General features: G+C 57.6%; 55 protein-coding genes (2 of these 55 running past the window's edge). 18 read left to right on the top strand and 37 right to left on the bottom strand.

Annotated features, from left to right (window positions below; genetic code table 11):
• The 3 genes in view from KPHS_07600 to KPHS_07580 are tightly spaced (at most 4 nt apart) and all read left to right on the top strand, a layout consistent with a single transcriptional unit that may run on beyond the window.
• Positions 1–455: the 3' portion of a dimethyladenosine transferase gene (locus KPHS_07600; protein ID YP_005225060.1), read on the top strand. Its footprint begins 367 nt before the window's first position; the window shows 455 of its 822 coding nt (coding positions 368–822); its start codon lies beyond the left edge, outside the window; its stop codon occupies positions 453–455.
• 2 nt (positions 456–457) lie between these two features.
• Positions 458–835 carry a putative cytoplasmic protein gene (locus KPHS_07590; protein ID YP_005225059.1) on the top strand — a complete coding sequence of 126 codons (378 nt, stop codon included), beginning with the start codon at positions 458–460 and terminating at the stop codon, positions 833–835.
• A gap of 4 nt (positions 836–839) precedes the next feature.
• Positions 840–1,688, top strand: coding sequence for a diadenosine tetraphosphatase (locus tag KPHS_07580; protein ID YP_005225058.1), 849 nt, complete (start codon positions 840–842; stop codon positions 1,686–1,688).
• Between the two features lie 255 nt (positions 1,689–1,943).
• Here KPHS_07580 and KPHS_07570 read toward each other — a convergent pair whose 3' ends face one another.
• The 6 genes from KPHS_07570 to KPHS_07520 all read right to left on the bottom strand — a co-directional run bounded on the left by KPHS_07570 (position 1,944) and on the right by KPHS_07520 (position 9,913).
• Positions 1,944–2,423 carry a dihydrofolate reductase gene (locus tag KPHS_07570; RefSeq protein YP_005225057.1) on the bottom strand — a complete coding sequence of 160 codons (480 nt, stop codon included), beginning with the start codon at positions 2,421–2,423 and terminating at the stop codon, positions 1,944–1,946.
• A gap of 173 nt (positions 2,424–2,596) precedes the next feature.
• Positions 2,597–4,462: a glutathione-regulated potassium-efflux system protein KefC gene (locus KPHS_07560; protein YP_005225056.1), complete on the bottom strand. Its 1,866-nt coding sequence runs from the start codon at positions 4,460–4,462 to the stop codon at positions 2,597–2,599.
• A complete protein-coding gene (locus tag KPHS_07550; RefSeq protein ID YP_005225055.1) occupies positions 4,455–4,988 on the bottom strand; it encodes a glutathione-regulated potassium-efflux system ancillary protein in 534 nt (177 codons plus the stop codon). The genes KPHS_07560 and KPHS_07550 overlap by 8 nt, the downstream gene beginning before the upstream one ends.
• A 131-nt stretch (positions 4,989–5,119) precedes the next feature.
• Positions 5,120–5,353 carry a YgdI/YgdR family lipoprotein gene (locus KPHS_07540; RefSeq protein YP_005225054.1) on the bottom strand — a complete coding sequence of 78 codons (234 nt, stop codon included), beginning with the start codon at positions 5,351–5,353 and terminating at the stop codon, positions 5,120–5,122.
• A 169-nt stretch (positions 5,354–5,522) separates the two neighbouring features.
• Complete coding sequence (locus KPHS_07530) at positions 5,523–8,747, bottom strand: carbamoyl phosphate synthase large subunit (protein ID YP_005225053.1); 3,225 nt, start codon at positions 8,745–8,747, stop codon at positions 5,523–5,525.
• Positions 8,748–8,764: 17 nt separating this feature from the next.
• The gene (locus KPHS_07520) at positions 8,765–9,913 is read right to left on the bottom strand and encodes a carbamoyl phosphate synthase small subunit (protein YP_005225052.1); all 1,149 of its coding nucleotides are present in this window, start codon (positions 9,911–9,913) and stop codon (positions 8,765–8,767) included.
• A 65-nt stretch (positions 9,914–9,978) separates the two neighbouring features.
• Here KPHS_07520 and KPHS_07510 point away from each other — a divergent pair, with 65 nt between their 5' ends.
• Complete coding sequence (locus KPHS_07510; RefSeq protein ID YP_005225051.1) at positions 9,979–10,134, top strand: hypothetical protein; 156 nt, start codon at positions 9,979–9,981, stop codon at positions 10,132–10,134.
• 81 nt (positions 10,135–10,215) lie between these two features.
• Here the strand turns inward: KPHS_07510 and KPHS_07500 are convergent, their stop codons facing one another.
• The 7 genes from KPHS_07500 to KPHS_07440 form a co-directional block, all read right to left on the bottom strand.
• Positions 10,216–10,350 carry a hypothetical protein gene (locus KPHS_07500; protein ID YP_005225050.1) on the bottom strand — a complete coding sequence of 45 codons (135 nt, stop codon included), beginning with the start codon at positions 10,348–10,350 and terminating at the stop codon, positions 10,216–10,218.
• Between the two features lie 20 nt (positions 10,351–10,370).
• Positions 10,371–11,192 (bottom strand): dihydrodipicolinate reductase, encoded by an 822-nt coding sequence (locus KPHS_07490; RefSeq protein YP_005225049.1) that lies wholly within the window; start codon positions 11,190–11,192, stop codon positions 10,371–10,373.
• Positions 11,193–11,420: 228 nt separating this feature from the next.
• Positions 11,421–12,329, bottom strand: a complete 909-nt coding sequence (locus KPHS_07480) for a putative modifier of citrate lyase protein (protein ID YP_005225048.1) — start codon at positions 12,327–12,329, stop codon at positions 11,421–11,423.
• 18 nt (positions 12,330–12,347) lie between these two features.
• Entirely contained in the window at positions 12,348–13,874 is a 1,527-nt protein-coding gene (locus KPHS_07470; protein ID YP_005225047.1) for a Citrate lyase alpha chaincitrate lyase alpha-subunit, read from the bottom strand.
• A 10-nt stretch (positions 13,875–13,884) separates the two neighbouring features.
• Entirely contained in the window at positions 13,885–14,754 is an 870-nt protein-coding gene (locus KPHS_07460) for a putative citrate lyase beta chain (acyl lyase subunit) (protein ID YP_005225046.1), read from the bottom strand.
• Positions 14,751–15,044: a citrate lyase subunit gamma gene (locus tag KPHS_07450; RefSeq protein ID YP_005225045.1), complete on the bottom strand. Its 294-nt coding sequence runs from the start codon at positions 15,042–15,044 to the stop codon at positions 14,751–14,753. The genes KPHS_07460 and KPHS_07450 overlap by 4 nt, the downstream gene beginning before the upstream one ends.
• 30 nt (positions 15,045–15,074) lie before the next feature.
• Positions 15,075–16,103 (bottom strand): putative citrate lyase synthetase, encoded by a 1,029-nt coding sequence (locus KPHS_07440; RefSeq protein ID YP_005225044.1) that lies wholly within the window; start codon positions 16,101–16,103, stop codon positions 15,075–15,077.
• Positions 16,104–16,359: 256 nt separating this feature from the next.
• On the opposite strand from KPHS_07440, the gene KPHS_07430 reads away from it, so the two are divergent.
• From KPHS_07430 to KPHS_07380, 6 genes are all read left to right on the top strand, one after another.
• Positions 16,360–17,700, top strand: coding sequence for a putative citrate-sodium symport (locus KPHS_07430; RefSeq protein ID YP_005225043.1), 1,341 nt, complete (start codon positions 16,360–16,362; stop codon positions 17,698–17,700).
• 146 nt (positions 17,701–17,846) lie between these two features.
• The gene (locus KPHS_07420; protein YP_005225042.1) at positions 17,847–18,098 is read left to right on the top strand and encodes an Oxaloacetate decarboxylase gamma chain; all 252 of its coding nucleotides are present in this window, start codon (positions 17,847–17,849) and stop codon (positions 18,096–18,098) included.
• A 15-nt stretch (positions 18,099–18,113) separates the two neighbouring features.
• A complete protein-coding gene (locus tag KPHS_07410) occupies positions 18,114–19,898 on the top strand; it encodes an Oxaloacetate decarboxylase alpha chain (protein ID YP_005225041.1) in 1,785 nt (594 codons plus the stop codon).
• A gap of 15 nt (positions 19,899–19,913) precedes the next feature.
• Positions 19,914–21,215, top strand: coding sequence for a sodium ion-translocating decarboxylase subunit beta (locus KPHS_07400; protein ID YP_005225040.1), 1,302 nt, complete (start codon positions 19,914–19,916; stop codon positions 21,213–21,215).
• 84 nt (positions 21,216–21,299) lie between these two features.
• Positions 21,300–23,015: a signal transduction histidine kinase regulating citrate/malate metabolism gene (locus tag KPHS_07390; RefSeq protein ID YP_005225039.1), complete on the top strand. Its 1,716-nt coding sequence runs from the start codon at positions 21,300–21,302 to the stop codon at positions 23,013–23,015.
• Positions 23,008–23,712, top strand: coding sequence for a putative transcriptional regulator (locus KPHS_07380; protein ID YP_005225038.1), 705 nt, complete (start codon positions 23,008–23,010; stop codon positions 23,710–23,712). The genes KPHS_07390 and KPHS_07380 overlap by 8 nt, the downstream gene beginning before the upstream one ends.
• A gap of 5 nt (positions 23,713–23,717) precedes the next feature.
• Here the strand turns inward: KPHS_07380 and KPHS_07370 are convergent, their stop codons facing one another.
• Positions 23,718–24,347 carry an alanyl-tRNA synthetase gene (locus tag KPHS_07370; protein ID YP_005225037.1) on the bottom strand — a complete coding sequence of 210 codons (630 nt, stop codon included), beginning with the start codon at positions 24,345–24,347 and terminating at the stop codon, positions 23,718–23,720.
• 92 nt (positions 24,348–24,439) lie between these two features.
• On the opposite strand from KPHS_07370, the gene KPHS_07360 reads away from it, so the two are divergent.
• Positions 24,440–25,369, top strand: coding sequence for a putative HTH-type transcriptional regulator (locus tag KPHS_07360; RefSeq protein ID YP_005225036.1), 930 nt, complete (start codon positions 24,440–24,442; stop codon positions 25,367–25,369).
• Between the two features lie 343 nt (positions 25,370–25,712).
• Here the strand turns inward: KPHS_07360 and KPHS_07350 are convergent, their stop codons facing one another.
• The 6 genes from KPHS_07350 to KPHS_07300 all read right to left on the bottom strand — a co-directional run bounded on the left by KPHS_07350 (position 25,713) and on the right by KPHS_07300 (position 32,458).
• Positions 25,713–26,627 (bottom strand): ribonucleoside hydrolase RihC, encoded by a 915-nt coding sequence (locus tag KPHS_07350; RefSeq protein ID YP_005225035.1) that lies wholly within the window; start codon positions 26,625–26,627, stop codon positions 25,713–25,715.
• Between the two features lie 66 nt (positions 26,628–26,693).
• Positions 26,694–27,644 carry a 4-hydroxy-3-methylbut-2-enyl diphosphate reductase gene (locus KPHS_07340; protein YP_005225034.1) on the bottom strand — a complete coding sequence of 317 codons (951 nt, stop codon included), beginning with the start codon at positions 27,642–27,644 and terminating at the stop codon, positions 26,694–26,696.
• Position 27,645: 1 nt separating this feature from the next.
• Positions 27,646–28,095 (bottom strand): FKBP-type peptidyl-prolyl cis-trans isomerase, encoded by a 450-nt coding sequence (locus tag KPHS_07330; RefSeq protein ID YP_005225033.1) that lies wholly within the window; start codon positions 28,093–28,095, stop codon positions 27,646–27,648.
• Between the two features lie 115 nt (positions 28,096–28,210).
• Positions 28,211–28,711 (bottom strand): lipoprotein signal peptidase, encoded by a 501-nt coding sequence (locus KPHS_07320; RefSeq protein ID YP_005225032.1) that lies wholly within the window; start codon positions 28,709–28,711, stop codon positions 28,211–28,213.
• Positions 28,711–31,563: an isoleucine-tRNA ligase gene (locus KPHS_07310; RefSeq protein ID YP_005225031.1), complete on the bottom strand. Its 2,853-nt coding sequence runs from the start codon at positions 31,561–31,563 to the stop codon at positions 28,711–28,713. The genes KPHS_07320 and KPHS_07310 overlap by 1 nt, the downstream gene beginning before the upstream one ends.
• Before the next feature lie 7 nt (positions 31,564–31,570).
• The gene (locus KPHS_07300) at positions 31,571–32,458 is read right to left on the bottom strand and encodes a bifunctional riboflavin kinase/FMN adenylyltransferase (RefSeq protein ID YP_005225030.1); all 888 of its coding nucleotides are present in this window, start codon (positions 32,456–32,458) and stop codon (positions 31,571–31,573) included.
• Between the two features lie 458 nt (positions 32,459–32,916).
• Here KPHS_07300 and KPHS_07290 point away from each other — a divergent pair, with 458 nt between their 5' ends.
• Positions 32,917–33,102 (top strand): 30S ribosomal protein S20, encoded by a 186-nt coding sequence (locus tag KPHS_07290; protein YP_005225029.1) that lies wholly within the window; start codon positions 32,917–32,919, stop codon positions 33,100–33,102.
• On the opposite strand, the gene KPHS_07280 is transcribed toward KPHS_07290, so the two are convergent.
• From KPHS_07280 to KPHS_07240, 5 genes are all read right to left on the bottom strand, one after another.
• On the bottom strand, positions 33,099–33,212 hold the full coding sequence (locus tag KPHS_07280) for a hypothetical protein (protein ID YP_005225028.1): 114 nt from the start codon (positions 33,210–33,212) through the stop codon (positions 33,099–33,101). The genes KPHS_07290 and KPHS_07280 overlap by 4 nt on opposite strands.
• Positions 33,213–33,221: 9 nt before the next feature.
• Positions 33,222–34,118: a transcriptional activator NhaR gene (locus tag KPHS_07270; RefSeq protein ID YP_005225027.1), complete on the bottom strand. Its 897-nt coding sequence runs from the start codon at positions 34,116–34,118 to the stop codon at positions 33,222–33,224.
• 54 nt (positions 34,119–34,172) lie between these two features.
• Entirely contained in the window at positions 34,173–35,396 is a 1,224-nt protein-coding gene (locus KPHS_07260) for a sodium/proton antiporter NhaA (protein ID YP_005225026.1), read from the bottom strand.
• 129 nt (positions 35,397–35,525) lie between these two features.
• On the bottom strand, positions 35,526–36,659 hold the full coding sequence (locus tag KPHS_07250; protein ID YP_005225025.1) for a chaperone protein DnaJ: 1,134 nt from the start codon (positions 36,657–36,659) through the stop codon (positions 35,526–35,528).
• Between the two features lie 87 nt (positions 36,660–36,746).
• On the bottom strand, positions 36,747–38,663 hold the full coding sequence (locus KPHS_07240) for a molecular chaperone DnaK (RefSeq protein ID YP_005225024.1): 1,917 nt from the start codon (positions 38,661–38,663) through the stop codon (positions 36,747–36,749).
• Positions 38,664–39,048: 385 nt separating this feature from the next.
• On the opposite strand from KPHS_07240, the gene KPHS_07230 reads away from it, so the two are divergent.
• From KPHS_07230 to KPHS_07210, 3 genes are all read left to right on the top strand, one after another.
• Positions 39,049–39,453, top strand: coding sequence for a DUF2541 family protein (locus tag KPHS_07230; RefSeq protein ID YP_005225023.1), 405 nt, complete (start codon positions 39,049–39,051; stop codon positions 39,451–39,453).
• A gap of 27 nt (positions 39,454–39,480) precedes the next feature.
• Positions 39,481–40,206, top strand: a complete 726-nt coding sequence (locus tag KPHS_07220) for an acidic protein MsyB (protein YP_005225022.1) — start codon at positions 39,481–39,483, stop codon at positions 40,204–40,206.
• A gap of 88 nt (positions 40,207–40,294) precedes the next feature.
• Positions 40,295–40,861 carry an inner membrane protein YaaH gene (locus KPHS_07210; protein ID YP_005225021.1) on the top strand — a complete coding sequence of 189 codons (567 nt, stop codon included), beginning with the start codon at positions 40,295–40,297 and terminating at the stop codon, positions 40,859–40,861.
• A 62-nt stretch (positions 40,862–40,923) separates the two neighbouring features.
• Here the strand turns inward: KPHS_07210 and KPHS_07200 are convergent, their stop codons facing one another.
• The 3 genes from KPHS_07200 to KPHS_07180 form a co-directional block, all read right to left on the bottom strand.
• Entirely contained in the window at positions 40,924–42,228 is a 1,305-nt protein-coding gene (locus KPHS_07200; protein ID YP_005225020.1) for a low-affinity transport system, proline permease II, read from the bottom strand.
• A 119-nt stretch (positions 42,229–42,347) separates the two neighbouring features.
• Entirely contained in the window at positions 42,348–42,935 is a 588-nt protein-coding gene (locus KPHS_07190) for a molybdenum cofactor biosynthesis protein (RefSeq protein ID YP_005225019.1), read from the bottom strand.
• Between the two features lie 99 nt (positions 42,936–43,034).
• Entirely contained in the window at positions 43,035–43,988 is a 954-nt protein-coding gene (locus tag KPHS_07180; protein YP_005225018.1) for a transaldolase B, read from the bottom strand.
• A gap of 202 nt (positions 43,989–44,190) precedes the next feature.
• Between KPHS_07180 and KPHS_07170 the strand changes: the two genes are divergently transcribed.
• Both KPHS_07170 and KPHS_07160 read left to right on the top strand, forming a co-directional pair.
• Positions 44,191–45,621: an inner membrane transport protein gene (locus KPHS_07170; protein ID YP_005225017.1), complete on the top strand. Its 1,431-nt coding sequence runs from the start codon at positions 44,191–44,193 to the stop codon at positions 45,619–45,621.
• A 77-nt stretch (positions 45,622–45,698) separates the two neighbouring features.
• A complete protein-coding gene (locus KPHS_07160) occupies positions 45,699–46,472 on the top strand; it encodes a peroxide stress protein YaaA (RefSeq protein YP_005225016.1) in 774 nt (257 codons plus the stop codon).
• 68 nt (positions 46,473–46,540) lie between these two features.
• On the opposite strand, the gene KPHS_07150 is transcribed toward KPHS_07160, so the two are convergent.
• The 6 genes from KPHS_07150 to KPHS_07100 form a co-directional block, all read right to left on the bottom strand.
• Complete coding sequence (locus tag KPHS_07150) at positions 46,541–46,918, bottom strand: hypothetical protein (RefSeq protein YP_005225015.1); 378 nt, start codon at positions 46,916–46,918, stop codon at positions 46,541–46,543.
• Positions 46,919–47,233: 315 nt separating this feature from the next.
• Positions 47,234–48,514: a threonine synthase gene (locus KPHS_07140; RefSeq protein YP_005225014.1), complete on the bottom strand. Its 1,281-nt coding sequence runs from the start codon at positions 48,512–48,514 to the stop codon at positions 47,234–47,236.
• A gap of 3 nt (positions 48,515–48,517) precedes the next feature.
• Complete coding sequence (locus KPHS_07130) at positions 48,518–49,447, bottom strand: homoserine kinase (RefSeq protein ID YP_005225013.1); 930 nt, start codon at positions 49,445–49,447, stop codon at positions 48,518–48,520.
• Position 49,448: 1 nt separating this feature from the next.
• Positions 49,449–51,911 (bottom strand): bifunctional aspartokinase I/homoserine dehydrogenase I, encoded by a 2,463-nt coding sequence (locus KPHS_07120; protein ID YP_005225012.1) that lies wholly within the window; start codon positions 51,909–51,911, stop codon positions 49,449–49,451.
• 201 nt (positions 51,912–52,112) lie between these two features.
• Positions 52,113–52,229: a hypothetical protein gene (locus KPHS_07110; RefSeq protein ID YP_005225011.1), complete on the bottom strand. Its 117-nt coding sequence runs from the start codon at positions 52,227–52,229 to the stop codon at positions 52,113–52,115.
• Positions 52,230–52,271: 42 nt separating this feature from the next.
• On the bottom strand, positions 52,272–52,958 hold the full coding sequence (locus KPHS_07100) for a putative RNA methyltransferase (protein ID YP_005225010.1): 687 nt from the start codon (positions 52,956–52,958) through the stop codon (positions 52,272–52,274).
• Positions 52,959–53,590: 632 nt separating this feature from the next.
• Between KPHS_07100 and KPHS_07090 the strand changes: the two genes are divergently transcribed.
• Entirely contained in the window at positions 53,591–54,307 is a 717-nt protein-coding gene (locus KPHS_07090; protein YP_005225009.1) for a two-component response regulator, read from the top strand.
• A gap of 62 nt (positions 54,308–54,369) precedes the next feature.
• Here KPHS_07090 and KPHS_07080 read toward each other — a convergent pair whose 3' ends face one another.
• The 3 genes in view from KPHS_07080 to KPHS_07060 are tightly spaced (at most 60 nt apart) and all read right to left on the bottom strand, a layout consistent with a single transcriptional unit that may run on beyond the window.
• Complete coding sequence (locus tag KPHS_07080; protein ID YP_005225008.1) at positions 54,370–55,728, bottom strand: cell envelope integrity protein CreD; 1,359 nt, start codon at positions 55,726–55,728, stop codon at positions 54,370–54,372.
• Positions 55,729–55,788: 60 nt separating this feature from the next.
• Positions 55,789–57,213: a catabolite repression sensor kinase gene (locus KPHS_07070; protein ID YP_005225007.1), complete on the bottom strand. Its 1,425-nt coding sequence runs from the start codon at positions 57,211–57,213 to the stop codon at positions 55,789–55,791.
• On the bottom strand, positions 57,213–57,671 hold the 3' portion of the coding sequence (locus KPHS_07060; RefSeq protein ID YP_005225006.1) for a DNA-binding response regulator CreB. 231 nt of this gene lie beyond the right edge of the window; the window shows 459 of its 690 coding nt (coding positions 232–690); the start codon falls outside the window, past its right edge — the gene reads right to left on this strand; the stop codon is at positions 57,213–57,215. Before KPHS_07060 ends, KPHS_07070 begins: the two co-directional genes overlap by 1 nt.

Below are 57,671 nucleotides of genomic sequence, written 5' to 3'. Positions count from 1 at the left end.
TGTTCCATCTGTTCAGCTATACTGATGCCATTGCCGATATGCACTTTATGCTGCAGAAGGAAGTAGTGAATCGTCTGGTTGCCGGACCGAACAGTAAGGCGTATGGTCGGTTAAGCGTGATGGCGCAATATTATTGCCAGGTGATCCCGGTACTCGAAGTGCCGCCGAGCGCGTTTACCCCGCCGCCTAAGGTCGACTCCGCGGTGGTACGCCTGGTGCCGCACAGCACCATGCCGTATCCGGTCAAAGAGATCCGGGTGCTGAGCCGCATCACCACCGAAGCGTTCAACCAGCGCCGCAAGACTATCCGCAACAGTCTCGGCAATCTGTTCAGCGTGGAAGTGCTGACCGAGCTGGGCATCGACCCGGCCATGCGCGCCGAAAATATTTCCGTGGCGCAGTACTGCCTGATGGCCAACTGGCTGTCTGACAATCTGCCAACGAAGGAGAGCTAACCATGATTCATTCGCCCCGGGTGTGTGTCCAGGTACAGAGCGTCTATATCGAATCGCAGTCTTCCCCGGAAGAAGAGCGCTACGTCTTCGCTTACACCGTCACCATTCGCAACCTGGGGCGGAGTCAGGTTCAGCTGCTTGGCCGCTACTGGCTCATCACTAACGGCCACGGTCGTGAGACTGAAGTTCAGGGTGAAGGGGTGGTCGGCGAGCAACCGCATATTCCCGCCGGCGGTGAATATCAATATACCAGCGGCGCAGTGATTGAAACGCCGCTGGGAACCATGCAGGGTCATTATGAGATGATCGATATCGACGGCGCGCCGTTCCGTATTGAGATCCCTGTTTTCCGTCTCGCAGTTCCAACGCTCATTCATTAAAACAATGTCAACATACCTTATTGGCGACGTTCACGGTTGCTACGATGAACTGATCGCATTATTAGCGCAGGTTGAATTCGATCCGCGGAGAGATACGCTGTGGCTGACCGGCGATCTGGTGGCCCGAGGCCCGGGATCGCTGGAGGTCCTGCGCTATGTCAAATCTCTGGGCGACAGCGTACGACTGGTGCTGGGCAACCATGACTTACACCTGCTGGCGGTCTTTGCCGGTATCAGCCGCAACAAGCCGAAGGATCGTCTGAAACCACTGCTGGAAGCGCCGGATGCCGATGAGCTGCTCAACTGGCTGCGTCGCCAGCCGCTGCTGCAGGTGGATGAAGAGAAAAAGCTGGTGATGGCCCACGCCGGCATTACCCCGCAGTGGGATCTGGAGACCGCCCAGCAGTGCGCGCGCGATGTTGAAGCAGTGCTCTCCAGCGACTCCTATCCTTTCTTCCTCGATGCCATGTACGGCGACATGCCGAACCACTGGAGCAACGAGCTGAGCGGCCTGGCGCGCCTGCGCTTTATCTCTAACGCCTTTACCCGCATGCGCTACTGTTTCCCGAACGGCCAGCTGGATATGTATTCGAAGGAAGCGCCCGAGGACGCCCCGGCGCCGCTGAAGCCGTGGTTTGCCATTCCCGGCCCGGTCAGCAATGCCTACAGCATTGCCTTTGGCCACTGGGCTTCGCTGGAGGGACGCGGCACGCCGGAGGGGATTTACGCCCTGGATACCGGCTGCTGCTGGGGCGGGGAACTCACCTGCCTGCGCTGGGAAGATAAGCAGTACTTCACCCAGCCGTCAAACCGGCAGAAAAGCCTCGACGAAGGCGAAGCCGTCGCGTCCTGACTCTTCCCGGATAGCGGCGCGTTGCGCCTTATCCGGGCTACCTGCGGCGTCGTTTTGTCGGGTGGCGGCTAACGCCTTACCCGACCTACGTTTATGTGCTATTTGTCGCCCCGGGGAGCGCTTCAGAAAGAAGACGAAGCCCGCGACGGGAAACATGACGAGATACTGAGTGCGCCATCGTCGCGCAATTCATGCAAAAGAAAACCCCGGTCACGCCAGACGCGACCGGGGTTTTTTTATCGCTATCCTGCCCGCTTAACGGCGTTCGAGGATCTCAAAGCAGTAGCTATGGGAGTTCTGCGCGTCGGCGTCATGAAACTCGCTGAACACCGACTCCCATTCGTCCGGATCGTAATCCGGGAAATGGGTATCGCCTTCCACTTCCGCATCAATATGGGTCAAGTAGAGCTTCTGCGCTTTCGGCAGGAACTGCTCATACACCCGGCCGCCGCCGATCACCATAATCTCTTCCACATCGCCGCAGGCGGCAATTGCTTCTTCTACGGAGGAGACCCACTGCACGCGATCGTCGCTGCCGGGTTTGCTGCTGATCACGATATTTTTACGCCCCGGCAATGGGCGCCCAATGGATTCCCAGGTCAGACGCCCCATCACCACCGGCTTATTTAACGTGTTGCGTTTGAACCAGGCGAGATCGGCAGGCAGGTTCCATGGCATGGCGTTTTCCATACCAATGACGCGATCTACCGCTAACGCCGCAATCAGACTGATCATTCATTCATTCCCGAGTGCAAAAAATTGTCGCCACTATACGGAAAGCGTACAACTTCGTCGACTGGCCGGAGGGTAAAGAATAAGAAAATTTTCTGATTTGCTGGCAAGCCCACGTTCACACCGTGGGCCGCCAGAAGAGGATCCAAACGAAAACAAAATGTTACTGGTCAGCCTCAGGCTGAGGGCTTATTTTCCGGCTCATCGGCAATATCCCCGGTGTGCCTGCCCTCTTCCGTACCCTGCCAGCCATGACGCTGCACCAGCGACAGATGATGACGATCTTCGTTGATGATGCCGGTCAGCATATCGCTGGTCCGCTTGAAGACCGCCACCCGCGACGCGGCATCGTTTTCCGCCATCGCCACCATCTCTTCGACCATCTGCAGGTTGAATCGACGGAACAGATCGGCCCGCTCGCGCGCTTCATAGGCGCCGAGCCCCAGCGCCTCCAGCGTCATTCGGCCGGACTTCAGCGCCGCCTCGAAGGTTTCACGCTCCGGGGCCTCGACGCCAGCCTGGCGCAGCTGAATGTAATGATCGACATCGCGGGCGCGGGAGATGATCTGCAGATGCGGAAAATGCTCTTTTACCCTCGCCACCAGCTCCAGGCTGACGTGCGGATCGTCAATGGCATTGATCAGCACTTCCGCCTTTTCGGCCCCGGCCGACTCCAGCAGATCGACCCGGGTGGCATCGCCGTAGAAAACCTTCATATCAAATTTGCGCAGGGTATCGACATGGTCCGGGTCATGATCGAGGATCACCATCTTCACCCCGCTCGAGAGCAGCAATCGCCCGGCAATCTGCCCGAAGCGGCCAAAGCCGGCGACAATCACCCGCGGCTGCTCTTCATCAATCTCGTCAGCATCACGCGCCTGGCCGCTGGACGATTTCTCCAGACGGGTCAGCAGCACCAGCAGAATGGGGGTTGCCGCCATCGACAGGGCCACCGCCAGGGTCAACGCTTTTGCCCATTCGCCGTCCAGTACATCCGCCATCCGCGCGGCGCCAAACACCACAAACGCGAACTCACTCCCCTGCCCCAGCAGCACCGCAAACCAGCGGCGCTGGGCGCGCGGTACGCCAAGCGGCCTGGCGATAAGCCACAGCATCAGCATTTTTATCGCCAGGAAACCGACCAGCAAAATCACAATACGCAGCGGATGGGTGACCAGGGTGCCGAAATCAATCGACATGCCGACGCCGATAAAGAACAGCCCCAACAGCAGTCCTTTAAACGGCTCAATATCACTCTCCAGCGCATGACGATATTCGGAGCTGGCCAGCAGCACCCCGGCGAGAAACGCCCCCATCGCCATCGACAGCCCCACCTCTTCCAGCAATAAGCCAAAGCCGAAGACCAGGAACAGGGCCACGGCGCTGAACACTTCGCGCAGGCCGGAACGGGCGACAAAGCGCAGCAGCGGCCGGGTCAGATAGCGCCCAAGGACCACCACCAGCGCCAGCGCTGCGGCCACTTTCAGCGCGGAGAGGGCAAAAGCCATCAGCGAGGTGGCGCCGCCGCTGGCCGCCAGCAGCGGGATCATCGCCACCAGCGGGATCGCGGCGATATCCTGGAACAGCAGCACCGCGAAGGCGCTCCGCCCCATCTGCGACACCGTCAGATTGCGCTCATTCATCGCCTGCATAGCAATGGCTGTGGAAGAAAGCGCCAGAGTCATACCAATCAGCTCGGCCACCTGCCAGCGCAGGCCCAGCAGCATGCAGAACAGGCCGATCAACACCCCGCAGGCCACCATCTGCAGTGCGCCGCCGCCAAACACCGAGGCGCGCAGCTTCCATAAGCGCTGCGGATCGAGCTCCAGACCAATGACGAACAACATCAGCACCACGCCAATCTCGGCAAAGTGCAGAATCGCCTCGGCATCGGTCACCAGCCGCAGCGCCCACGGGCCGATAATACAGCCGGCGATGAGATAGCCCAGCACTGACCCCAGCCCCAGACGGACGGCGATGGGCACAATCAGCGCCGCGGCGCCGAGGTAAATCAACGCCTGTATCAGCGTATGGCTATCCATTCTGGTGTGCCTCCTGCCAGTCGATTAAGCGTTGACGATAGCGGCGGGCCTGCGCCTGCAGCGTTTCATCATCGCAGATAAAGGTGCAGTGCATAGCGAACGGCGGCAGCCATTTCATCCCGCAGTAAAGCGCAGTTGCCTGCAGAGGCTGCGCCAGCACCGGGAAACCGGGAAACGAACCGATATCAAAGTGGCTTTCACCGCCGCCGGTAGTGACCGCCCACATCAGCGATTTACCGCGCAGGGCAATACCGTTGTGACCATAGGCCCAGCCGTGCGACAGCACCTTGTCCATCCACAGCTTGAGCAGCGGCGGTACGCTATACCACTGCATAGGATGCTGCCAGATAACCAGATCGGCACGGGCCAGCGCCGCCTGCTCGGCGGCGACATCGATATTAAAGTCGGGATAGAGTTGATAGAGGGAGCGTATCTCTACGCCTTCAAGCGTCCCTGCCTGTTCAAGCATTCGCTTATTCGCATGAGAATGCTGCGGATAAGGATGCGCATAAATTATCAGAATCATTGATTGGCCTGCGTTTGCTCTTGTCGTAATCAGCAAGAGTGTAGACAGTTAAGCGAACCGCTTACAATGATAACTGTGATTTATGTCGCGATGGCTTACGCAACGCGCGCCCTGAGGGTTAACGTCAGGCCTTAGTTATCCAGCTCGTCCATGGACTTCACCTGGTCGCGGTTAATCTGCTCCACGCGGCCGGTTTCGGCATTTTTGTATGAGACAAGGCCGGTGTCATCATCCACCTGCGGTTTGCCGCTGGTGACAATGGTCTTGCCGTCGGTGGTTTTGATCGACTGATTCGATGAGCAGCCGGCCACGAACATGATTGCCGTCGCTGCCAGTGCGGATGCCACCAGAATATTGTTCCGCATTGTATCCTCCTGTCTTTTCATCAATAGGTATCGTTATGGTGCTAACTATAGTTAGCCTGACCCGACAGGGGGTTAAAAGCAGAACTCTCTGAAGATGGCTGCGGCCCAAAAAAATAGGCTGACGATGTCGTCAGCCCAGGATTGTTGCTATCCGGCCAGGCCGGGAAGCTTATTTAGTGATTTGCGCGTGCATTTCCTGAACCGAAATCACCTTCTCGGTGGCGTCAGCGTTCAGCGCCATCGCGGTGGCAAAGCCGCCGTTCAGGGTGGTGTCGTAATGCACTTTGTACTGCAGCGCGCTGCGGCGAATCAGCTTGGAGTCTTCAATCGCCTGGCGACCTGCGGTGGTGTTGATGATGTAGGTATATTCGCCATTCTTGATGCGGTCCTGAATGTGCGGACGACCTTCATGCACCTTGTTCACCAGACGCGGGTTAATGCCCGCTTCACCCAGCACAATCGCCGTACCGTGAGTCGCATCCAGCTCGAAGCCAAACTTCAGCAGCTTCGCCGCCAGGTCAACCACGCGCTCTTTATCGCCTTCGCGGACGGAGAGCAGCGCGCGACCCTGTTTCTTCATGGTCGAGTTGCTGCCCAGCTGCGCTTTGGCGAACGCTTCGGCAAAGGTGCGGCCGACGCCCATCACTTCCCCGGTGGAGCGCATTTCTGGCCCTAACAGCGGGTCAACGCCCGGGAATTTATTGAACGGCAGGACCACCTCTTTCACCGAGTAGTACGGCGGGATGATCTCTTTGGTCACGCCCTGCTGCGCAAGAGTCTTACCGGCCATCACGCGCGCCGCCACTTTCGCCAGCGGGACGCCGGTGGCTTTGGAGACGAACGGTACGGTACGCGCCGCACGCGGGTTGACCTCAATCAGATAAACTTCGTTATCTTTCACCGCGAACTGGACGTTCATCAGGCCGCGAACCTGCAGCTCGAAGGCCAGCTTCTGCACCTGCTCGCGCATTACATCCTGAATCTCTTTGCTCAGGGTGTAGGCCGGCAGGGAACAGGCGGAGTCGCCGGAGTGGACGCCTGCCTGCTCGATATGCTCCATGATGCCGCCAATCAGCACCATTTCGCCATCGCAGATGGCATCGACATCCACTTCAATCGCATCGTCGAGGAAGCGATCCAGCAGCACCGGCGCGTCGTTGGAGACGCTGACCGCGGTCTGGAAGTAGCGGCGCAGATCCTGCTCGTCATAGACGATCTCCATCGCCCGGCCGCCGAGCACATAAGACGGACGCACCACCAGCGGGTAGCCAATCTCTTTCGCTTTCTCTACCGCCTGCTCAATGGCGGTGACGGTGGCGTTCGCCGGCTGCTTCAGCTTCAGACGGTCAACCGCGTGCTGGAAGCGCTCACGGTCTTCCGCCCGGTCGATAGCGTCCGGACTGGTACCGATAACCGGCACGCCGGCAGCTTCCAGGGCACGAGCCAGTTTCAGCGGGGTCTGGCCGCCGTACTGGACGATAACGCCTTTTGGCTTCTCGATGCGCACGATTTCCAGCACGTCTTCCAGGGTCACCGGCTCAAAATACAGACGGTCGGAGGTGTCGTAGTCGGTAGAGACGGTTTCCGGGTTACAGTTGACCATGATGGTCTCGTAACCGTCCTCGCGCAGCGCCAGCGAGGCGTGTACGCAGCAGTAGTCGAATTCGATACCCTGACCGATACGGTTCGGGCCGCCGCCGAGGACCATGATTTTATCGCGGTCAACGGACGGGTTGGACTCACACTCTTCTTCATAAGTGGAGTACATGTAGGCGGTATCGGTAGCAAATTCCGCAGCGCAGGTGTCCACGCGCTTGTAGACCGGGTGCAGGTCATACTGGTCGCGCAGCTTGCGGATTTCCGCTTCCCGCACGCCCGCCAGCTTCGCCAGACGCGCATCGGCAAAGCCTTTACGCTTCAGGGTGCGCAGGAAGTCAGCGTCGAGGCCGTTGATGCCCACTTCCGCCACTTTCTCTTCCAGACGGACCAGCTCTTCAATCTGTACCAGGAACCAGCGGTCGATGTTGGTCAGGTTGAAGACGCCGTCAACCGAGAGGCCCGCGCGGAACGCGTCAGCGATATACCAGATACGCTCAGCGCCGGCATCTTTCAGCTCGCGGCGGATTTTGGTCAGCGCTTCCGGGTCGTCGAGGCTCACTTTCGGGTCGAAGCCGGTAGCGCCCACTTCCAGACCGCGCAGCGCTTTCTGCAAGGATTCCTGCTGGGTACGGCCAATCGCCATCACTTCGCCGACAGACTTCATCTGGGTGGTCAGACGGTCGTTGGCGCCGGCGAATTTTTCGAAGTTAAAGCGTGGGATTTTAGTGACCACGTAGTCAATGGACGGTTCAAAGGAAGCCGGGGTGCGGCCGCCGGTGATGTCGTTCATCAGCTCGTCAAGGGTATAACCTACCGCCAGCTTGGCTGCCACTTTAGCAATCGGGAAGCCGGTGGCCTTAGAGGCCAGCGCCGAGGAGCGGGAGACGCGCGGGTTCATTTCGATAACGATCAGGCGACCGTTTTTCGGGTTGACCGCGAACTGCACGTTAGAGCCGCCGGTTTCGACGCCGATTTCACGCAGCACCGCCATCGAGGCGTTACGCATGATCTGGTACTCTTTGTCGGTCAGGGTCTGCGCCGGGGCAACGGTGATGGAGTCACCGGTGTGGATCCCCATGGCGTCGAAGTTTTCGATGGAGCAGACGATGATGCAGTTATCGTTCTTATCGCGCACCACTTCCATCTCGTACTCTTTCCAGCCGATCAGCGATTCATCGATCAGCAGTTCGTTGGTCGGAGAGAGATCCAGGCCGCGTTCACAAATTTCTTCGAACTCTTCGCGGTTATAGGCGATACCGCCGCCGGTGCCGCCCATGGTGAAGGACGGACGGATGATGCACGGGAAACCAACGTCGGCGGCAACCGCCAGCGCCTCTTCCATCGTGTGGGCGATACCAGAGCGCGCGGTGTCGAGGCCGATTTTTTTCATTGCGATATCGAAACGGCGACGGTCTTCGGCTTTATCAATCGCATCGGCGGTGGCGCCAATCATGGTCACGCCGAATTCAGCCAGGACCCCCTGACGCTCCAGCTCGAGCGCGCAGTTCAGCGCCGTCTGGCCGCCCATGGTCGGCAGCACCGCATCCGGGCGCTCTTTTTCGATGATTTTACGCACCACTTCCCAGTGAATCGGCTCGATGTAGGTGGCATCGGCCATTTCCGGGTCGGTCATGATGGTCGCCGGGTTAGAGTTCACCAGGATAACGCGGTAGCCCTCTTCGCGCAGCGCTTTACAGGCCTGGGCGCCGGAGTAGTCAAACTCACACGCCTGACCGATAACAATCGGGCCCGCGCCCAGAATCAGGATACTTTTTATGTCTGTACGTTTTGGCATTGCTCTTTTACTCCTGATTATTTCGCGGACTGACGGTAGAGCTCAATTAACTCGATAAAGTGGTCGAACAGCGGCGCGGCATCGTGCGGCCCCGGGCTCGCTTCAGGGTGCCCCTGGAAGCTGAACGCCGGTTTGTCGGTACGATGGATCCCCTGCAGGGTGCCATCGAACAGCGACTTATGGGTCACGCGCAGGTTGGCCGGCAGCGTCGCCTCATCTACGGCGAAACCGTGGTTCTGGGCAGTGATCATCACCACGTTGTTATCAATATCTTTCACCGGGTGGTTGCCGCCGTGGTGGCCGAACTTCATCTTAATGGTCTTGGCACCGCTCGCCAGCGCCAGTAGCTGATGGCCAAGGCAGATGCCGAATACCGGAATATCGGTCTCAAGGAATTTTTCAATCGCCTCGATAGCGTAATCGCACGGCGCCGGGTCGCCAGGGCCGTTGGAGAGGAAGATACCGTCCGGATTGAGCGCCAGCACGTCCGCGGCGGAGGCCTTCGCCGGCACCACCGTCAGGCGGCAGCCGCGGTCAACCAGCATTCGCAGGATGTTGCGTTTCGCGCCGAAGTCATATGCCACAACGTGGAACGGCAGCTCGCTTTCCGCTTTCGCTTCCGGCAGGTCGCCCGCCAGGGTCCAGCTACCTTGCGTCCAGCTATAGGTTTCTGCGGTGGTCACTTCCTTCGCCAAGTCCATGCCGTTCAGGCCCGGGAACGCTTTCGCTTTTTCCAGCGCCAGCTGGGCATCCGGGCTGTCGCCCGCGATGATGCAGCCGTTCTGCGCCCCTTTCTCACGCAGCAGACGCGTCAGCTTGCGGGTATCGATATCGGCAATCGCCACGATGTTATGGCGCTTCAGATAAGAAGAGAGGTCTTCAGTACTGCGGAAGTTGCTGGCAATCAGCGGCAGGTCGCGAATAACCAGACCCTGCGCATGTACCTGAGAAGATTCTTCATCGGCGGCGTTGGTGCCGACATTACCAATATGAGGATAAGTAAGAGTGACGATTTGGCGGGAATAGGAAGGATCAGTGAGGATTTCTTGATAACCGGTCATTGAAGTATTGAAAACGACTTCCCCAACCGCCGTGCCGGTTGCCCCGATGGCCCGACCGTGAAACTGGGTTCCGTCTTCCAGAACCAATAGCGCTGACTTAATCAAAACATCCTCCAGAGAATATCCACTCACTTTATTTGCATATTAATTCATAAACACGATCTGAATCAATGCAAATCTGTTGCCCGCAGATTTTTGGCAAACGGCGGCATTCTGGAGAGATGTCGGATAAAAGTCAACTTAAAGCGGAGATTTTTAATGTCATTTTACGCCACTGGTGCGTAACCCGTGATTTTTACGCCAAAAAGATCAACAAACCTGGCTGAGAAAACGCTTGCGGATGTGGAAGAGTGTAAAACAGAGCGATGCTCGGCAAAAAAGTGGACCAAATGGTCAAAATTTACATTTCATTCACTAAAAAACACGCTAATATTGTATTTTTTACGCATTACACTTAAAACATACGCCATAATTCGCAAAAATAAAAAAGGGCAACAAAATATTGCCCTCTGCATCAATAACTTATTGATAGCAATAACCACATTACGATGGGTAATAATCGTTATAAACTATTCAGATCCAGCACATCACGCATATCAAACAGGCCATTTTTCTTGCCTTTCAGCCACAATGCTGAACGAACAGCGCCATTTGCAAAGGTCATGCGGCTGGACGCTTTATGGGTGATTTCAATACGCTCACCGATGTCAGCAAACATTGCCGTATGCTCCCCGACGATATCCCCCGCGCGAACGGTCGCGAAGCCGATGGTGCCCGGGACGCGTTCGCCAGTGTAGCCTTCACGACTGTAGACCGCGCAGTCCTTGAGATCTTTGTTCAATGCCCCGGCGATCGCTTCGCCCATCGCCAGCGCGGTGCCTGACGGCGCATCCACTTTATGCCGGTGGTGCGCTTCGATAATTTCGATGTCGGTATAGTCGCCCATCACCTTTGCCGCCTTCTCCAGCAGCTTCAACAGGACGTTGACGCCAACGCTAAAGTTAGCGGCGAAGACAATGGCAATGTCCTGCGCGGCATCGCGAATCGCCTGTTTGCCAGCGTCGTCAAAACCGGTGGTGCCGATGACCATCCCTTTGCCGTGCTCGCGGCAAAACGCCAGATGGTTCAGCGTGCCTTCCGGGCGGGTAAAATCGATCAACACGTCGAAATCATCTTTTACCGCCGCCAGGCTGCTCTGCACCGCGACGCCCGCTTTGCCGGCGCCCGCCAGCTCGCCGGCGTCGCTGCCCACCAGGCTTGACCCTTCGCGCTCCAGCGCCGCGCCCAGCGCCACGCCTTCCATCTGCAATGCAGCCTGAATTAACTGGCGTCCCATCCGGCCGCCCGCGCCGGCGATGGCCACGCGGATTTGTGCATCATGCATAGCTATTCTCTTTTGTTAACATTACGTAAATTGTTTTCAGAGTAACCAGCCCGTCAGCGGGCCGCTACTCAAAAACGCCGATAATTAGAAATTTATGACAAACGGCGGACGATATCAGTAAAAACTATACGATTGTGCCGCGATTCCGTGTTTACCGGATGACAACCGGGAAGGCTAATGATGGTGCCTTCGCCCGTACAGTGCGTGCGAAGGCGGTTTTGCAGTGGGTTACAGCGGGAAAAGCGCGCCGGCGGGAAACGCGGATAAAAACCAGGTCACCGCCAACAGATCGGCGCTGCCGCCAGGGCTGAGATGGCGGGCAATCAGCTCATCGTCAAACTGTCGCAGCGCCTCCAGCCCGCCGTCCGCCAGCACGCCGCCCTGCCACAGCAGTCGCTGCGCCTCCTGCTGGACAAAGTTCAGCCCGGCAAGCCCGCCGCGCGAGACCAGGTTGGTGTCATCATTCCACGCCATCAGATGCAGCAGGGTTTGCAGTAGCGCCAGATTACTGTCGCCGGTCTCTTCCATCATGCGGGTAAAGACTGGCATGGCCTGGGTACGCACCGTCAGGAAACCGCTCTCCGCCTCGCCGCGGGCCCCGGAGAGACCATAGCGTAGAAAATGAGCCTCGCCTTTACTGAGCCGTTCCCCGCCAGCAGAAGACAACTCCTGCATAACCATGCCGCGACAGAAGCGCGCCACCTGGTCGCAAAGCCGGTGCTGCTCTATCGGCTCACCTTTCGACACCAGCCTGCCCGCCGCCGCGCTGAGCAGGCCAAAAGCGAAGATCGCCCCGCGATGGGTATTCACCCCGCCGGTGGCCTCCAGCATATCGTTCTCACAGGCCATCCCTACCGGGCGCAGCATCATCAATACATGCTCCGGCGCGACCGCCGCAGTATCGTGGCCCATGATGAAAAATTTCTCCATCCACGGAGCCACCACCGCGGTGCTGGCCTCAAACGAGGCCAGATCCATATCCCAGTGCGCGCCAGCGTTACGAATATCCACCAACCCGGGCTTTGGGGTCAGGCGAACTTCGGTCAACAGCGCGCGCTCTACCGCGCTGACCACCTCTTCGGCACTCAGTGGCTTCACGCGCCGCACACGCGCAGGATTAATTAACACGTCGCTCATGGCCTTTCCCCTCTGCGTTTAGTCGCTGTTTTTCACCTGATGAATCACATCGATGACCGAACCGTCGCGATAGCGCACCACCGCCACCACCCGATCGGTGAATTCGATCGGCTGCGGCTTGCCAGTCAACAGCTCAGCACGCTGCTGCAGTTCCTCAATGGTCATCAGCGGAATGCCTGCGCTGCGCAAATTGTCGATCAGGTCCTGACGTGCCGGGTTGACCGCAATGCCGTGGTCAGTGACCAGCACATCCACGCTGGCCCCCGGCGTGACGCGGGTCAGCACCTTTTCCACGACGCAGGGAATACGGCCGCGAACTAACGGCGCGGTAATAATGGTCAAATCCGCACCGGCGGCGGTATCGCTATGGCCACCGGACGCCCCGCGCAGCACACCGTTAGAACCGGTCATCACGTTAACGTTAAAGTCGATATCAATTTCCAGCGCGCTGAGCATCACCACGTTTAAGCGCTCGCAGGAGGCGCCTTTGGAGCCCGGGCTGGCATACTGATTGGTGGAGATCTCGACATGGTTCGGGTTCTGCGCCAGCGAACGCGCCGCGTCGCCATCGAAGGACTGGGTATCGAGCAGCGTTTTGATCAACCCTTTTTCGTGCAAATCGACCATCGTCCCGGTGATACCGCCGAGGCCGAAGCTGGCGGTAATGCCGTTACGGCGCATTTTATCTTCAAGGAAGCGAGTTACTGCCAGCGAGGCGCCGCCGGTACCGGTCTGCAGCGAGAAACCCTCTTTAAAGTAACCGGAGTGCTCAACGACTTTCGCCGCCTGGCGGGCAATCAGCAGCTCGCGCGGGTTGCTGGTCAGACGGATGGCACCCGCGGTAATTTTTTGCGGATCGCCGACTTCATCTACCTGGACTATCAGATCCACCTGATCCTGGGCAATACTGGCCGGATAGTTAGGATAATCCACCCACTCTTCGGTCAGCAGCACCACGCATTTAGCGTGCTCGGCATCGACGCGCGCGTAGCCCAGCGAACCGCAGCGTGATTTACCGCTAAAGCCGTTGGCGTTGCCAAACTCATCGCAGCAAGGAACGCCGAGAAACGCGACATCAATCGACAGCTCGCCGCTTTGAATCAGCTGTACGCGACCGCCGTGGGAGTGGATCTGCACCGGGTTTTCCATTAAACCGGCGGAGATCTCCTCGCCCAACTTGCCGCGCAGGCCGGAGGTGTAGATCTGGCGGATCACGCCATTTTTAATATGCTCGATCAGCGGCCAGTGGGCGTCGATCAGCGAACTGGATGCCAGGGTGAGATCGCGAAAACCCATTTCCGCCAGCTTCGCCACTACCATATTGACGACTTTGTCACCGCCGCGAAACGCGTGGTGAAACGAGATGGTCATGCCGTTTTGCAGGCTGGAGCGACGGATTGCCGTTTCCAGCGAATCGCAGATTTTGCGCTGGCGCTTTTCGCTCTCACTCGCCAGCCAGGGACTTTTCGCCGTTACGCCGGCATAAGGTGTCAGTCCATTCGGCATCACGTACTGCTGATTAAGCATTGCTACTGTCTCTTTCATCTTATTCCCCTTAATCACGAATACCGGAAGCCGAGAGCGCCACCACTTTGCGAGCATGGTCGATAATCGGTCCATCGATCATCTTGCCGTTCAGCGATACCACACCCAGACCTCGCGTTTCGGCTTCTTCCGTCGCGGCAATCACTTCCAGCGCGTGATCGACCTCTTTGCGCGTTGGGGCATAGACCTGATGCAGGAGTTCAATTTGTCGTGGGTTAACCAACGATTTGCCGTTAAAGCCGAGGTTTTTGGCCAGATTCGCTTCCGCCAGGAAGCCCTCTTCATTATTGATATCCGACCACACCACGTCATAGGCGGCGATGCCGGCAACGCGGGCGGCATGCAGTACAGCGCAGCGGGCGTAGAACAGTTCAGTACCGTCGCCGCGGGAGGTGCCCATATCCATCACGTAATCGAAGGCCGCCAGCGCGATCGCCGCCAGACGCGGGCTGGCACGGGCGATTTCCACCGCGTTCACCACGCCCAGCGCCGACTCGATCGCCGCCATTAACTTGGTGCTGCCCACTTCCCGGCCGCACTCGCGTTCAATCCGCTCAACATGCGCTTCCAGCTCATGGATATCTTCTTTGCTGTCGGTTTTCGGCAGACGCACCATATCCACGCCCGCGCGGACTACCGCTTCAAGGTCGGCAAGACCGAACGGCGTATTCAGCGGGTTAATGCGCACCACGGTTTCGATATCCTGATACAGTGGATGCTGCAGCGCCTGATACACCAGCAGACGAGCGGTATCTTTCTCGCGCAGCGAAACGGCATCTTCCAGGTCGAACATCACCGCATCAGCGCCGTAGACGAATGACGTGCTTAACATGGCGGCATTGGCGCCAGGGATGAACAACATACTGCGACGTGGTTTCATAGCTGGCTCCATTGTAATTGGGTCTGTTGCGCCGCGCGCAGCGCCGCGGCCTGTACGCGAGCTCGCAAAACACATTCCAGCGCGCCTTTATCATCGACCACCACGTTGGCCTGTTTCACGCCAAGCTGAGCCAGCGTTTCTCTCACTACCTGCTCAATCGCAGCGCCAAACTGTTGTTTCACAATGCTGTCGATTTCCAGCTGAATGCCCGGCTGCGCCGCCGGTCCAATCCTGACCATCACATCGCTGGACTCCAGCGTGCCGGCCAGGGCGTCAATCTTCATTTCCATAGGGGAAAATCCTTAGTTAGGGCATAAAAATCAGGCGGTTTGATGTTCGCTCTCCGCCAGTTGCATCAGAAAAGAGAGGGTCCCCGGCGGCACCAGCGCCGCGACCGCCTGCCAGTTGCGCTGTCGATAGAGTTCGCGCACTCGGGAGGCCGACACGGGTCCACCATTTTTTTCGATTCGCGCAAGCTCAACTACTTCAATGGGCGGCGCGTCGCCTGGCGCTTCCAGTAGTGACTTCATGCGCTGGTTGTAATTACGGGTCAGGGGACACAGCGGCTCGGTGCCGACAAAGCGTTGGGTAATCTGCAGCGCCGGGGCCAGGCGCTCGCGGAAGAGCTGCAGGTCAATCTGGCTGTGGCAGTCATCAACCACCCCCTGCTCTTTCAGGAAATAGCCGGGGAACGTCGCCCGCGAGATCAGATACGCCGAACCGGGATGCAGCGTCACCTTATCGATGCCGGTAATCCCCTGTTCAATGAGTTTGAAGCGATCGTGATAGGAAAAGCAGGACGCATCTTCTTTGACCACAAACAGATGCAGCCAGTCGCACTGGCTGGCCGCCTGTTCTACCAACCAGCGGTGGCCGAGGGTGAAGGGATTGGCATTCATCACGATAGCGCCGATTTTTCTTCCCGGCTGACGGTACATCGCCAGCTGTCGGCAGTAACGAGTCAGCCGTTCGCGGCTATTTTCCATTAGCACGGCGCGGTCGCCCGCCTGGGCTATCGGCCAGAAGCCGGCGCCGGAAAATAACGCGGCATTGCAAGGTTTAGTGAACAAAAACAGTTCGCTGCGCCCCAGCTCATAGGCCAGCGTCAGGAGCTCGGTCAGTAATTTAAGGCTCAGCCCCTCCCCCTGCAGCGAGGGATCGATGGCGATGCATTTCAGCACATTGCCGGCGATAGCACCGCAGCCGACCAGCCGCTGCTGATACTCGGCGATAATCGCCATTTCGCAGTCGGCCTCTAACGACAGTTGATGCTGGCGGAGAAACCGATCGATCGCCTCTCGCCGCGGTTTATCTTTTAATAGCTGAACGCGTTTTAATATCAGTGTCATTTTTTAGCGCTTCGTCATTTCAAAACGAACTGTATTTCGCCAGCGTTCGGCTATGGATTCTTGTATTTAAGTCACAGTTTTTCTCGTGGCTTAATTGGCTTTATGGTTTTTATGTTGTTAATTAATTCAGAATCATAAAAACAATTAAATTAATAAAAAACACGAGTATTCAGTGAAGATAATCACACCTTACCCCTGGGTCTATTTATTACTATGCGCCGGTCTTACTACTCCATCAATAAACAGGGTAACGTTTATGACTAACATGAGTCAGGCTCCGGCGACGGAGAAAAAGGGCGTTAGCGATCTGCTGGGATTTAAAATCTTCGGCATGCCGCTCCCCCTTTACGCATTTGCGTTAATTACACTATTACTTTCACATTTTTATAACGCATTACCCACCGATATCGTCGGCGGCTTTGCCATCATGTTTATTATCGGCGCTATATTCGGGGAAATTGGCAAGCGCCTGCCAATATTCAACAAATATATCGGTGGCGCTCCGGTGATGATTTTCCTGGTGGCGGCTTATTTTGTCTATGCCGGTATTTTTACGCAGAAAGAAATCGATGCTATCAGCAACGTTATGGATAAGAGTAACTTCCTTAACTTATTCATCGCGGTATTAATTACCGGAGCAATTCTGTCGGTAAACCGCCGCCTGCTGCTGAAATCACTGCTCGGCTATATTCCAACTATCCTGATGGGCATTGTCGGCGCGTCTATTTTTGGCATCGCTATCGGCCTGGTGTTCGGTATTCCAGTGGATCGCATCATGATGCTGTACGTCCTGCCGATCATGGGCGGCGGCAACGGCGCGGGCGCGGTCCCCTTGTCGGAGATTTACCACTCCGTCACCGGTCGTTCTCGCGAAGAGTATTACTCAACCGCTATCGCTATTCTGACCATCGCTAACATCTTCGCCATCGTCTTTGCCGCCGTCCTCGATATCATCGGCAAAAAACACACCTGGCTGAGCGGCGAAGGGGAACTGGTGCGTAAAGCCTCGTTCAAAGTGGAAGAAGATGAGAAAGCGGGACAAATCACCCATCGCGAAACCGCCGTCGGTCTGGTGCTGTCCACTACCTGCTTCCTGCTGGCCTACGTCGTGGCGAAGAAAATTCTGCCCAGCATTGGCGGTGTGGCTATTCACTATTTCGCGTGGATGGTGCTGATCGTCGCCGCGCTGAACGCCTCCGGGCTGTGCTCACCGGAAATCAAAGCCGGTGCTAAACGCTTGTCTGATTTCTTCTCCAAACAGCTGCTGTGGGTGCTGATGGTCGGGGTCGGCGTCTGCTACACCGACCTACAGGAAATTATCAACGCCATCACCTTCGCTAACGTTGTTATCGCCGCCATTATCGTTATCGGTGCGGTGCTCGGCGCGGCGATCGGTGGCTGGCTGATGGGCTTCTTCCCAATAGAATCGGCCATCACTGCAGGCCTGTGTATGGCCAACCGCGGCGGCTCCGGCGACCTGGAAGTTCTCTCTGCCTGTAACCGTATGAACCTTATCTCTTATGCGCAAATCTCCTCCCGTTTGGGCGGCGGTATTGTGCTGGTCATCGCCAGCATCGTGTTCGGCATGATGATTTAACCCATACGCACGATGGCACGTTGAACTGACAGGTGAAGAACGAATCAGGGTCCCATGCCGGGAGCGGCAGAGGGAAATCCACCCTGCTCCTTAGCCAGAAACCTTGTCAGACAGCGCGTCATCGTGCCCCTATTTGAGATGTATAAATGACTGACAATGCCGTCCTGTTAGGCGAAGGCTTCACCCTGATGTGTCTCGGCATGGGCTTTGTGCTGGTGTTCCTGCTGCTGCTCATTTTCGCCATCCGGGGAATGTCCCTCGCCGTCAACCGCCTGTTTCCTGAGCCGCCTGCCGCCCCCAAACCGGCGCCGGCCGCCGTCGCGCCCGCCGACGATTTCGCCCGCCTGAAGCCGGCGATTGTCGCCGCCATTCACCACCATCGCCGTCTTCACCCTTAATTCACGGAGGAATTCATGACCGTTGCCATTACCGATGTCGTCCTGCGCGACGCCCACCAGTCCCTGTTCGCCACCCGTCTGCGTCTCGACGATATGCTGCCCGTTGCCGCTCAGCTGGACGACGTCGGCTACCGCTCGCTGGAGTGCTGGGGCGGCGCCACCTTTGACGCCTGCATCCGCTTCCTCGGCGAGGACCCGTGGGTCCGCCTGCGCGAGCTGAAAAAGGCGATGCCCAAGACCCCGCTGCAGATGCTGCTCCGCGGCCAGAACCTGCTCGGCTACCGCCACTACGCCGACGACGTGGTGGAGCGCTTCGTCGAGCGCGCCGTCAAAAACGGCATGGACGTCTTCCGCGTCTTCGATGCCATGAACGACCCGCGCAACATGCAGCCCGCCCTGCAGGCGGTCCGCCGCCACGGCGCCCACGCCCAGGGTACGCTTTCGTACACCACCAGCCCGGCGCACACCCTGCAGACCTGGCTCGACCTCACCGAACAGCTGCTGGAGACCGGCGTTGACTCCGTCGCCATCAAGGACATGTCCGGCATTCTGACGCCGCATGCCGCCTTTGAGCTGGTCAGCGAAATCAAGAAGCGCTATGACGTCACCCTGCACCTGCACTGCCACGCCACCACCGGGATGGCGGAGATGGCGCTGCTGAAGGCCATTGAAGCCGGGGTCGACGGCGTGGATACGGCGATTTCGTCCATGAGCGCCACCTATGGCCACCCGGCCACCGAAGCGCTGGTGGCCACCCTCGCCGGCACGCCGTACGACACCGGCCTCGATATCCACAGGCTGGAGAGCATCGCCGCCTACTTCCGCGAGGTGCGCAAAAAATACCACGCCTTCGAAGGCCAGCTGAAGGGCACCGACAGCCGTATCCTCGTCGCCCAGGTGCCGGGCGGGATGCTCACCAACCTTGAAGGCCAGCTGAAGCAGCAGAGCGCCGCCCACCGTCTGGATGAAGTACTGGCGGAAATCCCCCGCGTGCGCGAGGACCTCGGCTTCATCCCGCTGGTGACCCCGACCTCGCAGATTGTCGGCACCCAGGCGGTGCTCAACGTGCTGGGCGGCGAGCGCTACAAAACCATCGCGAAGGAGACCGCCGGTATCCTGAAAGGCGAGTACGGCCGCACCCCGGCCCCGGTGAACGCCGCCCTGCAGGCGCGGGTGCTCGACGGCGCCGACCCGGTGACCTGCCGCCCGGCCGACCTGCTGAAGCCGGAGCTGGCGCAGCTGGAAGCGGATGTGAAACGCCAGGCACAGGAGAAGGGCATCACGCTTGCCGAAAACGCCATCGACGACGTGCTCACCGTGGCGCTGTTCCCGCAACCCGGCCTGAAGTTCCTCGAAAACCGCCACAACCCGGCGGCCTTTGAGCCGGTACCGCAGGCGGAAGCCGCGCAGCCAGTGGCAAAAGCAGAAAAACCTGCCGCCTCCGGCGTCTACACCGTGGAGGTGGAAGGCAAAGCCTTTGTGGTCAAAGTCAGCGACGGCGGTGACGTCAGCCAGCTGACGGCGGCTGCTCCGGCTCCTGCTCCTGCTCCTGCCTCTGCACCCGCCGCTGCCGCCCCGGCCGGCGCCGGTACCCCGGTGACCGCCCCGCTGGCGGGCACTATCTGGAAGGTGCTGGCCAGCGAAGGCCAGACGGTGGCCGCAGGCGAAGTGCTGCTGATTCTGGAAGCCATGAAGATGGAAACCGAAATCCGCGCCGCGCAGGCCGGGACCGTGCGCGGTATCGCGGTGAAAGCCGGTGACGCGGTGGCGGTCGGCGACACCCTGATGACTCTGGCGTAAGGACGAGGAGCGGAAATGGAAAGTCTGAACGCCCTGATCCAGGGCATGGGGCTGATGCACCTCGGCGCCGGCCAGGCGGTGATGCTGCTGGTCAGCCTGCTGCTGCTCTGGCTGGCGATTGCGAAGAAGTTCGAGCCGTTACTGCTGCTGCCGATTGGCTTCGGCGGCCTGCTCTCCAATATTCCGGAGGCCGGGCTGGCGCTCACCGCCCTGGAGAGCCTGCTGGCCCACCACGACCCGGCGCAGCTGGCGGTGATTGCCGCGAAGCTCCACTGCGCGCCGGACGTCCACGCCATTAAGGCGGCGCTGGCCCTGGCCCTGCCGTCGGTGCAGGGGCAGATGGAGAGCCTCGCGGTGGACATGGGCTACTCCGCCGGGGTGCTGGCCATCTTCTATAAGGTGGCGATTGGCTCGGGCATCGCGCCGCTGGTCATCTTTATGGGCGTCGGAGCGATGACCGATTTCGGCCCGCTGCTGGCTAACCCGCGCACCCTGCTGCTGGGGGCGGCGGCGCAGTTCGGGATCTTCGCCACCGTGCTCGGGGCGCTGACGCTGAACTACTTCGGCATCATCAGCTTCACCCTGCCGCAGGCGGCGGCCATCGGCATCATCGGCGGCGCCGACGGCCCGACGGCGATTTACCTGTCGGGCAAGCTGGCGCCGGAGCTGCTGGGGGCCATCGCGGTGGCGGCGTACTCCTATATGGCGCTGGTGCCGCTGATCCAGCCGCCGATCATGAAGGCGCTGACCACGGATAAGGAGCGGAAGATCCGCATGGTGCAGCTGCGCACGGTGAGTAAGCGGGAGAAGATCCTCTTCCCGGCGGTGCTGTTGCTGCTGGTGGCGCTCCTGCTGCCGGACGCCGCGCCGCTGCTGGGGATGTTCTGCTTCGGCAACCTGATGCGCGAGAGCGGCGTGGTGGAGCGGCTGAGCGATACGGTGCAGAACGCGCTGATCAACATCGTCACCATCTTCCTCGGGCTGTCGGTGGGGGCCAAGCTGGTGGCGGACAAGTTCCTGCAGCCGCAGACGCTGGGGATCCTGGTGCTGGGGGTGATCGCCTTCTGCGTGGGGACCGCCGCCGGGGTGCTGATGGCGAAGCTGATGAACGTGTTCAGCCGGCACAAAATCAACCCGCTGATCGGCTCGGCGGGGGTGTCGGCGGTGCCGATGGCGGCGCGGGTGTCGAACAAGGTGGGTCTGGAAGCGGACGGGCAGAACTTCCTGCTGATGCACGCGATGGGCCCGAACGTGGCGGGGGTGATCGGCTCGGCGATCGCCGCCGGGGTGATGCTCAAGTACGTGCTGGCGATGTAGGCCGACATCCTTCCCGGAGGTGTGGCTGTCGCCCCACCTCCGGGCTGATTTGATACCCACTCTTGGCATGACGGGGCCGGGCACATGTCTGAAATTTTCTGTTCTGTGCTCCACCTGTCGGCGCCGGGGGCGCAAAACGGGGAGAATAACAATTTAATGTCTATCTACCCAATGTATACCCGAAAAATCACCCACTGGTTTGCCAGGCGATCGTTTCAGAATCGCATCTTCCTGCTGATCTTATTCACCTCGACGATCGTCATGCTGGCGATGTCATGGTATCTGACAGACATTACCGAGGAGCGTCTGCATTATCAGGTCGGGCAACGGGCGCTGATTCAGGCGATGCAGATTTCGGCGATGCCGGAGCTGGTGGAGGCAGTGCAGAAACGCGATCTCGCCAGAATCAAAGCCCTTATCGACCCCATGCGTTCGTTCTCCGACGCCACCTACATCACCGTCGGTGATGCCAGCGGCCAGCGCCTCTATCACGTCAATCCTGATGAAATCGGCAAATCGATGGAAGGCGGCGATAGCGATGAGGCGTTGATAAACGCTAAAAGCTACGTGTCAGTGCGCAAAGGCTCGCTGGGATCGTCGCTGCGCGGTAAATCGCCGATTCAGGACGCAACCGGCAAGGTGATCGGCATTGTGTCGGTAGGCTATACCATTGAGCAACTGGAAAACTGGCTCAGCCTGCAGATAAGTTCGCTGCTGATCCCGATGGCCATCATGTTACTGCTTCTGCTCTTTTGCGCCCGCCGCTTCTCACTGCATATCAAAAAACAGATGCTCAATATGGAACCCCAGCAGCTGTCACAGCTGTTGATCCAGCAAAGCGTGCTGTTTGAATCGGTGTTCGAAGGGCTTATCGCCATCGACTCCGATTATAAAATCACTGCGATTAATCAGACTGCGCGTCGCCTGCTCAATTTGAGTCAGCCGGAACCGACGCTTATCGGCAAACGGATCAGCAGCGTTATCTCGCAGGAGGTCTTCTTCTACGATGCGCCACAGACCAATAAAAAAGACGAGATCGTTACCTTCAATCAGATCAAAGTGATCGCCAGCCGGATGGCGGTGATCTTAAACAATGAGCCACAGGGCTGGGTGATCAGCTTTCGCAGCAAAGACGATATCAACACCCTTAGCCTGCAGCTTAGCCAGGTACAACAATATGCCGATAACCTGCGCGCCGTACAGCATGAGCATCGCAATCTGATCTCCACTATCGCCGGTCTGCTGTTTCTTAAACGCTATAACCAAGCGCTGGAACTGATCCAACAGCAGTCGGAAAGTCACCAGAAGGTGATCGATTTTATTGCACGCAATTTCCAGGACAACCACCTGGCCGGGCTGTTGATCGGCAAATATTACCGGGCCAAAGAGCTTGGACTTGAGCTGATTTTCGATCCGGCCTGCTTCGTTGATAGATTACCTACCGCCCTTTCGCACAACGAATGGATCTCGATCGTGGGGAATCTACTTGATAACGCCTACAATGCCAGCCTGCGTCAACCGCAGGGTTCAAAACAGATCGAATGCCTGATCAACAGTGATGGCCAGGAGGTGATCATTGAGATCGCCGACCAGGGATGCGGCATTGACGAGGCGCTGCGCGATCGGATCTTCGAGCGCGGCGTCACCAGCAGCGCCAGCAAAGATCATGGTATCGGACTCTGGCTAGTACGCAGCTACGTGGAACAAGCAGGCGGCAGTATCGTCGTCGAAAATAATATTCCTTTTGGCACCATTTTTACGCTTTATATCCCCCTGACCCGAGATGAACATCATGGATAGCATCACTACTCTTATTGTTGAAGACGAACCTATGCTGGCGGAGATCCTGGTGGATAACATTAAACAGTTTCCCCGGTTCGACGTCATTGGTATTGCGGATAAGCTTGAGAGCGCCAGGAAACAGCTCAGACTGTATCAACCGCAGCTGATCCTGCTGGATAATTTTTTACCCGACGGCAAAGGTATCGATCTGATCCGCCATGCAGTCAGTACACATTACAAGGGACGGATTATCTTTATTACCGCGGATAATCACATGGAAACCATCAGCGAAGCGCTGCGTCTTGGGGTGTTTGATTACCTGATTAAGCCGGTGCACTATCAGCGCCTGCAGCACACGCTGGAGCGCTTTGCCCGCTATCGAAGCTCGCTGCGCTCCAGTGAACAGGCCAGCCAGCTCCATGTCGACGCGCTGTTTAATATTCAGGCCCGGGAACAAACGGAACCCGCCAGCGCACCACTGCGCGGGATCGATGAAAGCACCTTTCAGCGCGTGCTCCAGCTGTTTGCCGACCCGACGGTGGTGCATACCGCCGACTCGCTGGCCCGTATCCTCGGCAGCAGCAAAACCACCGCTCGCCGTTATCTGGAACAAGGAGTGAAGAACGACTTTCTGGAAGCGGAAATCAGCTACGGCAAGGTTGGCCGACCTGAGCGTATCTATCACGGCAAGCAGACCTATCCTGAGCAGAGATAAAACGCTTACGCCAGGGTGTAGCTGACCACCAGCTGCCCCTTCTTCATCTTAATCTGACTAATGACAATGTCGCCCAGCTCCGCCAGACGGGCGACGTGGGTGCCTCCGCAGGGATAGGCTGGCAGCTCGCCGAATCCCACCTTGCGCATGCCATCAGCGAACGTCACCTGACGCGGTAAGTCCTGCGCCTGCCATGCCTTCACTAGCGCCAGTAGCGCACTGGCGTCCGGCAGCGCGGCGCTATTCCTGCTGGCAAAGGTTATCCGCCCTTCGCCGGGCCAGTGGTGCGCTTTCACCGGTTGCCAGCCAAGCTGTTCGCCCGCCAGGCCAAGCAGGTGGCCGGCAGAATGCAGACGAGCATGCAGCTGTCTCGCGGAGGCATCAATTTTCATCTCCACTTCACCGAGGGGAAGGGGTTGCGACAGAATATGCAGCACCCTTTCGCCGCGCACAACCACCGTCTCAACCACCTGCCCGGCAATCCATCCACGGTCCGCCGGTTGACCGCCCCCTTGCGGGTGAAACAGCGTCCGATCCAGTTCGATGGCGTAACGGCCATCCGCTTCTGCAGTGCAGGCAATGATCTGGGCGCGCCCGTCGGTAGCATCGCTGGTGTAATAAACCCGTTCAGTCATAGTGATTCTCCTCTCTGTCCGCCCAGTATATTATTAATGCCGACAGCGATAATCCCACCACCCGCCAATGCACTCTTGCTCCGGGAGCACAAATGAATCTGAACCTCCTGCCCGACCTCGCTCTTTTCGTTCAGATAGTCGACCAGGGCAGCTTCTCCGCCGTCGCCCGCCAGAACGGCATTACCCCTTCAGCCGTTAGCCGCAGCGTTTCACGGCTGGAGCGAGAGATGGGCTGCAAACTGCTGCAGCGTACCACCCGCAAGCTGCGTCTTAGCGATGCCGGGGAAACGATATATCAGCATGCCCAGCAGATGCTGGAAGCGGCGCGACAGGCAATGGATTCCGCAGGCAGTCGCCAAACGGTCGCCCAGGGAAAGCTGACGCTCAGCGTCCCGAAAGCCGTCGGCCGCTTTGTGATCCACCCGCTGATGATGGCGTTTTTCCACCGCTACCCGCAGGTGGACGTCTGCCTGCGGCTGGAAGATCGCCCTCTCGATTTTATCGATGACGGTATTGATCTGGCGCTACGCATCACCGATACCCCCTCCCCCGGCCTGCATGGCAAACCGCTGATGCCAATCAGGCACGTTATCTGCGCCACTGAGGCCTATTTACAGCAGCACGGTACGCCGTACACGCCGCAGGATCTGCGCGCGCATAGCTGCATTAGCCTTGGCGAAACGCCCGCCGATGCTCGCTGGAAGTTCCGTCGGGAAGGCAAAACAGAAACGGTGCAAACCTACGGGCGGTACGCCGCCAACCATACCGCCGTACGCCTCGACGCGGTCAGACAGCATTTAGGGATCGGCAGCCTGCCGCTGTTCACCGCCCGTGAGGCGCTGGCGAACGGCGACATCGTGCAGGTGTTGCCCGAGTGGGAATTTATCAGCAGCTACTCAGGCGACCTGTGGCTACTGTGGGCGGGAGATAAGCATATGCCCGCCAGGATGCGGGCGATGATCGATTATCTCAGCGAGACGGTGCCGGCGCTGAGCGCAGGCAGCACAGAGCCAGCGAAATAATTGCAAACCACGGAATGATAACCCCCAACACAAACCAGATCCCGGAGCGGCCGATATCATGCATCCGCCGGCAGCCTACAGCCAGCAGGGGGATCGCCATCAACAGCAGCCAGAGCGCGGCAAAGGGAATGACAACAAAACTGAGGATGCCGTATTGAGGGTTAACGCTGGTTGCCAGACACCAGGCCGCCAGCGGCGCGGTGGCGATCAATACATTGGTGAGAAAAAACGTCCAGAACTGCCGTCGACTGGCGCGTCCGCTAAAGTTAAAGGTCTCTTTCCAGCCGCTCAAATACGCCTGTCCATAGGTCATTGCTTCTCTCCTTGAAAATCGAGTGATATATCACGGCGCCAGGGCAATCACCTCCGCCGCCCAGCGCTGAAACCCTTCGACGTCGATATCCAGCGCCACCTGGGCGTTCGCCGGCTGGCCCAGTCGTCCTTCGATATCCACCACCGTGGTGCCGGCGGTCCAGGTCCCCTGCGTCTCCACCGCCACAAAGCACGGCTGGAGAGTGAACAGTTCCGGGCGGGCCAGCCACGCAATAGCGCACAAGTCGTGCATGCGCAGACCGCTGCTCATGCTGCCGCTGCGATAGTGGCTAAACAGCGCATGGAGCATTTTACCGGTCTGGTTCAGCGTCGGCAGCGTCGCCAGATAATCCGCCGCCAGCAGCGCCCGGTTGGTGACGTCCAGCCCGCACATCACAATCTCCAGCCCGCTGTGGAACACTTTCGCGGCGGCTTCCGGGTCGATAGCGATATTGAATTCCGCATTCGGCGTGAAGTTGCCGCGGCCCGCCGAGCCGCCCATGATCACCAGCCGGCGAATATTAAACACGCATTCCGGGTACTGGGTCAGCAGCAGCGCTATATTGGTCAGCGGGCCAATCGCCACCAGGGTGATCGGCTCGGCAGCATGCATAAGCGCATCACGGATCGCCTGGAAGGCCGGCTTCGCCAGCGGTTGACGTTGATGCTCAACAAAGTCATACCCCTCCATGCCGGATTCGCCATGCACCGAGGCGGCGTCGCGCAACGGACGCACCAGCGGCATCGACGCCCCCTGCGCCAGCGGTACATCGGCATTCCAGAAATGCAGCAATTGCAGCGCGTTACGGGTCGTCTTCTCCACCGAGACATTGCCCGCTACGGTGGTCATCAACTGCAGATCCAGCTCAGGCGCGAACAGCGCCGCGGCAATGGCGGCGGCATCGTCGATGCCCGGATCGGTATCAAGAATGATTGGTAAGCGCATGGTTTCTCCCTAAAAAAATGCCAGACGTTAAGTCTGGCATCTTCTCATACTGCTGGAGGAAAGAACTTACTCTACTTCACGGACATCCACACGCAGCTCTTTCGGCACTTCAAAGACGATATTCTCTTCCCGGCCTTCCAGCGGCACGGCTTCGCCGCCGCCCAGCTCCTGCAGGCGGGTAATGACGTTCTGCACCAGAATATCCGGCGCCGACGCGCCCGCCGTCACGCCGACGCAGGCCGCATCCTTGACCCACGCTTCCTGGATATCGGAGGCGTCGTCAATCAGGTAAGCCGCCTTACCCATCCGCTGCGCCAGCTCGGCGAGGCGGTTAGAGTTGGAGGAGTTTTTCGACCCGACCACCAGCACTACGTCAGCCTGCTCCGCCAGCGCGCGCACGGCTTCCTGACGGTTAGTGGTGGCATAGCAAATGTCGTCTTTGCGCGGGCCGACGATTTTCGGAAAACGCGCGCGCAGGGCGTCAATCACATCCGAGGTATCGTCGACGGAGAGCGTGGTCTGGGTCATAAACGACAGCCGGGCGTCATTTTTCACTTCCAGCTTCAGCACGTCTTCCGGCGACTCGACCAGGTACATCCCCCCTTGCGGGTTGTTGTACTGTCCCATGGTGCCTTCGACTTCCGGATGGCCGGCATGGCCAATCAGAATCGACTCTTCGCCGCGGCGGCTGGCGCGGGCGACTTCCATATGGACTTTGGTCACCAGCGGACAGGTGGCATCGAACACCGTCAGGTCGCGGCTCTTCGCTTCGTTGCGTACCGCCTGCGACACGCCGTGGGCGGAGAAAATCAGGATCGCGCCGTCCGGCACTTCGCTGATCTGTTCGATAAAAATGGCGCCACGCTTGCGCAGGCTATCCACCACATAGCGGTTGTGCACCACTTCATGACGAACATAGATCGGTGCGCCATACAGCGTCAGCGCGTTTTCTACAATGCTGATAGCGCGGTCAACGCCAGCGCAAAAACCGCGCGGGTTAGCCAACAGGATCTGCATGTTACTCCTCCAGCGCCGGATCGATCTCCAGCACTTCAATATCAAAATGAACAGTGCGCCCGGCCAGCGGATGGTTGAAGTCAACGGTGATGGAATCGCCGTTCACTTCGCGGATCACGCCAGGCATTTCGCTGCCATCCATTGCGGTAAAGAGCATAATCGCGCCGATCTCCGGCTCGCCAGCGTCGATAAACTCGCGGCGAGAGAAATACTGAATCAGGTCCGGGCTGGGTACGCCAAAGGCGGCGTCAGGCTCCAGCGAAAAGGCCTTTTTCTCCCCCTCTTTCAAACCGAGAAGCTGTTGCTCCAGCCCTTCAGACAAAGAGGTGTCGCCGAGGCGAAACAGCGCCGGTTTGCCGTTGCTGCGGGTGGACTCGGCAGTGGAGCCGTCGTCCAGTTTCAGAGTGAAGTGCACCAGTACCGCGCTGTTGCTCTGTACGGATTTAGACATGCAAATTGCTCGCTTGTTTAGGTCACCTGGTGCCCGGCGGCATTACGCTTACCGGGCCTACGGGAGCCAAAAATTCTGTAGGCCGGGTAAGCGTCACGTCACCCGGCATTGAGATTTACGCCTGCTCTTTCACAGTCGGTTTCGGCAGGAAGCCTTCCAGCACAATCAGCGCTGCGCCGATGCAGATCGCGCTATCGGCGAGGTTGAAGGTGGCAAAATGCCAGTCGCCGACGTAGAAGTCGATCATATCGACCACAAAGCCATGCCACAGGCGATCGAACAAGTTGCCCAGCGCGCCGCCGATAATCAGCGCGTAGGCAATATTGTTCAGCTTTTGCGTCGCCTTCGAACGGTACATCAGCACCGTCAGCACCACGCAAATGCCGATCGCGATCCCGGAAAAGAACCAGCGCTGCCAGCCGCCGCTGTCGGCGAGGAAGCTAAAGGCCGCGCCATAGTTGCGGGCATAATGCAGATTAAGCGACGGGAACAGCGGAACCGTCTCCCCCAGAGCGAAGTTCTGGAGGATCAGGAATTTGCTGCCCAGATCGATAATCAGCACGGCTACGACCACCCACAGCCAGCGTAGCCCCGTTGAACAGATCGATTTACTCATCAGGCGAATTTACGTTGCTCGCCGTCACCGGCGACGTTGCTCACACAGCGTCCGCAGATTTCCGCGTGTTCCGCCACCTTGCCGATATCGGTGGTGTAATGCCAGCAGCGCGGGCATTTCTCACCTTCAGCTTTACTCAATGCGACTTTCAGCCCTTTGAGCAGTTCGCTTTGCTGCGCATCAGCGGACGCGCTCGCATAGTCTGCGACGTTCGCCCCGGAGGTCAACAGGACAAATCGCAATTCATCGCCCAGCGCATTGAGCTTAGCCGCCAGATCGGCATCAGCATACAGCGTGACTGCCGCTTCCAGCGAGCCGCCGACTTTCTTATCCGCACGCGCCTGCTCGATCACCTTGTTGACTTCGCCACGCACCTTCAGCAGCTCATCCCAGAAATCGTCGTTCATCGCTTCGTCGTCGGCCAGGCCGAACAGACCTTCATACCACTCGCCGGTGAAGACATATTTCTCACGCTCGCCCGGCAGATAGCCCCAGATTTCATCTGCGGTGAAGGACATGATCGGCGCCATCCAGCGCACCAGCGCTTCCACGATATGGAACAGCGCGGTCTGACAGCTGCGACGCGCCACGCTGTCCGCCTTGGCGGTGTACTGGCGGTCTTTGATGATGTCGAGGTAGAACGAGCCCATCTCGATGGAGCAGAAGCGCATCAGGCGCTGCACCACTTCATGGAAGTCGTAGGATTCGTAGGCTTTCAGGATATCTTCCTGTGCCGCCTGCGCGCAGCCGACCGCCCAGCGGTCCAGCACCACCATCTCTTCCGGTTTAACCATGTCTTTCACCGGATCGAAACCGTTAAGGTTCGCCAGCAGGAAGCGCGCGGTGTTACGGATACGACGATAGCTGTCCGCAGCGCGTTTGAGGATCTCGTCAGAGACCGCCATTTCGCCGGTGTAGTCGGTGGAAGCCACCCACAGGCGCAGGATATCGGCGCCGAGCTTGTTCATCACGTCCTGCGGGCTAACGGTGTTGCCGATAGACTTGGACATTTTGCGGCCCTGACCGTCGACGGTGAAGCCGTGGGTCAGTACCTGACGATATGGCGCTTTGCCTTTCATCGCCGTGGAAATCATCAGCGAGGACATGAACCAGCCGCGATGCTGGTCAGAACCTTCCAGATACATATCGGCGGCGTGACCGGCGAATTCCGGACGCACGTCAACCACGGAAGAGTGGGTCGACCCGGAGTCAAACCAGACGTCGAGGGTATCAGGCACTTTCTCGTAGCTGTCGGCGTCATCGCCAAGAATGTCGCGGGAATCGAGATCCCACCACGCTTGGATGCCGTCAACTTCAACGCGTTTTGCCACTTCTTCCATCAGCTCAAGGGTACGCGGGTGCAGTTCATGGGTTTCTTTATGCACGAACAGCGACATCGGCACGCCCCAGGTGCGCTGACGGGAGATACACCAGTCAGGGCGGTTAGCGACCATCGATTCGATACGCGCCTGGCCCCAGTCCGGGATCCACTGCACGCCTTTGATCTCTTTCAGCGACTGCGCGCGCAGGCCTTTCTGATCCATGCTCACGAACCACTGCGGAGTGGCGCGGAAGATGATCGGCGACTTGTGGCGCCAGCAGCATGGATAGCTGTGCTGCAGTTTCTCAACGTGTAACAGCGCGCCACGCTCACGCAGCATCTCAACGATGATGTCATTGGCTTTGAAAACATTAATGCCGTCCAGGGACGGCCAGGTGCCAGGCAGGTAAGCGCCGTCCGGGCCAACCGGGTTGGCGATTTCCAGACCGTATTTCTGGCTGATGGTGTAGTCGTCCGGACCGTGGCCGCCAGCGGTATGCACCGCACCGGTACCGGCATCCAGCGTCACGTGGTCGCCAAGGATCGCCGGCACGTCGAAATCGAGGAACGGATGCTTAAAGCGCATCAGCTCAAGCTCAGAACCTTGTACCGCCGCCAGAATAGTGTAGTCCGTCGCGCCAACGCGCTTCATTACGCTCTCAACCAGGTCTTTCGCCAGGATCAGCGCCTGGCCGTCAACCTGCACCAGCGCATAGTCGAACTCAGGAGACAGAGAGATAGCGCGGTTGGCCGGCAGGGTCCACGGCGTGGTGGTCCAGATAACCAGCGACACCGGACCGTTGACGTCGGCTACGCCGAATTTCGCCAGTACCGCGGCTTTGTCTACCGCGTGGAACGCGACATCGATAGACGGAGAGGTTTTGTCGTAATACTCCACTTCCGCTTCCGCCAGCGCGGAACGGCAGTCTACGCACCAGTGCACCGGTTTGGCGCCTTTATGCAGGTGGCCATTACCGATGATTTTGCCCAGCGCGCGGATGATGTTGGCTTCGGTTTTGAAGTCCATGGTCAGGTACGGATGCGACCAGTCGCCCAGCACGCCGAGACGGATAAAGTCTTTACGCTGGCCATCGATCTGCTCGGCGGCATATTCGCGGCACTTAGCGCGGAATTCGGCAGCGGTAAATTTCTCACCCGGCTTGCCGTATTCCTGCTCCACTTTCAGCTCGATCGGCAGACCGTGGCAGTCCCAGCCCGGAACGTAAGGCGAGTCATAGCCCGTCAGTCCTTTGGACTTAACGATAATGTCTTTCAGAATCTTGTTTACCGAGTGACCAATATGAATGCTGCCATTCGCATAAGGAGGGCCATCATGCAGAATGAAGGTTTTTTTGCCTTTTTTGGCTGCACGAATGATGCCGTACAGGTCATCATCGGTCCAACGCGCCAGCATTCCCGGTTCGCGTTTGGCGAGGTCGCCACGCATAGGGAACCCTGTTTCCGGCAAATTCAGGGTCGATTTATAGTCACTCATCAGATTCTCGGTTCCGTATTTCGGTTTGATAAACACCAGTGGCTCAGGCCTGGCTGGTCAGCCCAAATAATTCGCGGGCCGTTAACTCATCACGTGCGATTTGCGCCTTCAGCTCGTCCAGCGACGCAAACCGCTGCTCGTTACGTATCTTTTTACGCAGTATTACATTGATATGGCGACCGTAGAGGTCCATTACAACGTCCAACAGATGTACTTCGAGCTGCTGACGCACGCCCGCAACCGTTGGACGGGTGCCAATATTGGCGACGCCCGCTATCGGTTTGTCGCCCAGCCCTGTCACTTCTACCGCATAGACCCCTTTAACCGGGGAAACCTGACGACGCAGCGGTAAGTTCGCCGTCGGAAAACCTATGGTTCGGCCTAGTTCATCACCATGCACGACGCGTCCGGAGATGCTAAACGGATGGCCGAGCAGCGTCTCCGCCAGCAGGAGATCGTCATCGGCCAGCGCCTGGCGTACCGCCGTGCTGCTGATTCGCACCCCGCCTTCGCAGAAGGTTTGAGTGCTGGTGACGTCGAAGCCATATTCCGCCCCCGCCTTTTGTAATAACAAGAAATCCCCCTGGCGACCAGCGCCAAAGCGGAAATCGTCACCAACGGCGAGGAACTGCACGCCCAGGCGACGCACCAGCAGTTCACTGATAAAATCCTGCGCGGTTAGCGCGGCGAACCGGCGGTCAAAGCGAACGCACAATACATAGTCAACCCCGCTTTCAGCCAGATAGCCCAGCTTTTCACGCAGGCGGGTCAATCGCGCCGGGGCTTTATCAGCGGCAAAGAGCTCCAGCGGCTGGGGTTCAAAAATCATCACCACGACCGGTAAACCGCGCTGGCGGCCCTCTTCGCGCAACCGCTGCAGCAGCGCCTGATGCCCACGATGCACGCCGTCGAAATTACCAATGGTCAGCACGCACCCGTGCGGGGCCTGACTGAGATTATGTATGCCGCGTATCAGCTTCATGTCTGGCTCAAAACAGTGAAAATCGTCCGAGTATACCTTGTACAACTGTCAACGTTAACCAGCGATTGCACCTCGGCAACGAAAGTTCTCAGGAATTCATTCACTCAGCGCGAGAAAGCGGGAAAACTGGCCGCGCCCGGCGATTTTTATGGTGGAAAAGCTGTATTCGCCTGCAACAAGCTGGTAGAATCTTGCGCCATCACTACGTAATGAAGCGCTGTGGTGTTAAACGGCGCTTATTTGCACAAATCCATTGACAAAAGAAGGCTAAACGGGCATATTCCTCGGCCTTTGAATTGTCCATATAGAACACATTTGGGAGTTGGACCTTGGCTAATATCAAATCAGCTAAGAAGCGCGCCGTTCAGTCTGAAAAGGCTCGCAAGCACAACGCAAGCCGTCGCTCTATGATGCGTACTTTCATCAAGAAAGTATACGCAGCTATCGAAGCTGGCGACAAAGCTGCTGCACAGAAAGCATTTAACGAAATGCAACCGATCGTGGACCGTCAGGCTGCTAAAGGTCTGATCCACAAAAACAAAGCTGCGCGTCATAAAGCAAACCTGACTGCACAGATCAACAAACTGGCTTAATCGCCTGCTTGCTGAACTTTGTTAAAGAAACCCGCGAAAGCGGGTTTTTTTATGCCTATCATCTTCCCCCGGTAGCGCACGCTGGCGCGATCTGAGCCACGCCAGCCCACGCCTTCCGGCTATCGGGGTTCGGTGAACAGCGACGAATAATCGCGATTACAGATACGCTGTACCGCCGGGTGCTGAATCATTCGTTCAGCGAAAATAGCGTGATATTCCTCCATCACGCTATCCATACGGCCAATTTCGACAATCGATTCATCATGGTAGAAATCATGCGCGTAGAGCGTCGGCGCGACAAATATCGCATTATGTGCGGCGCCGAAGGCTTTCATGAGCGCCGCGTCGTCAAACTCGCCGAGGATCTCCACCTTCAGGCCCTGCACGTTAATCCAGTTCAGCAGCTTACGTCCCAGCATCGATCGCCGACCGGGGATCAGCAGCCGCCGCTCTTCGAGGCAGGCCGGGAACGGCTTCGTCGGCGCCGGATTCATGCACCAGAAGCTGACGCTGCACTCGCCGATCTTCACCGAAAATAGCCCTTCCTGCTGCGTCGAGTCGATCGGGCAGTCAGAGATAATCATGTCGAGCTTATGCTGGCTCAGCTGCTCCAGCAGCAGCTCATGAGTGGATTCAAAACAGCGCAGATGAATCTGCTCGCTCTCAACGACGGCGGCATCCAGCACGCCGCTGACCAGCCGTTTCGAGAGCGCATCGGCCACGCCGACGTCAAACAGCAGGTTCGACTCTTTGCGATAGTTGACGATGTCGAGCATCTCCTGGCTGAGGGTAAACATCCTGTCGGCATAGCGAAAAACCAGCTCCCCCAGCTCGCTCGGCTCAAGCCCCCTTCCCTTTCGCTTAAATAATTTCCCCTGCAGGCGCTCCTCCAGGGCTTTGATCTGCCCGGTAATGGTCTGCGGCGTCAGAAACAGCGCCTCCGCCGCGCCCACGACGGACCCTTCTTTATACACGTGCCAGAAGTAGTACAGATGATTGTAGTTAATATGTGACATGCTTCTCTCCCTGATAATGTCCAGGAGAGCCTGGCGGGCTCTCCTGCAGAAAGGTTATACCGCGAGGCGAGTATCCGTCACGCGCTGACGCAGTATGAGGTAGCCGACGACCGCTGATAGCACTGAGCCGATCAGAATGCCAAGCTTGGCCCAGTTGATCAACGCGGGATCCACGCTGCCAAAGGCCAGGGTGGCGATGAAAATCGACATCGTAAAGCCAATCCCGCACAGGATCCCCACCGCCATAATTTGCTTGCAGGTGGTTCCCTCCGGCAGCGAAGCCCACTTCAGCTTCAGGGCCAGCCAGCAGAACAGGCTAATCCCCAGCGGCTTACCGATAAACAGGCCAGCCATAATGCCCAGCGGCAGGAGCGACGTCAGCCCGGCAAGGGTGACCCCCTGCAGTGAGACCCCCGCGTTCGCGAAGGCAAACAGCGGCAGGATCATAAACGCCACCCACGGGTGCAGGACATGCTCAAGCGCTTTGGCCGGCGACTTGCCATGCTTTTCTTCGAGCGGGATCATAAAGCCGACAATCACCCCGGCAAGGGTTGCGTGAACGCCAGACTTCAGCACCGCCGTCCACAGCACCGCGCCAACCAGAATATAGATCCCGGTACGCCGCACGCCGCTCAGATTCAGGGCCACCAGCACCGCGATCGCCGCCGCCGCCACGCCCAGCGAGAGCATGGACAGGTCGTGGGTATAAAACAGCGCGATAATCACGATAGCCCCGAGGTCATCAATAATCGCCAGCGCCATCAGGAAAATCTTCAGCGCCGTCGGGACCCGGCTACCTAACAGCGCCAGCACGCCGAGGGCAAAGGCAATATCCGTCGCCGCCGGGATCGCCCACCCTTCTCTGGCGACAGGATCCTGGGCGTTAAAGGCCAGGTAGACCAGCGCCGGGACGATCATCCCGCCCAGCGCGGCTATCACCGGGAAGACCGCCTGACGGCGGCTCGCCAGCGAGCCCTGAATCAGCTCACGTTTGACCTCCAGGCCAATCAGCAAAAAGAACACCGCCATCAGGGCATCATTGATCCATAACAGCATGTTCTTGTTGATCTCCAGCGCGCCCACACGCAGCTGTACTGGCGTATCAAGGAAGGAGTGATACAGACCGCTGGTCACGCTGGTATTGGCCATCACCATCGCCAGCGCGGCGGCGATAATTAAGACAATGCCGCCGGAAGCATCGCTACTAAAGAATCGTTGCAGATGTTTCACTTTTACTTTCATCCTGTTGGTGAATAACTCGATAAAAGCATAATACACATACTGATAACTCGAAAAAATCAGATTTAAGTTGCGCTAATATTCGCTTTTTACGAGTTAAAGGGGAGTTCTAAGGCGAAAAAAAGCCCGGGCAGCAAAGGCCCGGGCCGGATATCAACAAAGGCGGAATTAGCGGGTCAGGTCGTCGAAGAACTTCTTCACGCCGTCAAAGAAGCTTTTCGAACGCGGGCTGTTGTTTTCCCCGGTCGGACCGCCGAAGCTCTCCTGCAGCTCTTTCAGCAGCTGCTTCTGCTTCTCATTCAGCCCCACCGGCGTCTCCACCACCACGCGGCACAGCAGATCGCCCTGCGCGCCGCCGCGAACGGATTTCACGCCTTTTCCACGCATGCGGAACAGCTTGCCGGTCTGGGTTTCACCTGGAATTTTCAGGTTCACGCGGCCGTCGAGCGTTGGGACCTCGATCTCACCGCCCAGCGCCGCCATGGTGAAGTTGATCGGAACTTCGCAGTACAGGTTATTGCCTTCACGCTCAAAGATAGCGTGCTGCTTCACCTGAACCTGAACGTACAGATCGCCTGCCGGCGCGCCATGTTCGCCGGCCTCGCCTTCGCCCGCCAGACGGATCCGGTCACCGGTATCCACGCCCGCCGGAATTTTAACCGACAGGGTTTTGGTTTTTTCTACGCGGCCATGGCCATGACATTTATTGCAAGGATCTTTAATTAGCGTACCGCGTCCCTGGCAGTGCGGACAGGTCTGCTGTACCGCAAAAAAGCCCTGGCGCATCTGCACCTGGCCCGCGCCATGACAGGTCGGACAGGTCTGCGGTTTGCTGCCGGCCTTGGCGCCGCTGCCGTGGCAGACGTCGCACTCTTCCAGCGTCGGAATACGGATCTCTTTAGTGACGCCGCGCACCGCTTCTTCCAGCGTCAGCTCCATGTTGTAACGGAGATCGGCGCCGCGTGCCGCGCGCTGACGACCACGTCCGCCACCAAAGATATCGCCGAAAACATCGCCAAAGATATCGCTGAAGTCGGCACCGCCGCCAAAACCGCCGCCGCCGCCCATGCCGCCCTGTTCGAAGGCCGCGTGGCCGTACTGATCGTAGGCCGCACGCTTCTGGGCATCAGTCAGGATTTCATACGCTTCTTTGATTTCTTTAAATTTGGCTTCAGCCTCTTTATCACCCTGGTTGCGGTCCGGGTGATATTTCATGGCCAGGCGCTTATAAGCCTTTTTGATTTCACGCTCTTCCGCTGTTTTGGAAACGCCTAAAATCTCGTAGTAATCTTGCTTTGCCATCGGTGTTTTTCAGCCCCTTAACATGCGTGCACGGGCGGAGAGGAAACCTCTTCGCCCGTGCCAGTGTTTTACCCGTTCAAAGGGCGATTATTTTTTATCTTTCACTTCTTCGAACTCAGCGTCGACAACATCGTCGTCTTTCGCGTTGCTCGCCTGAGCGTCAGCGGAACCCGCCTGCTGCTGAGCGTGCTGCTGCTGAGCAATTTCCATCAGCTTCTGAGAAGCCTGCGCCAGCGCCTGCATTTTCGCTTCGATATCCGCTTTGTCTTCGCCTTTCAGAGAAGATTCCAGCGCGGTCAGCGCAGACTCAATGGCAGTTTTGTCGTCAGCCGGCAGTTTATCGCCTGCTTCTTCAACCTGCTTACGAGTGCTGTGCAGCAGATGGTCGCCCTGGTTGCGGGTCTGTACCAGCTCTTCGAACTTACGGTCAGATTCGGCGTTAGCTTCTGCTTCGCGAACCATTTTCTGAATTTCTTCTTCATTCAGACCGGAAGACGCTTTGATGGTGATCTTCTGCTCTTTACCGCTGTTTTTGTCTTTCGCGGAGACGTGCAGGATACCGTCAGCATCGATGTCGAAGGTCACTTCGATCTGCGGCATGCCGCGCGGCGCCGGGTTAATACCATCCAGGTTGAACTGACCCAGAGATTTGTTATCAGACGCGCGTTTACGCTCACCCTGCAGCACATGGATGGTTACCGCAGACTGGTTGTCTTCAGCGGTAGAGAACACCTGGCTGTGCTTGGTCGGGATGGTGGTGTTTTTGCTGATAAGCGCAGTCATCACGCCGCCCATGGTTTCGATACCCAGCGACAGCGGGGTTACGTCGAGCAGCAGAACGTCTTTCACATCGCCAGTCAGTACACCGCCCTGAACGGCAGCACCGATCGCCACGGCTTCATCCGGGTTAACGTCTTTACGCGGTTCTTTACCAAAGAACTCGGCCACTTTCTTCTGCACCATCGGCATACGAGTCTGACCACCAACGAGGATCACGTCGTTGATATCGGAAACGGACAGACCGGCATCCTGCAGAGCGACTTTCAGCGGCTCGATGGAACGGTTAACCAGGTCTTCTACCAGGCTTTCCAGTTTCGCGCGAGTCACTTTGATGTTCATGTGTTTCGGACCGGTCGCGTCTGCAGTGATGTACGGCAGGTTAACGTCGGTCTGCTGAGCAGAAGACAGTTCAATCTTCGCTTTCTCAGCGGCTTCTTTCAGGCGCTGCATGGCCAGCGGGTCGTTGCGCAGGTCAATCCCCTGATCTTTCTTGAACTCATCAACGAGGTAGTTGATCAGACGAGTATCGAAGTCTTCGCCGCCCAGGTGGGTATCACCGTTGGTCGCCAGAACTTCAAAGGTTTTTTCGCCATCAACTTCGTCGATTTCGATAATCGAGATATCGAAAGTACCACCACCGAGGTCGTAAACCGCGATAGTACGGTTGCCCACTTCTTTATCCAGACCGTAAGCCAGCGCGGCCGCGGTTGGTTCGTTGATGATACGTTTAACTTCCAGACCGGCGATACGGCCGGCATCTTTGGTTGCCTGACGCTGCGCATCGTTAAAGTAAGCCGGTACGGTGATAACCGCTTCAGTTACCGGTTCACCCAGGTAATCTTCAGCCGTTTTCTTCATTTTCTTCAGCACTTCAGCAGAGATCTGCGGCGGTGCAGTTTTGGTGCCTTTCACATCCAGCCATGCGTCGCCATTGTCTGCGGCAACAATTTTGTATGGCATGATAGAAACGTCACGCTGAACTTCTTCGTCCTGGAAGCGGCGGCCAATCAGGCGTTTAATCGCAAACAGGGTGTTTTGCGGGTTTGTCACTGCCTGACGTTTAGCCGGCTGACCAACCAGAGTTTCACCATCCTGGGTATAGGCAATGATAGAAGGCGTGGTGCGATCGCCTTCGGCGTTCTCCAGCACGCGTGCAGTAGTGCCATCCATAATCGCTACACAAGAGTTGGTAGTACCCAGGTCGATACCAATAATTTTACCCATCTAAACGTCTCCACTAAAAATTCGATCAACATGTGGTTGTGAACCTGTAATAAGGGCGAAACGTGCGGTTTCAACTGCCCAGACATCATTTTTTTTCAGGTTCTTCACTGCGGTTGACTACAAGATGGGGTCGCCCACTCCGGCATCAAGGGGCAAGCATAAAAATTTTTTGCCTCGGATTCGCACAGGGCTACGGATGACTTGCCGAACAAGGTTGTTGGATGGCAAAAACGACGGCGAAATATACATACAAAAAACGGATTAAAATAGGAAATACATTCATAATATCATTGACATAACCCGCAATACTTGCGCGCTAAAAGCCCCGTTTTCGCAGTGATAAACTTCCCCGCCATCGCACTTCGCTTATTCAGGGGACAAATTAATGAAATCGCTATACCGGCTTTCCGTAGGGCTTATCCTCGGCGTGTCATTTATCACCTCGGCGGCCGCTAACGACCATAAAATTCTCGGCGTGATAGCTATGCCGCGCAATGAAACCAACGACCTGACGCTGACGCTCCCCGTCTGCCGGGTGGTCAAACGCATTCAGCTCAGCGCCGACCGCGGCGATGTACAACTCTCCGGGGCGACGGTCTACTTTAAGGCCAGCCGCGGCGCCAGCCACACGCTGAACGTCCCCGCCGGGATCAAAGAGGGCAGCACCACCGGCTGGATCAACATCAATAGCGATAACGACAACAAACGTTGCGTGAAGAAGATCGCCTTCTCCGGCCACACGGTGCACTCCTCAGATATGGCATCACTGAAAATTATCGGCGATGACTAATGTCGCCCCTGCCCGAGAGAAAACGTTATGCATATTAATTACCTGGAGGATGACGATCTCGCCTTTCTGCCTGAGTGCAGCGAGGCGCATCTGGAAGCCTTTACCCGCATTCTGACCCACGGGGAAAATGGCAAACCCCGTCTCTCCAGCACGCTCCTGCGCAACGAGACATTTTTAGCGATGGAGGGGCACCCGGAGCGTTATCGCCGCAACTGGCAGCTAATCGCCGGTGAGCTACAGCATTTTGGCGGCGATAGCATCGCCAACACGCTACGCCGCCATGGCAAATTTTATCGCGCGATCCTGCTGGATGTATGTAAACGACTGAAAGCGAAGGTCGACAAACAGCTGTCGACGCCGCAGATCGAGCAGCAGTTGCTGGCGCATTTTCTGCAGCACAGCTGGAATAAACTGAACGCGGAGCAAAAAGCGCAGTTTCTCGCCGCGGTGGAGTGCCGGAGCCATGAGCTGGACAGCCTGATGGCTCATCTGCTGAGGCATCGCAAGCTAAGCGAAGGCGTCACTTTGTTGCTGGACGAACGCTTAACCGCCATCCTGCGCACGCACGCCGCGGTGAGCGTCATCGGTCATGGCCTGGTGCGCGGCGCCGGGCTGAACAGCGTGAAAGCGGTGAGCGGCAGCGCCTACCGGGTCACCATCCCCGCGGTCCTGCATATCGCCTGTTTACGGCAAATGCTCCAGCCGCCGTCAGACACCGCGGAAATTGGTGAAAAATACCCCGCCAGATCATAGACAGCCCTTCAGCGCCTCATTATTATGCCGCGCCCCGCCGCCAAGTCGCGGGGTAATGCTTCCCTTTTAATGATAATTTTGAGGAATTATGGGCAACACTAAGTTGGCTAATCCGGCACCGCTGGGCCTTATGGGCTTCGGCATGACCACTATTCTGCTTAACCTGGCGAATAGCGGCCTGTTCGCATTCGATGTAGCTATCCTGGCGATGGGGATTTTTTACGGCGGCATTGCGCAAATTTTTGCCGGCCTGCTGGAATACAAAAAAGGCAACACTTTTGGCTTAACCGCTTTTACCTCCTACGGCAGCTTCTGGCTGACGCTGGTGGCGATTCTTCTGATGCCGAAAATGGGCCTGGCAGACGCGCCAAACGCGCACTTCCTCGGTATGTACCTCGGCCTGTGGGGCGTCTTTACCCTGTTTATGTTCTTTGGCACCCTGAAGGCAGCCCGCATGCTGCAGTTTGTCTTCCTGAGCCTGACCGTACTGTTCGCGCTGCTGGCGATTGGCCATTTGGCCGATAACGAAGGCATTGTGAAGGTAGCCGGCTGGGTCGGCCTGATTTGTGGCGCCAGCGCTATTTACCTGGCGATGGGTGAAGTGCTGAACGAACAGTTCGGCCGCACCGTGCTGCCGATCGGCGAACCGCGCTAATCTTCCGCCGCCGTCCGGTCACAGGGCGGCGGCAGGTCATTATCAGCATCAGCTAGCCATCGTTAACGCTGCAGCTCCCCTTCCGGCATCCCCGTCGGCGCCGTCAGCTCCTGACGCAGCCAGATACCTAATCCCAGCCCCATCAGCGACAGGGCCAGCACATACCAGGCCGGCGCCATCGGCGACACCCCCATCAGCATGGTGACCGCAATCGGCGTCAGGCCGCCAAAGATCGCGTACGACAGGTTGTAGGAGAAAGAGATGCCGGTGAAGCGTACTTCCGCCGGGAAGGCCCGCACCATCACATAGGGCACCGCCCCCACCACGCCGACGCACAGCCCCACCGTACCGTAGAGCAGAAACAGCCGCTGCGGGCTGGCGCCGGCAAGATGGTAAAATGCCCAGCTGGCAACCGCCAGCAGCAGGCTGCCGACGATAAAAGTGCGGCTGGCGCCGAAGCGGTCCGCCGCCAGCCCGGCGAGCAGACAGCCGATGCACAACATAATGGTGGCGATGCTGTTGGCCTGCAGGGTAATGGCCGGCGCAAAACCATAGTGCTTCTGCAGCCAGACCGGCGACATCAGGATCACCACCACCACGCCAGCCGACAGCAGCCAGGTCAGCAGCATAGAGATCACCACCGCCTTCTGGTGCTTGAGCGCCACCGCTTTTACCGGCAGCTCCTGCGCCAGCGCTTTGCGCTGCTGCATCTCAAGAAAAATCGGCGTCTCCTGCAGCCAGCGGCGCAGATACATCGCTATCAGACCAAATACGCCGCCCAGCAGGAAGGGGATCCGCCAGCCGCCGTCGTGGATCCCCTGCGGCGTCAGACTGGTATTGATAAGCGTGGCCACCACCGACCCCAGCAGAATGCCAACCGTCAGGCCGGCCGTCAGCGTGCCGCAGGCGATACCAATGCGTTTTTCCGGGACATGCTCAGCGACAAACACCCAGGCGCCTGGAACTTCACCGCCGATCGCCGCTCCCTGCAGAATACGCATCAGCAGCAATAGCAGCGGGGCGATGATACCTACCGAGCTATAGGTCGGTAGCAGACCGATCGCCAGGGTTGGTAGCGCCATCAGCAGGATGCTGAGGGTGAACATTTTCTTGCGCCCCACCAGATCGCCAAAGTGGGCCATGATGATGCCCCCCAGCGGACGCGCCAGGTAACCGGCGGCGAAAATGCCAAAAGTTTGCACCTGGCGCAGCCATTCGGGAATATCCGCAGGGAAGAAGAGCTCGCCGACGACGGCGGCGAAGAAAACGAAAATGATAAAGTCATAAAACTCCAGCGCGCCGCCCAGGGCGGCCAGCGTCAGCGTTTTATAATCCTGGCGGTTGAGCGGTCGGTTTACATATGACATAACGCAATTTCATCCTGAGGTGTGCAGCGTGTTTTATAGTGTGTAAAGTAAACAGCACTATATCGTAAATAAAACGGCACACCATTAGCGATGCAGGTTATATCAAAAATGCATCAAATTCAGGATAAAGTTTCGCGTCTGGCACTCTTGGGACGAAAAGCTTCTACTACACGGCCATCGGTTTCCACATAAGGCCCTTCAAGCAACTGTACACAATAAGGTACACTTGCGAAAATACCGTGCACCAGCACGTTGCCGTCAGCATCTTTCACCCCTTCCAGAGTCTCCTGAATTGCTTTCGGTTGCCCGGGAAGGTTGAGGATCAGCGCCTGCTTGCGGATCACACCGACCTGCCGGGAAAGGATAGCCGTCGGCACAAAGTGTAGGCTAACCTGGCGCATTTGCTCGCCGAAGCCCGGCATCTCGCGATCGGCGATCGCCAGCGTTGCGTCGGGCGTCACATCGCGACGCGCAGGGCCGGTTCCGCCGGTGGTCAGCACCAGATGGCACCCCATTTCGTCAACCAGTTCGCACAGCGTTTGCTCAATGATGGCCTGCTCATCCGGAATCAGACGGGTTTGCAGCTCGAAAGGGGTGGTCAGGGCACGTGCCAGCCACTCTTCCAGTGCCGGGATGCCTTTATCCTGATAGACGCCGCTGGAGGCGCGATCGGAAATGGAAACTAAGCCGATTCGTAAGGTATTCATGGTTATTCCGTTCAAACTGTGGCGTTAAACGAAATGATACACTGCCGGAGGCGGGACAGACAGTGTAATGTGGCCGACGGGCGTCGGCCACCTGCGCGATTACAGCAGTTCGTCGATCATTTTTTCCAGTTTTTCCTGGTCGATCGCAAACTTACGGATACCTTCCGCCAGTTTGTCTACCGCCATCGGATCCTGGTTATGCTGCCACAGGAACTCAGATTCGGTAATACGCTCCGGACGCGCTTTCACTTCACCGGTATATACCAGCTTACGCTCAACGGCGCCTTCGCTTTCGGACAGCTCTTTCAGCAGCGCCGGGGCGATGGTCAGGCGGTCACAGCCAGCCAGTTCCAGAATTTCGCCAACGTTACGGAAGCTTGCGCCCATCACGACGGTTTCATAGCCGTGCTGCTTGTAATACTCGTAGATTTCGCTGACGGAAACCACGCCCGGATCTTCTGCCGGTGCGTACTCTTTCTTGTCGGTGTTGGCTTTGTACCAGTCGAGGATACGGCCAACGAACGGCGAAATCAGGAAGACGCCCGCTTCGGCGCAAGCGCGAGCCTGAGCGAAGGAGAACAGCAGCGTCAGGTTACAGTTAATGCCTTCTTTTTCCAGCTGTTCAGCGGCGCGAATGCCCTGCCAGGTGGAGGCCAGTTTGATCAGAATGCGATCGTTGCTGATGCCCGCGTCGTTGTACAGCTTGATGATGCGCTTGGCTTTCGCGATAGACGCTTCGGTGTCATAGGAGAGACGTGCGTCCACTTCGGTGGAGATACGGCCCGGGATCAGTTTCAGAATTTCGAGACCGATGTTCACCGCCAGCTTATCGGAAGCATCGAGGATCTGCTGCGCGCGATCGCTGCTCTGGCTACGAGCCCAGGCGACAGCGTCGTCAATCAGCTTACGGTACTCAGGGATCTGAGCCGCGCCGAGAATCAGGGAAGGGTTAGTGGTGGCATCCTGAGGCTGATACAGCTTCATTGCCGCAATATCTCCGGTGTCAGCGACGACAGTGGTGTACTGACGCAGAGAAGTTAATTTATCCGTCATGATATATTTCTCTTAAACAGCAGTTAAGGGGATGTAACCGGTCTGCCCAGATGATAACACGCTGCCGGGTCAGCGCAACCGCCGTCGAGAGAAGAGCGCAGAGTGTGATAAACTATGCAGATTAATTTGCTGAAAGCGAAAGGATTGTCACTTAATTGGTAACGCTTACACTGGCGTGCCGGCATGGACAAGAGGATGTTTAATGCCTGATTTTCTCTCATTTATCAATGAAATACTCTGGGGCTCAGTGATGATTTATCTGCTACTGGGCGCCGGTATCTGGTTTAGCTGGCAAACCCGGGGTATTCAGTTTCGTTACGTGCGCAAATTCGGCCGCAGTCTAAAAAAAAGCCTGCACCCGCAGCCGGGTGGTTTAACGTCCTTTCAGGCGCTCTGTACCAGCCTTGCCGCCCGGGTCGGCAGCGGCAATCTTGCCGGGGTGACGCTGGCGATCGCCGCCGGTGGGCCCGGCGCCGTATTCTGGATGTGGGTTTCCGCCCTGCTCGGCATGGCCAGCAGCTTTGCTGAATGTTCCCTTGCTCAGCTGTATAAAGAACGCGATAGCCGCGGACAGTTTCGCGGCGGCCCGGCCTGGTACATGGCGCGCGGGCTCGGCATGCGTTGGATGGGCGTCCTGTTTTCGATCCTCCTCCTGCTGGCCTATGGTTTTATCTTCAATACCGTGCAGGCTAACTCCGTGGCCCATGCCTTGCGCTATGCGTTCGATCTGCCGGCGGCGGTCAGCGGCGGCGTGCTGGCCGTTGTCGTTTTGCTGGCGATCCTCCGTGGTTTACGCGGCGTGGCGCGTCTGATGCAATGGATCGTTCCCTTTATGGCGCTGTTGTGGATCGCCACCAGCCTGCTCATCGGCCTGTGGCACATCACCGCCCTGCCGACGATTTTCGCCACCATCTTTCGCTGCGCCTTCGGCTGGCAGGAGGCCGCCGCCGGCGCGGTGGGCTACACCATCAGCCAGGCGCTGACCAGCGGCTTCCAGCGCGGCATGTTCTCCAATGAAGCAGGGATGGGCTCTTCGCCTAACGCCGCCGCGGCCGCCGCCTCCTGGCCGCCGCACCCGGCGGCGCAGGGGATCGTGCAGATGATTGGCGTGTTTATCGATACTATTGTGATCTGTACCGCAAGCGCGATTATCGTCATGCTGGCGCCGCGGCCCGACAATGAATATACGCTCAACGGTATTCAGGACTTGCAACACGCGATGAGCGTGCTGGTCGGCGGCTGGGGAGCGGGTTTTATCGCCCTCATCGTGCTGCTGTTCGCCTTTAGCTCTATCGTAGCCAATTACGTGTACGCGGAAAATAATCTGGTCTTCCTGCGCCTGGATAAGCCGCGCTATATCTGGGGGCTGCGAATACTCACCGTCCTGATGGTGCTGTTGGGGACCATGGTTAGCCTGCCTGTCGTCTGGCAGAGCGCGGATATCATCATGGCGCTGATGGCGATGACCAACCTGACGGCCATTCTGCTGCTCTCCCCGACGGTGCGGATTATCGCCAGCGATTATCTGCGTCAGCGGCGGCTGGGTATCCAGCCGACTTTCGATGCCACTCGTTACCCGGATATTGACCAACAGCTGGCCCCGGGCGCCTGGAATGAATTGCCGCGCGAATAGCGCGGCAATTGCAGCTATCGATCCCACCATGCACTTTTTTTGTTAGAATTCGTCGAAATTACCTGCAAGGACTGGATATGCTGATTCTGATTTCACCTGCTAAAACGCTCGATTATCAAAGCCCGCTGGCAACGACTCGCTATACCCAGCCCGAACTCCTCGAGTATTCTCAGCAGCTTATCGGCATCGCCCGTAAGCTGAGCGCACCGCAAATCGGCAAGCTGATGAGCATTAGTGACAAGCTGGCGGATCTAAACGCCACCCGCTTCCACGACTGGCACCCTGACTTTACGCCGCAAAATGCCCGCCAGGCGATCCTCGCCTTTAAAGGCGATGTCTACACTGGCCTGCAGGCAGAGACACTCACCGAGGACGACTTTGACTTCGCCCAGCAGCATCTGCGCATGCTCTCCGGGCTGTATGGCGTGCTGCGCCCGTTAGACCTGATGCAGCCCTACCGCCTGGAGATGGGGATCCGTCTGGAAAATCCGCGCGGCAAAGATCTGTACCAGTTCTGGGGGGATACCATTACCGAGAAGCTGAATCAGGCGCTGCGCGACCAGGGCGACGATATCGTCATCAACCTGGCTTCCGATGAATATTTTAAATCGGTGAAAACGCCAAAATTGCAGGGTCAGCTGATCAAGCCGGTATTCCTCGATGAGAAGAACGGCAAATTCAAAGTGATCAGTTTTTATGCGAAGAAAGCCCGCGGCCTGATGAGTCGCTACATTATTGAAAACCGCTTAACCCAGCCGGAGCAGCTCAAAGCCTTTAATAGCGAAGGCTATTTCTTTGATGCGGATGCCTCAGAGAAAGGCGAACTGGTGTTTAAACGCCACGAGCAGTAACACGTTACGGTAATAAAAAAGGGGAATTATTCCCCTTTTCAATATAATTAAGCAGATTATTACTTATTTTAACGCACCCAGTTTTCCACCACGCCTTTTTCATCGAAGAAAATCATCAGCGAGTTCGAATCTTTTTGGCTGGACTTATCGACCGCATCGGCAGCTTGCGATGCCCCGGTTACCGGGATCATGGAACCCGCGAGGCTGACCAGGTTGATCCCTTTATCTACTGAATAATACCAGCTCTCTTTACCCGACGCCGTCACCGTCGTATGACCAGAATCCGGGGCACCAAAATACTGACGAACCTCGGCCTTGGTGGTTTTTCCGACAATGAGATGTTGTTTCAGATAGGCTGGCGTTAATTTATCTTCATTACCGCCAATCGTTGTCCCGGAGCAGCCTGTTAAAGCGAACACCACCAAAAAAAGAGATAAAATACGCATGTTTCCTCCTTGAAAACCTTGTGCATTAACAATGCATCTATAACAAATGATATCTATAGCTGCTTCATAATAAAATCAGCAGCATAAATATAAGCAGCATGAAATAATAAATAAAAAAGATAATCCAGTGGAATTATCCGGCAAAGATGACAATCCGTAAAAGAGTTTGCAATAAAAGCAGTGCGCTGACAATAAAACAGTGTGGGGAATTTTATGGAGAGAAATTTTGCTGATATGGAAAAAGTGCGTTAAATATAAAAACCGGGCAATAGCTGCCCGGTTTGGTCGATCATGTTGCCGATATTATTGCCTGGCTTAGCCCATCATCAGCTTACGCAGCGCGGCGAAATCCGCCGGCAGGTTGTGAGACAGCAGCGGCAGGTCGGCGCGGTCGGCCAGCTCCTTCGGCAGCGGCAGAGTCTCCTGCAGGATCTCCTCCACGCTCTCTTTGAACTTCGCCGGATGGGCGGTGCCGAGGAACAGGCCGTACTCTCCCGGCTGCAGCTGATCGCGCAGCGCGCGCCAGGCAATCGCCGCATGCGGTTCAGAGATGTAGCCGATGGCCTTCAGCTCGCGCATCGCTGCTTTGGTGGTCTCATCATCGACCGCGGCATAGCCCAGCTCGCTGAGACGCCAGATTTTACGGCGGAACAGCTCTTCAACGCGCGGCCAGTTGTTCGGCTGGCTGACGTCCATGGCGTTGGACAGCGTCGCCTGGGTGGCTTTTGGCGCCCACTCGCCGCCCTGCAGATAGCGCGGAACGGTGTCGTTGGCGTTGGTGGCGGCGATAAAGCGCTTGATCGGCAGCCCCAGCGACTTGGCCAGCAGACCGGCGGTCAGATCGCCGAAGTTGCCGCTCGGCACGGAAATCACCAGCTGATTGCGGGCTTCCTGCGGCAGCTGCGCCGCCGCTTCGAAGTAGTAACAGATCTGCGCCAGCAGGCGGCTGATGTTGATGGAGTTAGCCGAGTTGAGACCCAGCGTCGCCTTCAGCTCTTCATCGTCAAACGCCTGCTTCACCAGCGCCTGGCAGGCATCAAAGTCGCCATCAATCGCCACGGTTTCAATATTGCCGCCGAGGGTACAGAACAGCTTCTCCTGCAGCGGACTGATCTTGCCGCGCGGATAGAGGATCACTACCTTGACGTTCGGCAGGCCGTAGAAAGCATGCGCCACCGCCGCCCCGGTGTCGCCAGAGGTCGCGGTGAGGATGGTGACCGGCTTATCGCCTGCGATGTGGGTCAGCATCTGCGCCATAAAGCGGCCGCCGAAATCCTTGAACGCCAGCGTAGGGCCATGGAACAGCTCCAGACAGCCGACATCTTCCTGAACCTTGCTTACCGGCGCCGGAAACGCAAACGCCGCGCGCACCCGCTGCTGCAGGACATCCTGCGGGATCTCATCGCCGATAAAGGCGGATAAAATTTTGGCGCTACGGGTGACAAAGTCCTGCGCCAGCATGTCGTCGATTTCAGTCAGGCTGAATTCCGGCAGATCGTGCGGAAAGAACAGGCCCTGATGCTTGCCAAGTCCCTGGGTGACGGCCTGCGCAAAGCTGACCTGCTCGTTATGATCTTTTAAGTTATACAGTTTCATTGGTTATCCCACTACGCGTGCGCCCGCCGTGTCCAGCCGGCAAATATGAACAAAGCCTTCCTGATTCTGCAGATAGTGCGCGCCAAGCCAGTCGGCGACGCGCTGTGCGGTATCCGGTTTATCACACAACGCGAACAGCGTTGGGCCAGAGCCGGAGATGCCGCAAGCCTGGGCGCCCATCTCCATGGCCGCCTGACGCGCTTCGCTAAAGCCCGGCAGCAGTTTGGTTCGGTACGGTTCGGCAATCACATCTTTCATCAATTTTGCCGCCAGCTGCGGCTGGCGGGTGTAGCAGGCGTGAATAAAGCCCGCGAGGTGGCGACCATGGGCGATACAATCCTGGCGGCGATACTGCGCCGGCAGAATCGCCCGCGCTTCAGCAGTAGAGACTTTAATCCCCGGATAGGCCAGCACCCACAGCCACTCATCAAACCCGGGCACCTGCTGACTGATAATCCCATTCTCTTCGATCATCAACTGCATGCCGCCAAGATAGCACGGCGCCACGTTGTCGTAGTGAATGCTGCCGGAGATACGCCCTTCCATCTCTCCCATCAGCGCCAGCATGCGCGTCTCGTTCAGCGGCTTGCCGCAGAACTCGTTCATGGCCACCAGCGCAGCGACCACCGAGCAGGCGCTGGAACCCAGCCCGGAGCCAATCGGCATGTTTTTTTCCAGCGTCATCGCCACCGGCACCGTCTTGCCGATCTCCCGGCAAAAGCTTTCCCAGCACTGGTAAACAATGTTCTCCTGCGGCGCCGTCGGCAGTTTGCTGGCGAAGCGTCCAAGATTCTGCAGGCTAAATTGCTCCGCCGCTTCGACAGTGACGTTGTCGCCAAGCAGCGTGCCATCGACCGGCGTGACCGCCGCGCCCAACACATCAAACCCGACGCTCATATTGGCACTGGAAGCCGGGGCATATACTTTGACCATCTTAAACTCCTAACTTCCAGGACAGGGTGCGCAGCAGGTCGGCGAATACGCCGGCCGCCGTGACGTCGTTCCCGGCGCCATAGCCGCGCAGCACCAGCGGCAATGGCTGATAATAATGGCTATAAAAAGCCAGCGCGTTCTCACCATTCTTAACTTTGAACAGCGGATCGTTGCCGTCAACCGCGGCTATTTTTACCCGGCAGGTACCATCCTCTTCGATGTTACCGACGTAGCGCAAGACTTTACCTTCATCGCGCGCCTTAGCAACCCGCGAGGCAAAACCATCATCCAGCGACGGCAGGCGGGCCATAAAGGTCTCGACATCGCCGCTGGCGTCGAAGTCCGGCGGCAGCGCCGACTCGACGATAATGTCCGCCAGCTCCAGTTCACGCCCGGTCTCGCGGGCCAGAATCAGCAGTTTACGCGCCACATCCACCCCGGATAAATCGTCGCGCGGATCCGGCTCGGTATACCCCATCTCACGGGCCATCGCCGTCGCCGCGGAGAAACTCACCCCCTCGTCCAGCTTGCCGAAGATAAACGACAGGGAGCCGGACAGGATCCCGGAGAAATGGCGCAGCTCATCGCCGGCGTTGAGCAGGTTCTGCAGGTTCTCAATCACCGGCAGGCCCGCGCCAACGTTAGTGTCATAGAGGAACTTACGCCGCGAGCTGCTGGCCGCATGGCGCAGCTGGTGATAGTAATCCAGCGAAGAGGTATTGGCCTTTTTGTTCGGCGTCACCACATGGAAACCTTCGCGCAGGAAGTCGGCATACTGATCGGCGACCGCCTGGCTGGAGGTACAGTCGACGATCACCGGATTGAGCAGGTGGTACTCTTTCACCAGGCGGATCAGGCGGCCAAGATTAAACGGCTCTTTCGCCTCCGCCAGTTCCGCACTCCAGTTTTCCAGATTCAGGCCATGCACGCTGGTCAGCAGCGCCTGAGAATTGGCTACACCGCAGACGCGCAGATCGATATGTTTGTTCTTCAGCCACCCCTGCTGGCGCTTGATCTGCTCTAGCAGCGCGCCGCCGACGCCGCCGACGCCGATGACAAACACTTCAATCACCTGGTCGGTGTTGAACAGCATCTGATGGGTCACGCGCACGCCGGTGGTGGCGTCGTCATTGCTGACCACTACCGAAATTGAGCGCTCGGAAGAGCCCTGGGCAATCGCCACGATATTGATATTGGCGCGGGCCAGTGCCGCAAAGAATTTCGCCGAGATACCGCGCAGGGTACGCATTCCGTCGCCCACCACGGAGATGATCGCCAGACGCTCCATAATCGCCAGCGGCTCCAGCAGCCCCTCTTTCAGCTCCAGATAAAACTCATCTTCCATCGCCCGTTTGGCACGTGCGCAGTCGCTCTGCGGCACGCAGAAACTGATGCTGTACTCCGAAGAAGATTGAGTGATCAACACCACCGAGATGCCGGCGCGGGACATGGTGGCGAAGACGCGGGCCGCCATGCCGACCATCCCTTTCATCCCCGGCCCGGAGACGTTGAACATCGCCATGTTGTTGAGGTTAGAGATGCCTTTCACCGGCAAATCGTCCTCGTCGCGGCTGGCGCCGATAAGCGTTCCCGGCGCCTGTGGGTTGCCGGTATTTTTAATCAGGCATGGGATTTGGAACTGGGCGATAGGGGCGATGGTGCGCGGGTGCAGCACTTTCGCGCCAAAGTAGGAGAGCTCCATCGCCTCCTGATAAGACATCGATTTCAGCAGGCGCGCATCCGGCACCTGACGCGGATCGCAGGTGTACACTCCGTCGACATCGGTCCAGATTTCGCAGCAGTCAGCGCGCAGGCAGGCGGCCAGTACCGCAGCCGAGTAGTCGGAGCCGTTACGTCCCAGCACCACCAGCTCGCCTTTCTCATTGCCGGCGGTAAACCCGGCCATCAGGATCATATGGTCTGCCGGGATCTGGCTGGCGGCAATGCGGCGGGTGGATTCGGCGATATCGACGGTGGATTCCAGATAGTGACCCACGGCGAGCAGTTTTTCGACCGGGTTAATGACACTGACTTTATGTCCACGGGCTTCCAGCAGACCCGCCATGATGGCGATGGAGAGCTTTTCGCCGCGGCAGATCAGCGCGGCATTGACGCTGTCCGGGCACTGACCCAGCAGGCTGATGCCGTGCAGAACATGCTTAATCTGAGCAAATTCCTGCTCCACGAAGGCTTTTAACTGGGCAAGCGGGAAAGCGGGCTGGGCGTCGGCAAGGCCCTGAAGAAGTTCGGCAAAAATGCGTTCGGCGTCGGCAATATTGGGGAGGGCATCCTGGCCGCCAATGGTCTTTTCAATCATCGCTACCAGGTGGTTAGTGATCTTCGCCGGGGCAGACAGGACCGTCGCTACCTGCCCCTGCCTGGCATTACTCTCCAGAATATCGGCAACCCGCAGAAACCGTTCCGCATTTGCCACTGATGTACCGCCGAACTTCAACACTCGCATGGTTCTTACCCCTTGATCTCTTGTCAAAAAAAAGCCCGCACTGTTCAGGTGCGGGCTTTTTTCTGTGTTTCCTGTACGCGTCAGCCCGCACCGTTACCTGTGGTAATGGTGGTGGTGATAATGGTGGTAATCATGCCGATGCGATTCATGGATGTTGTGTACTCTGTATTTTTATCTGTCTGTATGTCCTGCCTATATTGGTTAAAGTATCTGCCGTCTTAAGTCAATGAATTTCTCAATTTGCCCCATTTCAGCAGGCTTACGTATTTTCCCGCTGCCGTGAGAAAAAACATCCAGATCAGCGGAAAACCAGCTCATAGAACAGCGTACACATCCATAAATAAAAAATATGGCAGAGTTTTATTCTGGCAGGTTTTTTTCAATATCATGCAGCAAACGATGCAACATTGCCGTGTCGCGCTGCTGCAGCAGGCCCAGCCGTTGCGACAACCAGTCGGCCAGTTTGGCATCATCCTCAACGCCCAAACGCGAAAGTAACGCCAGGGTACGAGTACGTAAGGCCTGCAGCTGATGATGGTCTGCCGCAGCGGCGGCGGGCGCCGTTTGTTGCATTAGCGATGCTAATTGATAACAGTAGACCATCACCGACTGGCCGAGATTCAGCGACGGATAATCCGCAGCCATCGGCACACCGGTCAACACATCAGCCAGCGCCAGCTCCTCATTGGTCAATCCGGCGTCCTCACGACCAAATACCAGGGCAGTATGGTTCATCCACTGCGCCTTCTCCTCCAGCAGCGGCAACAGCTGCTGCGGCGTGGCGTAATAGTGAAAACGCGCGCGGCTGCGGGCGGTGGTGGCGACGGTAAAATCAACGTCATGCAGCGCCTCGGCAAGGGTGGGATAGGTGGTGATACCATCGAGGATGTCGCCTGAGCCATGCGCCACCCAGCGTGCCGGCGGCGCCAGGTGGGCTTCGCTATCGACGATCCGTAGTTCGCGAAATCCCATGGTTTTCATCGCCCTGGCGGCAGCGCCGACGTTCTCGGCCCGGGCAGGACCGACTAAAATAATCGTTAAACGCATTGCGGTTTCTTTCTCTCTCTCAGGCGTTATCGAGGCGCAGCGCCCCCCATTTTACGCGGTGAAAATTTACAAATTTGCAACAAAAATCACTAAAATTGCGTTTTCTTACCCATAAAAAAATCTAAACTGTTCTCAGGAGGCCGTGACAAGGAGTATGTTAACAGAACCCATTTATCCATATGATGGGCAATGCAATTTCATCTGATGCATCGTTTCAGGCTTTGGATTCACTGTATTTATTAATTTATCCACGCAACTAGTTGAGCCTGGTAAAGATTGTGACTATAAAGAGCATGGCGATGCAATGATTTCACAAGACTGTTAACGTGCTACAATTGAACTTGATATATGTCAACGAAGCGTAGTTTTATTGGGTGTTCGGCCTCTCTTAGCCTGTTATGTTGCTGTTAAAATGGTTAGGATGTCAGCCGTTTTTGACACCGTCGGGTCCAGAGGGAAAGTACCCACGACCAAGCTAATGATGTTGTTGACGTTGATGGAAAGTGCATCAAGAACGCAATTACGTACTTTAGTCATGTTACGCCGCGCATGTTAATTTGCGACATGCAGCAGGCAGGTCAGGGACTTTGGTACTTCCTGTTTCGATTTAGTTGGCAATTTAGGTAGCAAACATGCAGACCCCGCACATTCTTATCGTTGAAGACGAGTTGGTAACACGCAACACGTTAAAAAGTATTTTCGAAGCAGAAGGTTACGATGTATTCGAAGCGACCGATGGCGCGGAAATGCATCAGATCCTGTCTGAAAATGATATCAACCTGGTGATCATGGATATCAACCTGCCGGGTAAAAATGGTCTTCTGCTGGCGCGCGAGCTGCGCGAGCAGGCAGACGTCGCGCTGATGTTCTTAACCGGCCGCGACAACGAAGTGGATAAGATCCTTGGCCTCGAAATCGGCGCTGACGACTATATCACTAAACCGTTTAACCCGCGTGAACTGACTATCCGCGCGCGCAACCTGCTCTCCCGTACCATGAACCTCGGTACCGTGAGCGAAGAGCGTCGCAGCGTGGAAAGCTACAAGTTCAACGGCTGGGAACTCGATATCAACAGCCGTTCCCTGGTTAGCCCGAACGGCGAACAGTACAAGCTGCCGCGCAGTGAATTCCGCGCGATGCTGCACTTCTGCGAAAACCCGGGCAAAATTCAGTCTCGTGCCGAACTGCTGAAGAAAATGACCGGTCGCGAGCTGAAGCCGCATGACCGTACCGTTGACGTGACCATTCGTCGGATTCGTAAACACTTCGAATCCACTCCGGATACCCCGGAAATCATCGCTACCATTCACGGTGAAGGCTACCGTTTCTGTGGCGATCTGCAGGAATAATACGATTTATTCCGCAGCCATGATGCGAAAACGGCGCCCCAGGGGCGCCGTTTTTTATGCCGTCACTCTTTCCAGAGACGCAGCTTATCGTCATCGGCAGCCGGTGTCGGAGGCACTGTGCCTTTCGGCAGCGATAACGCATACCAGTCCACGCGACGGGTCAAAAACATCAGAACGCTCAGCGCCAGCGCCAGCACCCCGGTACCCAGCAGCAGCGCGCTATCCTCAGAATGCAACAGAAACCACATCACGCCATCCAGCAGCAGTAGCGCGGCGACAAACAGCAGGCTGTTACGCCATCCTCTGAGCACCGCCTGAAGGTAGATCCCATTCATCACCGCGCCAGACAGGCTGGCCGCCAGCCAGGCGGCGGTAAAACCAATGTGCTCTGAGAGCGCCAGCAGCACCAGGTAAAACAGCACCAGCGATAAGCCCACCAGCAGATATTGCATCGGATGCAGGGGGCGACGGGTCAGGCTCTCGAACACGAAAAAAGCCATAAAGGTCAGCCCGATTAACAGGATGGCATATTTTGTCGCCCGATCGGTTAGCTGGTACTGGTCGGCAAGGGACATCACATCGGCACTGAACGCCGGCAGTCGCGACCACGGGATCTCCATATCATCCTTGAAATAGCTCCCCATATCGTTGGCGAACCAGCTGCTTTGCCAGTGGGCGCGATAGCCGGCAGCACTCACTTCCCGTTGCGTTGGCAGGAAGCTGCCGAGAAAACCGGGATGCGGCCAGTTACTGGTCAGCTGCAGCTCGCTGTTACGCCCGAGCGGCACCAGTGAAAACTCACCCGTCCCGTTCAGATCGAGTGAAAAGGCAATCTCAAGCGGCTTGTTGTCCTCCGCCAGCGCAGGCATTGGCATATGAATACCTGCGCCATCGCCGCTTATCCCCAGCCCCGGCTCCACGCTTAATACGTTACCGTTGACCTCCGGGGCATGGATGGCGCCAATGCCGCGGGCATCGCCGACGCTCACCACCAGCCGCGGCTGGCCTAAGACGATATTCGTTTTTCTCAGCGCCGCCAGACGCAGCGGATCAAACGAGGCCTTAATCTGCAAGACGTTATGCCAGACCTGGCCGCTGTAGATACCCACCCTCCTCGACTCCACGGTCTGCTTGCCGGCGACCGCCAGCGACTCCGGCAGCCAGTAATACACCCAGCTCCGCTGATAGTTGACCTCTTTTTGGTTCTCCATGCGGGTCAGGGTCTCGGTTATCGGAATAGCGATCAGCGGTCCGGCGAGTTTTTGCGAGCCGCTGGTGCTTTGCTCAATGGCGTCCACCACTTCGTTACGATAATCCGCTCGCTCATTAATAAGCTCCCTGACCATCATTAACGGCAAAGATAGCAGCACAATACAGCCTATTAACGTGGTGATTTTCCAGAATAACGGTGATTTCAACATAGCCTTTCTCCCTATCGTGATGGCCTCACAATAGGACGGCTGTGTGGGGAGAATTTGAAGCTATGTGAAGGGACGGTGAAGTCGCAGCGTGGCGACCACGCCGCCTTCGGGCCGATTGTGCAGATTGATATCGCCGTGATGCAGGCGCGCGACTTCACGAACGAACGCCAGCCCAAGGCCGCTGCTCTTATGGCCGTCTTCGCGCGGCAGCGAATAGAATCGCTCAAAGATTCGTTCCAGGGCATAGTCCGGAATACCGCACCCGTTGTCGATAACGCTCAATTGCACCTCTTCATTTCGCTTCTCCGCAGCCAGGGCGATCTCACCGCCCTGGGGGGTAAAGTCAATCGCGTTGTCGAGCAGATTACCCAGCGCCTGGGCCAGCAGCTCGCCATCGCCATTGACCAGCATCCCACTCTCCCGCCAGCGCAGGGTGATAGCTTTCGCCGCCAGAGCGATGTTGCGCTCCTCCGTCAGCCGTTGGTATAGCGCATCTATCGACACCGGATGCTGCTTTATCTCCAGCCGGCTTTCCAGTCTCGCCTGCTGGAGCAGCCGCTCCACCAGCAGTTGCATCCGGGTGTTTTGCGCGAGGATATTATCAGTAAACCGCGCCGCTACCTCAGGCGGCGGCCCTTCGCGCAGGATCTCCGCCGCGCCGCGGATGGCCGCCAGCGGGCTTTTCAGTTCATGGGTCAGGTCATAGACATAGTTTTCGATGGCATTCTTACCTTCGAGCTTTACCCGCATGCTCTCCAGAGCCTGGGCCAGCTTGCGCAATTCGCTGCTGCCAACCTCCGGCAGCGGCAGCGGGCGCTCAGCGGTCACCGAGTCCGCATAGCGCACCAGCTTGCCGATAGAGAAATTGATCCACCAGACGACGCCGCCGCCAATCAACAGCGCAATGCCCAGCAGGGCGCCGCCGGCCCAGAGGATCCGCCGCTCGCTGCGCTTAATGACCGGCGTCATCGCCAGGTTGGGTTTACCGACGCTCAGCACGCCGATAATCCGCCCCTTATCCATCACCGGCGCGGCGATATACATCACCGAGCTGGCTTCATCATGCGGATCGCTGCGCGTACTGCGCGCGCCGTACTGGCCGCGCAGGGTGAGCCAGACATCGTTCCAGCGCGAATAGTCCTGCCCTGTCGCCTGCCCGCTGGAGTCAAACACCACCTTGCCCCGGGCATCGGTCAGATAGACGCGGTACTCATTACGTACCTTTTTAATTCCGCCAATATTGGCGTTGAGCGGCTGCTGGTTGAGCTGGTGAAAGGCCTGCGCCAGCCTGCCCTGCTGCGGGTTTGCCGCCAGCAGATCCTCACGCGCCAGCGCCGCCAACAGGGTAGCGGTATCATTGAGGGTCCCCTCTGTCGCCCGGCGCACGCCCGGCTTCACTTCCTGGACAAAGATCGACAGCACAAACCACGCGGCGATCGCGACGATAAGAAAATAGCCCAGCAGCAGGCGCATGCCGATGCGCATCAGCCGCGCCCCAGGCTGTAGCCCATACCGCGATGGGTATTGATTGGCGCCTTTTCAGGATTCACAGCCCGCAGCTTAGCGCGCAGGGTTTTGATATGGGTATCGACGGTACGGTCGAGGCTTTCCCAGGCATCGATCCACACCAGCTCCATCAGCTGCTGACGGGAGAAGACGCGACCGGGCGCGTGAAGCAGGGTTTTCAACAGCAGAAATTCGTAGCGCGTCAGATTCAGCGGCTGGCCGAACCAGCTGATCGCCGCCGCCTGCTCATCGAGCACAAACTCGCCGACGCGTACCACCGGCGATGGCGCGGCAAACTTCTGCAGCCGCCGCAGCACGGTTCGCACCCGCGCGCAGACTTCGCGTGGTGAAAACGGCTTGGCGATATAATCGTCAGCGCCGATTTCCAGCCCCAGCAGCTTATCGACCTCGTCGCTACGCGCCGTCAAAAACAGCAC

Source organism: Klebsiella pneumoniae subsp. pneumoniae HS11286, assembly GCF_000240185.1.
GTDB classification, from domain to species: domain Bacteria; phylum Pseudomonadota; class Gammaproteobacteria; order Enterobacterales; family Enterobacteriaceae; genus Klebsiella; species Klebsiella pneumoniae.
Note: the sequence above shows the minus strand (reverse complement) of the source record. Positions and strands in the feature narration are given on the sequence as shown.

Bases quoted from the DNA above. Each gene is read 5' to 3' on its own strand.
- KPHS_07590 (YP_005225059.1), top strand. From the start codon at position 458: ATGATTCATTCGCCCCGGGTGTGTGTCCAGGTACAGAGCGTCTATATC.
- KPHS_07580 (YP_005225058.1), top strand. From the start codon at position 840: ATGTCAACATACCTTATTGGCGACGTTCACGGTTGCTACGATGAACTG.
- KPHS_07570 (YP_005225057.1), bottom strand. From the start codon at position 2,423: ATGATCAGTCTGATTGCGGCGTTAGCGGTAGATCGCGTCATTGGTATG.
- KPHS_07560 (YP_005225056.1), bottom strand. From the start codon at position 4,462: ATGGATAGCCATACGCTGATACAGGCGTTGATTTACCTCGGCGCCGCG.
- KPHS_07550 (YP_005225055.1), bottom strand. From the start codon at position 4,988: ATGATTCTGATAATTTATGCGCATCCTTATCCGCAGCATTCTCATGCG.
- KPHS_07540 (YP_005225054.1), bottom strand. From the start codon at position 5,353: ATGCGGAACAATATTCTGGTGGCATCCGCACTGGCAGCGACGGCAATC.
- KPHS_07530 (YP_005225053.1), bottom strand. From the start codon at position 8,747: ATGCCAAAACGTACAGACATAAAAAGTATCCTGATTCTGGGCGCGGGC.
- KPHS_07510 (YP_005225051.1), top strand. From the start codon at position 9,979: ATGCAAATCTGTTGCCCGCAGATTTTTGGCAAACGGCGGCATTCTGGA.
- KPHS_07490 (YP_005225049.1), bottom strand. From the start codon at position 11,192: ATGCATGATGCACAAATCCGCGTGGCCATCGCCGGCGCGGGCGGCCGG.
- KPHS_07480 (YP_005225048.1), bottom strand. From the start codon at position 12,329: ATGAGCGACGTGTTAATTAATCCTGCGCGTGTGCGGCGCGTGAAGCCA.
- KPHS_07470 (YP_005225047.1), bottom strand. From the start codon at position 13,874: ATGAAAGAGACAGTAGCAATGCTTAATCAGCAGTACGTGATGCCGAAT.
- KPHS_07460 (YP_005225046.1), bottom strand. From the start codon at position 14,754: ATGAAACCACGTCGCAGTATGTTGTTCATCCCTGGCGCCAATGCCGCC.
- KPHS_07450 (YP_005225045.1), bottom strand. From the start codon at position 15,044: ATGGAAATGAAGATTGACGCCCTGGCCGGCACGCTGGAGTCCAGCGAT.
- KPHS_07440 (YP_005225044.1), bottom strand. From the start codon at position 16,103: ATGACACTGATATTAAAACGCGTTCAGCTATTAAAAGATAAACCGCGG.
- KPHS_07430 (YP_005225043.1), top strand. From the start codon at position 16,360: ATGACTAACATGAGTCAGGCTCCGGCGACGGAGAAAAAGGGCGTTAGC.
- KPHS_07420 (YP_005225042.1), top strand. From the start codon at position 17,847: ATGACTGACAATGCCGTCCTGTTAGGCGAAGGCTTCACCCTGATGTGT.
- KPHS_07410 (YP_005225041.1), top strand. From the start codon at position 18,114: ATGACCGTTGCCATTACCGATGTCGTCCTGCGCGACGCCCACCAGTCC.
- KPHS_07400 (YP_005225040.1), top strand. From the start codon at position 19,914: ATGGAAAGTCTGAACGCCCTGATCCAGGGCATGGGGCTGATGCACCTC.
- KPHS_07390 (YP_005225039.1), top strand. From the start codon at position 21,300: ATGTCTGAAATTTTCTGTTCTGTGCTCCACCTGTCGGCGCCGGGGGCG.
- KPHS_07380 (YP_005225038.1), top strand. From the start codon at position 23,008: ATGGATAGCATCACTACTCTTATTGTTGAAGACGAACCTATGCTGGCG.
- KPHS_07370 (YP_005225037.1), bottom strand. From the start codon at position 24,347: ATGACTGAACGGGTTTATTACACCAGCGATGCTACCGACGGGCGCGCC.
- KPHS_07360 (YP_005225036.1), top strand. From the start codon at position 24,440: ATGAATCTGAACCTCCTGCCCGACCTCGCTCTTTTCGTTCAGATAGTC.
- KPHS_07350 (YP_005225035.1), bottom strand. From the start codon at position 26,627: ATGCGCTTACCAATCATTCTTGATACCGATCCGGGCATCGACGATGCC.
- KPHS_07340 (YP_005225034.1), bottom strand. From the start codon at position 27,644: ATGCAGATCCTGTTGGCTAACCCGCGCGGTTTTTGCGCTGGCGTTGAC.
- KPHS_07330 (YP_005225033.1), bottom strand. From the start codon at position 28,095: ATGTCTAAATCCGTACAGAGCAACAGCGCGGTACTGGTGCACTTCACT.
- KPHS_07320 (YP_005225032.1), bottom strand. From the start codon at position 28,711: ATGAGTAAATCGATCTGTTCAACGGGGCTACGCTGGCTGTGGGTGGTC.
- KPHS_07290 (YP_005225029.1), top strand. From the start codon at position 32,917: ATGATGCGTACTTTCATCAAGAAAGTATACGCAGCTATCGAAGCTGGC.
- KPHS_07270 (YP_005225027.1), bottom strand. From the start codon at position 34,118: ATGTCACATATTAACTACAATCATCTGTACTACTTCTGGCACGTGTAT.
- KPHS_07250 (YP_005225025.1), bottom strand. From the start codon at position 36,659: ATGGCAAAGCAAGATTACTACGAGATTTTAGGCGTTTCCAAAACAGCG.
- KPHS_07240 (YP_005225024.1), bottom strand. From the start codon at position 38,663: ATGGGTAAAATTATTGGTATCGACCTGGGTACTACCAACTCTTGTGTA.
- KPHS_07230 (YP_005225023.1), top strand. From the start codon at position 39,049: ATGAAATCGCTATACCGGCTTTCCGTAGGGCTTATCCTCGGCGTGTCA.
- KPHS_07220 (YP_005225022.1), top strand. From the start codon at position 39,481: ATGCATATTAATTACCTGGAGGATGACGATCTCGCCTTTCTGCCTGAG.
- KPHS_07210 (YP_005225021.1), top strand. From the start codon at position 40,295: ATGGGCAACACTAAGTTGGCTAATCCGGCACCGCTGGGCCTTATGGGC.
- KPHS_07200 (YP_005225020.1), bottom strand. From the start codon at position 42,228: ATGTCATATGTAAACCGACCGCTCAACCGCCAGGATTATAAAACGCTG.
- KPHS_07190 (YP_005225019.1), bottom strand. From the start codon at position 42,935: ATGAATACCTTACGAATCGGCTTAGTTTCCATTTCCGATCGCGCCTCC.
- KPHS_07180 (YP_005225018.1), bottom strand. From the start codon at position 43,988: ATGACGGATAAATTAACTTCTCTGCGTCAGTACACCACTGTCGTCGCT.
- KPHS_07170 (YP_005225017.1), top strand. From the start codon at position 44,191: ATGCCTGATTTTCTCTCATTTATCAATGAAATACTCTGGGGCTCAGTG.
- KPHS_07160 (YP_005225016.1), top strand. From the start codon at position 45,699: ATGCTGATTCTGATTTCACCTGCTAAAACGCTCGATTATCAAAGCCCG.
- KPHS_07150 (YP_005225015.1), bottom strand. From the start codon at position 46,918: ATGCGTATTTTATCTCTTTTTTTGGTGGTGTTCGCTTTAACAGGCTGC.
- KPHS_07140 (YP_005225014.1), bottom strand. From the start codon at position 48,514: ATGAAACTGTATAACTTAAAAGATCATAACGAGCAGGTCAGCTTTGCG.
- KPHS_07130 (YP_005225013.1), bottom strand. From the start codon at position 49,447: ATGGTCAAAGTATATGCCCCGGCTTCCAGTGCCAATATGAGCGTCGGG.
- KPHS_07120 (YP_005225012.1), bottom strand. From the start codon at position 51,911: ATGCGAGTGTTGAAGTTCGGCGGTACATCAGTGGCAAATGCGGAACGG.
- KPHS_07110 (YP_005225011.1), bottom strand. From the start codon at position 52,229: ATGAGCTGGTTTTCCGCTGATCTGGATGTTTTTTCTCACGGCAGCGGG.
- KPHS_07100 (YP_005225010.1), bottom strand. From the start codon at position 52,958: ATGCGTTTAACGATTATTTTAGTCGGTCCTGCCCGGGCCGAGAACGTC.
- KPHS_07090 (YP_005225009.1), top strand. From the start codon at position 53,591: ATGCAGACCCCGCACATTCTTATCGTTGAAGACGAGTTGGTAACACGC.
- KPHS_07080 (YP_005225008.1), bottom strand. From the start codon at position 55,728: ATGTTGAAATCACCGTTATTCTGGAAAATCACCACGTTAATAGGCTGT.
- KPHS_07070 (YP_005225007.1), bottom strand. From the start codon at position 57,213: ATGCGCATCGGCATGCGCCTGCTGCTGGGCTATTTTCTTATCGTCGCG.